Source organism: Nonomuraea sp. NPDC049684, from assembly GCF_044465345.1.
Taxonomy (GTDB): Bacteria; Actinomycetota; Actinomycetes; order Streptosporangiales; family Streptosporangiaceae; genus Nonomuraea.
The window spans coordinates 165,934-220,929 of sequence record NZ_JBITLO010000008.1; the positions used below are offsets into that span (position 1 = coordinate 165,934).

Here is a 54,996-nt window from a genome sequence, read left to right on the forward strand (position 1 = left end):
TGTGTCCGCTGGGGGTGAGAGTGTGGAGCCGCGGGCGGGCTTGGCCACAAGGCGGGGCTCGGCCTCGGACACAGAGAAACCTCAGTGGTTCGACGTGTGTCCGCTGGGGGTGAGAGTGTGGAGCCGCGGGCGGGCTTGGCCACAAGGCGGGGCTCGGCCTCGGACACAGAGAAACCTCAGTGGTTCGACGGGCGGCCGCCTGGGGGTAAGCGTGTGGAGTAGCGGGCGCGTTTGGCTGCGGTGGGGCTCGGTCTCGGAAACAGAGAAGCCCCAGACGTTCGGCGTTGGCCGGTTGCTGGGGCTTGACCGCTGTCCGGACCGGGCCGAAACCCGGGTCTGACTCCCGAAAAGCGTGGGTGGACGATACTGGGATTGAACCAGTGACCTCTTCCGTGTCAGGGAAGCGCTCTCCCGCTGAGCTAATCGTCCTTGTTGAGTTGTCACTCAGAGCGGAAGACGGGATTCGAACCCGCGACCCTCACCTTGGCAAGGTGATGCTCTACCACTGAGCCACTTCCGCATGGCGCACTTAACTTTACCGGACCCAGGAGAGTCCGTTGTACCACCGAGGTGGAGACGGGATTTGAACCCGTGTAGACGGCTTTGCAGGCCGCTGCCTCGCCTCTCGGCCACTCCACCAGGAGTTTGACTCCGAGCGGAAGACGGGATTCGAACCCGCGACCCTCACCTTGGCAAGGTGATGCTCTACCACTGAGCCACTTCCGCGTGAATCCCCCGCGAACTCGCGGGGCCACGGGAAAACCATATCGTCTTCGCGGAGTGCCCGTGCGCAGCCCGAGCCCAGTGGGGCGAAATTCAGCGGATGACGCGCACATCCTTGGCCTGGACGAACATGACACGATGCCCGAGCTGGATCTGGTGGTACCGGACGGACCCCGTGACCCGCACGTGCCTGGCCGGGTTGAAGGCGCCGGCCGAGTAGAAGGAGCCGGTGACCGTGCCGCCCAGCGAGTACGACTGTCCCGGCCCGATCCGGTACTGCAGCGGCGTCAGCGGCTGGACCCCGCCGCCGTGGTACGCCGACCGCTCCGGGTAGGCGCGGCCGTACACCTTGGTGCCCGCGGCCAGCGGCGTGACCAGCGGGCCCTTCGCCGGGACGGCCGTGGGGGCGGCGGACGGGTTGAAGAACCAGGCCCGCTGCCCCAGGTACCAGATCGCCGTCCAGTCGCCCTGCCGTCCGGCCACCGCGAACCGCTGCCCGGTGGAGGCGCGGGCGCTGTGGTCGTAGACGCTGTACGTGCTCGGCTTGCCGGGGTGCTTGCCCGCGTCGGTGACCAGCGGGGCGCTCTCGCTCGGCCGGGTGTGCAGCCACACGCTGGCCGCGCCGTGCTCCGGGCACCGGCGGCCGGGCTTGGTGCTGGCGCAGCCGGTGTAGTACGGCCGGTTGTCGTCGTAGGACGGCCGGATGATCACCGACGAGCCCGTCCCGTCGCCCTTGATCGGGTGGTTCATCAGCTCGAAGTAGTGGGCCCAGTCCCAGTAGGGGCCGGGGTCCTCGTGCATGCCGGCGACCGCCTGCGCCGTGGCGCCCGGCACGTTGTCGTGTCCGAGGATGTGGGCGCGGTCGAGCGGGATGCCGTACCGGCCGGCGAGGTAGCGCACCAGCCGGGCCGACGACCGGTACATCGCCTCGGTGTACCAGGAGCCCCTGGCCAGGTAGCCCTCGTGCTCGATGCCGATCGAGCGGGCGTTGAAGTCCCAGTTGCCGGCGTGCCAGGCGATGTCCTTCGTCGGGACGTGCTGGGCGACGTGCCCGTCCCGGGAGCGGATCGTGTAGTGCCAGCTCACGTACCTCGGGTTGCCGATCATCGACGGGATGCCCTGGTAGCCGCCCTCGGTGTCGTGGATGACGATGTAGTCGACCTGGCGGCGGCCCTCGACCCGGTCGTGGTTGCCGTAGCCGCGGTCCTTCTTCCTTCCGTACCTCTTGTACGCGGCCGGCATCCACTCGCACCTGAGGCTGCTCGGGCACTCGGCGGAGGAGTCGGCGGAGGAGTCGGCGGCGGTCAGCGGCTGCTCGTCCGCGGGCACGTCCCAGTCGGACTCGTCGGCCGACTCCGAGTCGTCGTCGCCCTCGGGCTCCATGTCGGAGAAGAAGAACGGGTCGTCGTCCTCGTCGGAGTCGTCGCCGGCCGCGCTCTTCGCCGGGGCCGCGGGCGGTCGCAGGCCGGGCACGGCGTCCAGGCGCACGTTGAAGCCGTCGTCCGTGCGCCGCGCGACGCCCTCGCGTATCACCGCGAACACCTCGTCGGCGAACGAGCGCGCGGCGAGCGGGTCGCGGGTGCCCGAGTAGCGGGCGACGGCCGCGTACCAGTCGGCCGGGTCGGGGCTGGGACGGCGCTGGTAGGAGGCGAGCAGGGCGGCGCCGCCCCTGATGTTGGCGCGCGGGTCCGCGCGCAGCGCCCGCGGCGCGACCCCGGCCAGCCGCCCGGCCACGGCGAGCGTCGCATCCGGCACAGCATCCGGCACCGCATCCGGCACCGCGGCCGCCGACGTGCCGCCCCCCGCCATCAACCGCGCCGCCGACCGGGCTGCCGACCGGGCTGCCGACTGCGAGGCCGACCGGGGGGCCGGCTGGCTGGCCGGCCGCATCGCCGATCGGGGCAGTGGGCGGCTGTCGTCGCCTCTGGCGTCGCCCGGCGCGAAGCCCTCCGCGACCGGGCCCGCCTGCCCGGCGGGCACGACGTCCACCAGGTGCATCGGGCCGTACCCGCCCGCCGTGCTGGGACGGCCGCCGTTGGCGTCCCACCGCGACTCCAGGTACGACACCCCGAGCAGCACGCTCACCGGCACCCCGAACTCCGCCGCGGCGGCCGCGAAGTCGGCCTGCCGCCCCTGCTCCCGGACGCCCGCGCCGACCGCGCCGACCGCGCCGCCCGTGACGCCCATGCCGCCCGGGACGGCGGGGCCGCCGACGACGGCGCACACACCGGCGGACAAGCTGCTGGCCAGGACGGCGGCAAGCCGAAGCTGCATGACATCTCCCCACGGAACGGCACTCCACGATCACCGTCCGTAACCATTCCCAGAAAGGGATGTGTCAGACGGGTCGGATGATACGGATGAGAATCGCGGGATCCGTCCCGCGACCCCCTCGACCGGCCGCAGGGGAGAAGTGGTAGCGCTATGGAGTTAAATCCTGCCCGATTCCGGGCAGGATGTTGGCGTGTCTCGCTCCAGATGCGTAATGTCCTCGTCTGTGTCCACGGCGCGGCATCCCTACGAAGACCTCATCGCCCATCTCACCCGGACGAGCGCGCTCGGCCCAGGAGAGGCGGCCCGCGTGGTCGCCGACGTGCTGTCGTACTTCTCCGAGCCGGTCGAGGAGTTCGTACGCCGCCGTCACGGCGAGCTCAAGGCCCGCGGCCTGACCAACGACGAGATCTTCCCCCGGATCGCCGCCGAGTTACCCGCACGCCGGGTAGCGGCACCAGAGCTGTCGCTGCGGCAGCTCCGCAGGATCGTCTACGGATAAAGAGGAGACCTCGATGTGCGGAATCGTGGCCTACGTGGGCCCCAAGGACGCGGCGCCCATCCTGCTGGAAGGGCTGCAGCGGCTTGAGTACCGGGGCTACGACTCCGCCGGGGTCGTGGTGTCGAACAAGGGACTCAAGGTACGCAAGGTCAAGGGCCGGGTCGCCGACCTGGCCAAGGTCGTGCCGGTGCGGTTCAAGGGCAACCATGGCATCGGCCACACCCGCTGGGCCACCCACGGCGTGCCCAGCGACGAGAACGCCCACCCGCACCTGTCGGCCGACCAGCGCATCGCCGTCGTGCACAACGGCATCATCGAGAACGCCGGCGAGCTGCGCGCCAAGCTGGAGGCCGACGGCGTCACGTTCCTGTCCGAGACCGACACCGAGGTCCTGGCCCACCTGATCGCCCGCGCCGCCGACGAGAACGACTCCCTGGAGGAGGCGGTCAGGAAGACGCTCAAGAACATCGTCGGCACGTACGGCATCGCGGTGATCGACGCCGAGCGGCCGGGCGAGGTGGTCGTGGCGCGCAACGGCAGCCCGATCGTGCTCGGCATCGGCGAGAAGGAGATGTTCGCCGCCTCCGACGTCGCCGCCCTGGTCCGCTACACCCGCCAGGTCGTGCACCTGGAGGACGGCGAGCTGGCCGTGCTCAAGGCCGACGGCTTCCACACCTTCGCCAGCGACGCCCGCGAGACCGCCAAGGAGCCGCTGACCGTCGACTGGGACGCCGGCCACTACGACACCGGCGGTTACGAGCACTACCTGCTCAAGGAGATCTCCGAGCAGCCCGAGACGATGACCCGCACGATGAGCGGCCGCCTCGACGAGCGCTTCCACGTCGCCCACCTCGGCGGCCTGAACATGGACGCCCGCGAGACGCGCTCGTTCCGCCGGGTGAAGATCATCGGCTGCGGGTCGGCGTACTACTCCGGGCAGATCGGCGCGCAGCTCATCGAGGAGCTGGCGCGCATCCCGGCCGACGCCGAGCCGGCCAGCGAGTTCCGCTACCGCAACCCCGTCGTGGACCCCGACACCCTCTACGTCGCGATCAGCCAGTCGGGCGAGACCTACGACACGCTGGCCGCCGTCCAGGAGCTCAAGCGCAAGGGCGGCCGGGTGATCGGCATCGTCAACGCCGTGGGCAGCGCCATCGCCCGCGAGGTCGACGGCGGCATCTACCTGCACGCCGGGCCCGAGGTGTCGGTCGCCTCGACCAAGGCGTTCACCTCGACCTCGGTCGCCTTCGCGCTGCTCGCGCTGCACCTGGGCCGGGTGCGCGACCTGTCGCCGGCCGACGGGCGGCGCATCGTGGAGGGACTGCGCCGGCTGCCCGGCCAGATCGAGGAGATCCTCGCCCAGGGCGACAAGATCGCCGAGCTGGCGCAGAAGTACGCCAAGCACCCGAGCATGATGTTCGTCGGCCGGGTCAGGGGCTACCCGGTGGCCCGCGAGGGCGCGCAGAAGCTCAAGGAGATCTCGTACGTGCACGCCGAGGCGTACCCGGCCAGCGAGCTCAAGCACGGCCCGCTCGCGCTGATCGGCCCGGACATGCCGACGGTCGCGATCGTCCCCGACGACGAGCTGCTGGACAAGAACCTCACCACGCTCGGCGAGATCCGCGCCCGCGGCGGCCAGGTGCTCATGGTCGGCCATCGCGAGCCCGACGCCAAGCTGGCCGACGACGTGATCGTGATCCCGAAGAACGAGATCGAGCTCGACCCGATGCTGCTGACGATCCCGCTCCAGCTGCTGGCCTACCACGCGGCGGTCGCCCTCGGCAGGGACGTGGACAAGCCTCGCAATCTCGCCAAGAGCGTGACTGTGGAATAAATTCAGCCACAATCCTCGCAGGGTAGTGTTATCCGGCTGCGCACCACATAAATTCATTACTGTGCGGCAGTTCGACCCCCACACTCCGAATCTCGCACGCATGTACGACTACATGCTCGGCGGGACGGACAACTTCGCGGTCGACCGCCTGGCGATCGACCAGCTCGCCGAGCTGGTCCCGGAGGCGGTCCCGCTGGCCCGCGCGAACCGGGCCTTCCTCCAGCGTGCCGTGCGCTACGTCGCCGCCGCGGGGATCACCCAGTTCATCGACCTGGGCAGCGGGCTGCCGACGCAGGGCAGCGTGCACGAGGTCGCACCGGCGGCCAGGGTCGTCTACGTCGACGACGACCCGGTCGTCGCCGCGCACGCCAGGGCCCTGCTCGCCGGGGCGGACCGGGCCGCCTTCCTCGAGGCCGACCTGCTCGACCACGAGGAGGTGCTGGCCCGCGCGGGCCGGTTCCTGGACCTGTCGCGGCCGGTCGCGATCGTGCTGGTGTCGATCCTGCACTTCCTGCCCGACGCGGCCGACCCGCAGGGCGCGGTGGCGGCGCTGCGTGAGGCGGTCGCGCCCGGCAGCCGTCTGGTGATCTCGCACGCCACCTCGATGGGACGCCTGTCGGAGGAGGAGAGCCCGCGCAGGGGCCGCCGTGGCTCGTCCGGCTCGGGCGGGGCCGACCGCAGCCCGGCCGAGATCCGCGCGTTCTTCGGCGGCTTCGCGCTCGACCCGCCCGGCCTGGTGCAGGCCGTGGACTGGCGGCCGGACCGGCCCAAGCTGGTGGGCGACTGGTCGTTGCCGTCGTCCCTGATGGCCGGGGTGGCCACGAAGCAGGACTGACGCCGGTAAAGGCCGAAATTTCGGTCAACCGTATCCCGATGTGTAACAGCGAGTGAACTGTCAATAACTTCAGGTAATGACGGTACTCGCGAAGGTCGGGGGAGGGCGGATGCGCCGTCGGCGGTTCTTGGCATGGACGCTGGGCGCGGCGGCGTGCGCGGCCGGATGCGGGACGGAGCACGTCGCCGGCGGCCCCGCCGGCGCGCGGGGCCGGTTCTCGATCGTCGCGGGCGGGGACCGCTGGGCCCGGGTCGGTGAGGCGTTCGCCGCCGCCGCGCGCGCCTCGGGCGTCGGCGCGTCGCCCACCGGCACCCGGATCACCGTGACCGGCCTGCCCGCCCTGGCGGCCTCCGAGCTGAACAACGGGCAGACGCTGCTCGACACCACCACCCCGCTGTCCAGGCTCACCGGCGACGTCGAGGTCGTCGTCGTGCCCGCCAACTCCAAGTTCGCCGACTTCGACGACTTCGGCGCCCACCTGCGGGCCGACCCGAGCGGGACGGTGCTGGCCGGCGGACCGCAGGGCGAGCCCGACCACCTGCTGTTCGGCCTCATCGCCAAGGGGCTCGGCGCCGACACCAGGCAGATGGACTACACCGGCTACCCCAGCAGCCACGAGGCCGTCCCGGCGCTGCTCGGCGGCAAGGCGGCGGCCGCGGCGGGCCTGCTCGGCGACTGGCGCGCGGCCATCGACGGCGGCCGGGTCAGGGCCCTGGCCGTCTCCTGCGCCCGCCGGGTGCCGGGGCTCGACGTGCCGACCCTGCTGGAGTCGGGCGTACGGGTGGACTTCGCGGACTGGGCCGCGGCCGTCGGGCCCGAGGACATGCCGGAGGCCGGCAGGGAGTCGGCCGTGCGCATGTGCGACGAGGTGACCTCCTCGGCCTCGTGGCGGCGGGCGTGCCGGAAGGCGGGCTGGATCTCGATCCCGCTCAGCGGGGACGACTTCCGGCTCTGGCTGACCTCCGAGGTCGAGCGCACCCAGGCCGTGCTGCGCGATCTCGGGCTGCTGGCCAGCACGAGGGCCACGACGTGCTGGGGGAGTTGCGGCAACGGCCACTAGCGAAACGGTGTGTCCGTGCGTATGGAGCGGCGCTTGAGGGCAATGTGACCTTGAAGCGACGTTCTACAACATAGGGGGCGCGAAGCGTGCAGTCGCCGGCAGCATGGCCGATCCTCGTCATCTCGGTGGTCGGAGCGGTGCTCCTGGTGGAGGTGGTCCGCCGGGTGCTGATCCGGGTCGGACGAAAATGGGCTCTGGCCCGCCACCTGGTCGAGCACTGCACGTGGCCGGCGTTCTGCGTGGCCGCCACGGTGGCCTGCAACCTGGTCTTCGCCCCCGGCATCTTCGGCGACACGCCCGACGAGCGCGGCCTGGCCCAGTCGGTCGACCGCGTCATCGGCCTGGTCACCATCGGCACGGTGACCTGGCTGATCATCCAGGCGACGTACGCGCTGACGGACGTCGTGCTCGACCGGCTGGTGCTCGTCGAGGGCGAGCGCAACCGCCGGGCGCGGCGGATCAGGACGCAGATCGCGCTGGTGCGCCGCATCGCCGCCGCCGTCATCATCGTGATCGCGCTCGGCGCCATGCTGTTCTCCTTCCCGCAGGTGCGGGCGCTCGGCGCCGGGCTGCTGGCCTCGGCCGGCATCGCCGGCGCCATCGTCGGCATCGCGGCCCAGCCGACCATCGGCAACATGCTGGCCGGGCTGCAACTGGCCTTCAGCGACGCGCTGCGGCTGGACGACGTGGTCGTGGTGGAGGAGGAGTGGGGCAGGATCGAGGAGCTCACGCTCACGTACGTGGTGCTGCGCCTGTGGGACGAGCGGCGGCTGGTGCTGCCCGTCTCCTACTTCACCCAGAACCCGTTCGAGAACTGGACCAGGCACGGCAGCCGGGTGCTCGCCGTGGTGTTCCTGCGGGTCGACTGGGCGGTGCCGGTGCCCAAACTGCGCGACGCCCTGTACGAGTTCCTCCAGGGCAACCCGCTGTGGGACCAGAAGGACTGGACGCTCCAGGTCACCGACGTGCTGCCCAACGGCCTGGTCGAGCTGCGCGCCCTGATGAGCGCCGCCGACTCGCCCTCCTCCTGGGACCTGAAGTGCGATGTCCGCGAATTCCTCGTCAATTTCGTCCGCGACAACTACCCGGACGCCCTTCCCCGGTTCCGCGTCGAGGCCCCGGAAACGCGCGCCGGGGTGGCCTGGACCAACGACCAGGATCGCGACCGGCGATAAATACGTGGCATTTCCGGCGGCCCCCGGTCTACCGTTGATCTCGTTGCTGAACGACATTCACGGAAACGACGAGAAAGGCGGCGGCCATGTGCGGACCCCGACCCTCCAGGCCGTCCGGCAACCGGCCTGAGCTGCGGCCAAGGCTTCCCCGGTGATTCCGCGGAGAATCGACCAGGAAAGCCGTCCCGGGCCTCCGCCGGGGCGGCTTCGTTGATTTCATGACCGAGTGTGGGGCAGTTTGGTCAGCCCGCCTGCCTTGGGAGCAGGAGCACCGCAGGTTCGAATCCTGCCACTCGGACGTACGGCCCTGAAAGAAAAGGGCCGTGGGCTTCGGCCTGGCCGACGGGAATGGCGCCCCCCGGCCGGACACGAGCCGCCGTCCCCGGGTCCGGCCTGCGCCGGGCCGGCCCGGGGCCCACCTTCCTCAGCCGCCCGGCGAGCCGGCCACCCGGAACAGCAGCTCCTCCCGGCCCGGCCGGCAGACGAGCTGCAGCCCGACCGGCAGGCCGTCCACCGAGCCGGCCGGCACGGTCAGCGCGGGCAGGCCGAGCACGTTCCACGGGCTGGTCAGGGCCAGCAGCGCGGCCCGGACGGCGACGGCCCGCCCGTCCAGCTCGGTCTGGCGCTGCTCCAGCGGCGGCGCGACGAGCGGCACGGCCGGCAGCGCCAGCACGTCGTGGTCGTCGAACAGCGAATCGGCCGCGGCGGCCAGCGCGGGCCGCTCGTCCAGGGCCTTGACGTAGGCCCAGGCGGGCAGGTCCATGGCCGCGCGCAGCCGGTCGAGCACCTCGGGGTCGAACAGCTCGGGCGCCCTGGCCATCCGGTCGGCGTGCACGGCGGACGCCTCCGCGCCCTGCACCGTCGCGTACGTCTCCCGCAGCTCCTCGGCCAGCTCCCCGGGCAGCCTGACCTCTCCCGGCCCCGCGCCCGCCGCCGCCCGTGCCGCCGCGTGCGCCGCCGCCACGACGCGCGGATCGCAGGGCGACAGGACGGCGGGGTCGAGCCACCCCACCCGCACCGGCGCCGCCTCACCGGCACCGCCACGGGCGGGCGGCGGCCCGCCGGTCGCGAGCTGCCGGTAGGCGATCAGGCAGTCCAGCGCGCCGGCGGCCAGCACGCCGACGTGGTCGAACGTCCGGGACAGCGGGAACACCCCGGCGGTCGGGATCGCGTCGTAGGCGGGCTTGAACCCGGCGATCCCGCACAGAGCGGCCGGGATGCGCACCGACCCGCCCGTGTCGGTGCCGATCGCCAGCGGCACCATGCCCGCCGCCACGGCCGCCGCGCTGCCGCCGCTCGACCCGCCGGACATGCGCCCGGGGTCGCGCGGGTTGCGCGAGGGGCCGTTGGCCGAGCGGTCGCCGGTGGGGCCGTACGCGAACTCGTGGGTCGTGGTCTTGCCCACGATCACCGCTCCGGCCTCGCGCAGCAGCCTCACGCAGGCGGCGTCGGACCCGGCGACGTGGCCGGCGAAGTGCCGCGACCCCATCGTGCAGGGCAGGCCCGCGACGTCGATGAGGTCCTTCACGGCGACCGGCACGCCGTGCAGCGGGCCGCGGTCGGCGCCCGCGGCCAGCTCCTGGTCCGCCCGCCGGGCGGCGGCCGCCGCGCCCACCGGGTCCACGGTGACGAAGGCGCCGAGCGCAGGATCCAGGGTGACGGCCGCGTCGAGCGCCAGCCGGGCCAGCTCGGCGGCGGTGGTCCGGCCGGCGCGCAGGTCACGGGCCAGGTCGGTGACGGAGCGGCCGGTGAAGGGGCCGGGCGGTGTGGGCGGCATGAGGTCCTCTCCGGACGGTTCACGGCGACCCCGCCGTGAACGGACGGGCGTGCGGAGCAGACTACGCGTCCCCGGCCCGCAGGCCGGCGTTCCCGGGGCGTGGCGGGGCTTCCTGAGTGGCCGGAGAAGGCCGGACTTCGCCGGGGTGGCACCGGAAAGCGCCCAGTCCTTTCCTGGCGTGGCGTTACACGGCGGTACGGAGGTGATTACGTACAGTGATCAGCGATGTCACTTCGTGATCCAGGGGGAACCATGAAAGCCAACCTCATCGTGGCCGGCGGCTTCGCCGTCGCCGCGCTGTTCGGCATGGCGGGCACGGCCAGCGCCAACGTCCACCACGAGAAGTGCGACCTGAGCACGTCCGACGACTCGACCGCGCTCCGCATCACGCCGTGGGGCGTGTCCGCCGGACACCGTGACGCCGAAGCCTGTGAGCACCACAGGGACTACGGGCGTCCCTACGACGGCTACAACTGGGGTTACTGGGGCGGTCGCGGCTACTGGCCCGGCGCCTGGGCGTACGGCGGCATGGGCGCCGGCGTCGGCATCTGAGGTCGCATACCTGAGCCCGGGCCGCGCCGTGCGTGGCCCGGGATCCTGCGTTGCCGGGCGCCCGCGGCGCCCGGCCGTTCCCGCCCCCCGCTGCCGTCCGGCCGAGCCCCGGACCGCCCGCCCACGCGATGAGCACACTCGCGTGCCGCCGGAGCCGATCCGGCCCGCCGCCGCCCGGCCCGCGGCCGGCCCCGGGCGGGGGACCGGCCCGCCCGGCCCCTAACGGTCGACGATCTCGTTCTTGCCGATGACCACGACCCCGCCGCGGGTCAGCGCGAAGCGGGTGCGGTCGTAGTCGAGGTCGAAGCCGATGCGCGCGCCGTCGGGGATCACCACGTTCTTGTCGATGATCGCCTTGCGCACGATCGCGCCCCGGCCCACCTTGACGTTCTCCATCAGCACGGAGTCCTCCACCAGCGAGTGCGAGTGGAGCACGACCTTCGGCGACAGGATCGAGCGCATCGCCATGCCGCCCGAGACGATCACGCCGGGGGAGACCAGCGAGTCGATCGCCCGGCCCACCCGGTCGCCGTCGTTGTGCACGAACTTGGCCGGGGGCAGCGGGTCGTGCCCGGTGAAGATCGGCCACTTGTCGTTGTACAGGTTGAAGATCGGGTGGGCGGAGATGAGGTCCATGTGGGCCTCGTAGTAGGCGTCGAGCGTGCCCACGTCGCGCCAGTAGCCGCGGTCGCGCTCGCTGGAGCCGGGCACGATGTTGTTCTTGAAGTCGTAGACGTCCGCGCCGCCGGACTTGACCAGCATCGGGATGATGTTGCCGCCCAGGTCGTGCTTGCTGGTCGGGTCGAGCGCGTCCTCGCGCAGCGCGTCGATCATGGCCTGGGTCTTGAAGACGTAGTTGCCCATCGAGGCGTAGACCTCGTCGGGGGAGTCGGCCAGGCCCACGGCGTCCTTCGGCTTCTCCCTGAAGGCCACGATGCGGCGGCCCTCGGGATCGGTCTCGATCACGCCGAACTGGTCGGCCAGCGACAGCGGCTGGCGGATCGCCGCCACCGTCACGTCCGCGCCCGAGTCCTCGTGCTGCTCGACCATCTGCCGCGGATCCATGCGGTAGATGTGGTCGGCGCCGAACACGATCACGTGCTCGGGCATCTCGTCGTAGATCAGGTTCAGGTTCTGGAACAGCGCGTCCGCAGAACCGGAGAACCAGCGCGGCCCGAGCCGCTGCTGGGCGGGCACGGGCGTCACGTAGTTGCCCAGCATCGCCGACAGCCGCCAGGTACGGGAGACGTGCCTGTCGAGGCTGTGGTTCTTGTACTGGGTCAACACCACGATCTTCAGGAAGCCGCCGTTCGCGAGGTTCGACAGCACGAAGTCGATCAGCCGATACATCCCCCCGAACGGCACCGCCGGTTTGGCCCGATCCGCCGTGAGCGGCATGAGCCTCTTGCCCTCTCCACCTGCCAGCACAACCGCAAGCACCCTCCGGGACCTCATGTCCAGGACGCTACCCGTAAATGGCCGATCTATCGACGAAACCGCGCACTGTGCTGTGCCGCCGTGTCCTGACTTATCCGCGTTGAGCAGGGGCCGGACTTACCGACATTGGGCTGTATCGATGTGTTCCCTATGCTTGCGACGGTTCACAAGTGCGGTGCCGGAGTTGATGGTCGGCGCAAAACATGCCGCTCCCTGGAGGGCGCCGGGCCCGGCGCGTCGTAAGGTCGTGGGCATGCGTGTTGATCTGCTCAGCAGGGAGTACCCGCCGGACGTCTACGGCGGCGCCGGGGTGCACATGGAGTACCTGGCCAGGGAGCTGCGCAAGCTGGCCGACGTCCGGGTGCGCTGCTTCGGAGCCGATCGCGAGGAGCCCGGCGTGTCGGCCTACCGGGTGCCCGGCGGCCTGGAGCGGGCCAACGCCGCTCTCCAGGTGCTCGGCGTCGACCTGGAGATGGCCGCCGCCTGCGAGGGCGCGGACGTCGTCCACTCCCATACCTGGTACGCCAACTTCGCCGGGCATGTCGCCAAGATGCTCCACGGCGTGCCGCACGTCGTCACCACCCACAGCCTGGAGCCGCTGCGCCCGTGGAAGGCCGAGCAGCTCGGCGGCGGCTACACGGTCTCGTCGTGGGCCGAGCGCACCGCGCTGGCCGCCGCCGACGCGGTGATCGCGGTCAGCGAGGGGATGCGCCGCGACGTGCTGGCCGCCTATCCCGAGATCCCGCCCGGCCGGGTCACCGTCATCCACAACGGCATCGACACCGCCCAGTACGCCCCCGACCCCGGCCTCGACGTGCTGAAGAAGCACGGCGTCGACCCCGACCGGCCCTACGTGATCTTCGTCGGCCGCATCACCCGGCAGAAGGGCCTGGTGCACCTCCTGCACGCCGCCCGCGCGTTCGACCCGGCGGCCCAGCTCGTCCTGTGCGCGGGCGCGCCGGACACCCCGGAGATCGCCGAGGAGGTGACCGGGCTGGTGCGCGGCCTCGACCGCGACGGCGTGCTGTGGATCTCGGAGATGCTGCCCAAGCCGGAGGTCATCCAGCTCCTCACGCACGCCTCGGTCTTCGTCTGCCCGTCGGTCTACGAGCCGATGGGCATCGTCAACCTGGAGGCGATGGCCTGCGAGACGCCGGTGGTGGCCACCGCGACCGGCGGCATCCCCGAGGTCGTCGCCGACGGCGAGACGGGCCTGCTGGTGCCGATCGACCAGGGCCCCGACGGCACCCCGCACGACCCCGAGGCGTTCGCCGCCGACCTGGCCGAGCGGGTCAACGCGCTGCTGGCCGACCCGGCGCGGGCGGCCGAGATGGGCCGTGCCGGGCGGGCCAGGGCCGTCGAGCACTTCTCCTGGGAGCGCATCGCCCGGCGCACCCTCGACCTCTACGCCTCGCTGCGCCGCGACTGAACGCATGAGCTGGGACCTGGAGACCCCCGAGGGCGGGCGCCTGGGCGTCAACGCGTGGAATTGGCGTCCGACCCTGGCCCTGCTGGAGGAGGCGCGGGTGCTCGACCCCGAGACCGCGTGCCTGCTCGGCTTCAACGGCTGCGTCGAGCTCACCGGCGCCGACGCGAGCCGCATCGCGGCCTTCCTCGACGACTACCTGGGCGGCCTGCCCGAGCACGGGCGGGTCCTTCTCGACGGCGAGGTGACCGAGGAACCCGACGACCACCGCCTCCACCGCGACGACCCGGCGCTCAACTACTCGGCCACGGCCTCCTGGCTGCGCGCCCTGCGCGACTTCTGCCGGGCGGCCCCGAACGGCTTCACCTGCACCTAGGGGGGCGGTCCGGGGAGAGGGCGGCGGGTCAGCGGGCGCAGCGGGCGGGCCTGGAGGGGGGCGGCGGGTCAGCGGGTGAGCCAGAGGGCGGGCCTGGTCAGGTCGCCCTCGGCGCCCGTCCAGCCCGCCGCGTACACCTCGGTCGTGCCGGGGCGGCGGGCCAGGGCGGTCACCGTGCCGCGCACGGTCGTCGTCGTCCAGCGGCCGGCCGCGTGGTGGTGCAGCCGGGAGCGGGTCGAGTCGAGCACCCACAGGCCCCCACGGCCGTCGGGCTCGGCCTCGGTGAAGGCCGCGCCCTCCGGGCCCCAGCGGCACCGCCAGGCCGAGCCGTCCCAGTGCAGCGCCAGCGGGCGGCGGCGTTCCAGGGGCTCGCCCTGCTCGTCGTACTCGTCGGGCGGGAACCAGGACACGCCGCCGACCACCCACACGTCGTCCGGGCCGAGCACGGCCACGTCGCCGAGCTCCGTCCGGGCCGGCCGCGCGCCCTCGGGCGCGCCCGGCTCGGGCAGGTGCACCGCCTGCCAGGCGACGCCGTTCCAGCGGGCGGCGGGGTCGTGCGCGGTCGCGCCGACCGTCCACACGTCCGCGCCCTCGCCGCCGAGGGCCCGCGCCGGGGCGGGCAGCCGGTACGCGCGCCAGGCCGAGCCGTCCCAGCGCAGCGCGTCGCGCCCGGACACGGCCCACGGGCCGCTCGCGGCGGTGCCGTGCAGGCCGATGGCCGAGGCGCCCTCCTTGAGCGGTGTGGAGGCGCTCACGGCGCCGTCCGCGACGCCGGCGACCAGGCCGGGACGTTCGCCGTCGCCGGTCCCGAAGGCCCACGCCCGCTCGGCCGAGACCGCGCCGACCGCGGCGACCGTCATCCGGGACGGCAGCGCGTACGTGCGCCAGCGCGCGCCGTCCCACTGTTCCAGCCCGCCGGACGTCGTCTCCATCCCGGCGGACGTCTCGCGCTGGACGGAACGCACCGCCCACACCGCCCCGTCGGGGGCCACCGCGAGCCGGTCGAGCGTGCCGTGCCCGTCGCCCGCCGGGACCGTCCGCCACGGCGACCGGACGAGCTCGGCGCGCAGGTCGTCGCCGCCCGGCCGGGGGCAGCGGGCCTGGACCGTGAGGCTCACCGCCGGAGCGGACGGGACGTCCCGCCCGGGAGGCCCGGCGCAGGCCGGGAGCGCCAGCAGCACGCCGAGACCGGCCACGCGGGCACGTACGGAACGCCGCACCTCGCCCCCTTCGTGATCACCCGCAGATTACGCTCATCCTGCCCAGGAGGCCGCGCGTGACGCCGATCAGGTCTGCGAAATGTAGTGGAGGATGACGTTGTGCACGTGGTGGGCCTTGTTGTCGCCGCGGAAGTCCACCTCGTAGGTGTGCGTGCCGACGTGGATGGCGATGGCGCCGGAGGAGAAGAACCCGCCGGCCAGCGACTTGTTGCTCACGACGCTCACCGCCGAGATCTTGGCGTAGGGGATGCTGGTGATCGCGATCCGCTTGCCCACGAACGACTTGTCCTGCACGATCACCCGCCGGTCCGTGAGCCCCAGGAACCCGGTGCCCGCCCCGATCGCGTCGTAGACGGCGATGATCTGCTCGCCGGGGAGCAGGCCGCTCTCAATCTGCTTGAACTGCTCTTTACGGTCGTAGGGGATGTCAGCCATGCCCGGTCAACGAACGGGACGGGTTCCCGCGTTCCGCGCCGGCTTCAGGGCCCCGCCGGATGGGCGGACGGGTCGTGCGGAAGGTCCAGCAGGCAGCCGCACGTGCCGGGCGGCCGCGGCAGCCCGAACAGTGCGCGGACCTGGGCCGGAGCGGGTGGAGCGGGACGCAGCAGGCTTGTCAGGAGACGGCGGATCATGCTCTCCAGCGTCGCGGTGACGCCTGCGCCCGGTCCAACACCGAAAAATCGCGATTGACGCGCTTTTGTGGTTAATGTGGCGTCGTGGATCTGCACCCCCGGCTGCTGCGCGTCTTCGTCGCCGTCGCCGAGGAGCTGCACTTCGGGCGCGCCGCCGCCCGGCTCTTCCTGGCCCAGCAGGCGCTCAGCCGGGACGTGCGCACGCTGGAGACCCGGCTCGGGACGCCGCTGTTCGTCCGGTCCACCCGCCGGGTGGAGCTGACCTCCGCCGGAGCCCGGCTGCTGCCCGGGGCGCGGCGGCTGCTGGCGCTGCACGACGAGGTCGTCGCCGGCGTGCTCGGCGCCGATCGCCCGCTGCTCGTGGACGTCACCATGCACGGCCCCGACCTGCCTGAGCCGCTGGTCAGAGCCAGGGAACTGGCCCCGGGTGCCGAGATGCTGGCCCGTTTCCACGGCGGCCTGGCCGCGGGCGCGGCGGCGATGCTGGACGGACGGCTCGACGTGTCGTTCGGGCGCTTCGCCGGGCTGCCCGCGGACGTGCGCGCCCGGCTGGCCCAGGTCCCGGTGCGCCTGCAACCCCTGTCCGTGCTCCTGCCGGAGGACCACCCGCTGGCGGATCTGGACGCCGTGCCGCTCGCCGCGCTGGCCGCCTTCCCGCTGGACGTCATGGCCGGGAACGCCGGCACGCGGGAGTGGAGCGACCTGGGGGAGCGGCTGGCCGAGGCGTTCGGGCTGCGGCTGGCCCGGCCGCACGCCGCGCCCGAGGGGGCCGCGGAGATGGGGCACTACCTGCGCCGGCATCGCGAACCCGTGCTGGCCGGCGTGGGGATCGGCGGGATCCCGGGCGCGGTGAACAGGCCGCTGGCCGAGCCCGTGCCGCTCGGCCTGCAGAACCTGGTGCACCCCAAGGGCCTGCGGCACCCGGGCCTCGCCGCGCTCCTGGCCGCCGTCGCCGAACTGGGACGGGCCCGCCATTGGCTGCGCCGCCCGCCCGGCTCCTGGCTCCCCGAGGCCGACGAGGCCCTGGTGGCCTGAGAACTAGGTGGTGCGTTCGAGCACGACCACCGGGATGCGGCGGTCGGTCTTCTCCTGGTACTCGTCGTACTGGGGCCAGGTGCGGGTCATCGTCCGCCACATCTCGGGCTTCTCCTCCTCCGAGGCGGTGCGGGCGCGGGCCTTGAACCTGTCGCCCTTGACCTGCACCTCGACGTCGGGATGGGCCAGCAGGTTCTTGTACCACTGGGGGTCGTCGGGGTCGCCGCCCTTGGACGCGACCACGAGGAAGTCGTCGCCGAACCGCTGGTAGATCAGCGGCGTGGTGTACGGCCTGCCGGAGTTACGCCCCTTGGTGGTCAGGAGCAGGACGGTGGTGTTGTTCCAGTCGTGCCCCTCCGCGCCGTCGGTGGCCTGATAGCGCTGCACGTGTTCCTTGCCATAGAGCATGCCTCTGGACTACCCCGCGCGGGGGTGTCCTCACCGTGCCGCGCCGACCAGGTCGGCGGCCCGCCGGCTGTCGAGCGGGAGGGCCGAGTCGGGGGTGCGCTCGCGCACGTCGCGGTCGCGGATCGCGAACACGGCCGGCGCCGCGCCCACGTCGCCGTAGCGCTCGGTCACCGCCGCGCCGATTGCCCGCCGCACGCCGGCCACCACCTCGCGGACGCCGGCCCCGGACGTGACGAGATGGCCGAGCATCCCGGCGAAGCGCAGCTCGTCGTCGGCGGCGGGCCGCTGCGCCGGCAGCACCGGCCGGTCGAGCCAGAACACCTTGCCGGACAGGACCGCCCCGGAGCCGCCCGGGCCGAGCACCCGCGCCGTGCGGGCCAGCAGCTCACCGAACTCGGCCAGGTCCGCGTGCGGCGGGAGGTCGGTGGTGACGAACAGGGGCACGATCAGCGAGTCAGGCATGCGGCTATCCCTCCGTGAGGAGGCTCATCGTAGGACGTGCCACCGACAATTCCGCGGCGCGCCACTCGCCGTCCACCGCCGGCGCCGCTCGCGGCCACTCGTCGTCCACCGTCCGGGCCCGCTCGTCGCCGCTCGCGGCCGCTAGCGTTCGGTCCATTCGTCCTGGATCGCCGCGTGCACGATGGAGTCGCGCCAGCCGTGCGGGGTGTGCACGTGGTGCCGGATCCGTCCCTCCTCGACCATGCCGGCCGTCAGCATGGCGAGCTGGGCGGGCAGGTTGGCCGGCGACCTCGCGCCCCAGACGCGGTGCAGCCCGAGCTGCTTGAAGCCGAACGACAGCAGCAGCCGTACCAGGTCGGTGCCGATGCCGCGGCCCCACTGGTCGGGATGGAGGCCGAAGCCGATCTCGGCGCTGTGGGGCAGGTCGGCGTCGATCTTCAGGCGGGCCACGCCGATCACGTGCCGCCGGTCGGCGTCCACGACGGCCAGCACGTAGAGGCGGCGCGGCTCGGCGGCGGCCGCCTCCATGGCCTGGCCGACCAGGGCGGCGACCTCCTGCACGCTGCGCGGCGCGAACGGCATGTGCTGCGTGGCCGCCGGATCGCCGTAGACGGAGTGCAGCGGGACGACGTCGGCGTCGGTGAGGTCACGAAGTCCGATTCGCTCGCCGATGACCATCACGCGCCGCATGCGCAGAAGGTAACGCGCCTGTAGCGATCTTTACAAGGGTGTCAAGTCGCCAGCTGACTGCCGTAAGCCCGCGCGACAAGTTCGGCGACGGCGCTGTGCGCGCCGAGCGGCTCGGCGTGACCGGCCTCGACGGACGCGGCGGCGCGCTCGACGATCTCGGCGGGGGCCTCGTGACCGATCAGGCAGGGCGCGATGGCCAGCCGCTCGGCCCCGGCGGCGCGCAGGCGCCGGGCGGCGACGTCCACGCCGGGCTCGCTGTCCAGCGAGGCGGCGACGACCGGCAGCGTGAGCCTGGAGGCCAGCAGCACGGCGGTGGCCTGGACGGCGTGCACCGCGCGCTCGCCGCCCACCGTGCCGAGGATGACGGCGTCGACGGGGCTGGAGACGTTGAGCAGGCGGACCCGGTCGGCCCTGGCCAGGCCGCGCTCGGCCAGCCTGATGTGCAGGGCCTCGGCGAGCAGCGGGTGGGGGCCGAGCGCCTCGGTGGCGACCGCGCCGGAGCCGGCCGCCGCGATGGCCTTGCCGATCTCGGCCATGACGACCGGGTCGTCCCAGGTGAGCAGGGGCACCACGACGGCGTCGCGGCCGGCGGGCAGCGAGTCTGCCAGGTCGGCGACGGCGGTCAGCCGCACCTCGATCTGCGGGTTGTCGACCCGCACCACGGCCGCGATCTCTTCGGCCACGCCGCCGGTGCCGCCGGGGGTGGCCAGCACGAGCATGGGCGCGTCCGGCGGCAGGGACGTGGGCACGGGGCGACGGTGCCGGCCGCCGCCGGGCCGGGGGGAACGTTCACGTACAGGCAGGCTCACAGGCGCGCAGTTTATGCCTATTCGCGGGTGGTTGTTCTGTGAATCGGGAGCGATTCCGTCACAACGGGAAGGCTGTGATCGAGATCACATCGTGACCGCCGCCGCCGTTGACGGACACCCCCTTCAGGGGCAACTCTGAGGCCACTAGAAACGCGTTCTAGAGCGACCGTCACACACCGTCCCCGGAGGATGGGAATGAAGCCGTTCTATGTCCGCGAGCTGAGCGTGTACCCGGTCGGTCGCCGGCGGATCTTCCTGCTGGCGATAGCCGTGCTGGCGAGCCTGGTGGCCAACTTCGAGACGACCCTCGCCACGATCCTGCCGCTGCTGATGAAGGACCTGGGCATGTCGCTCACGGTCTACGGCCTGCTCGCCGCGGGATCGGTGCTGATCGGCGGCCTGTCGGCGGGCGTCGGCGGCATCCTGTCCGACCGCTGGGGACGCGTCACGCTCCTGGTCCCCACCCTCACCGTCACGGCGGCCTGCAACTTCCTGCTCGCCACCGTGGACACCGTGGCCGGCCTGTTCTGGGTGCGCTGCCTGATGCTGTTCATCGAGGGCGCCGGGATCACCATCACCGCCTCGCTCGTCCGCGACTTCTCGCCGCGCCTCGGCCGCGCCCAGGCGTTCGCGTTCTGGACGTGGGGGCCGGTCGGGGCGTCCTTCCTGGCCTCGTTCATCGCCGGGTTCACGCTGCCGCTGTTCGACAACGCCTGGCAGTCGCAGGCGATCATCATGGGCGTCGTGTCGCTGGCCATGTGCGCGGTCATCGTCTGGAAGATCGCCGAGCCGTCGGCGGCGCTGCGGGCCCAGGTGCTCGACGCCGAGGAGGCCGTCGCGGCGGAGGAGAAGATCGACGCCGGACGGGTGCGCGAGCTGTTCCGCCATCCCCACCTGTGGGCCCACGTCCTGGGCAACACCGGCTGGCAGGTGCTCTACTGGACGTTCGCGATCTTCGGGCAGACGATCCTCGTGGAGGCGTTCGGCCTGGAGCCCGCGGGGGCCAACCGGGTGGTGGCGCTCGGCATCGTGCTCAACGCGGTGGCCGTGGTCGTCGTCGGCCGGGTGTCGGACCGGCTGCGGCTGCGCAAGCCGTTCACGGCCGCCGGCACCGCGCTGACCGTCCTCACCCTGGCCTACTTCATCAGCATGGTCGGCCCCGGCGTCTCCCCGGGGCACGTCACCGCCGTCTACGCGCTGCTCTTCCTGTTCATGGGCGTCGCGTACGTGCCGTGGATGGCCAACTTCTCCGAGAACGCCGAGGACGTCGAGTCGCGCCTGCAGGGCTCGGCGCTGGGCATCTGGGGCATGGTCGTCCGGGTCATGATCGTGGTGCTGCTGGTCGTCTCGCCCATGGTGGTCTCCGCGGGCGGCTGGGGCACCTGGCTCGCCGTGGCGCTGGCCGGGCAGGTCGTGTTCCTGGCCTCGATGGCGGCGTTCAAGGGCGACTGGCGCAGGCGCCCGCGGGTCGCCGAGCCCGGGACCGCCGTCTGAGACGGCTGAGAGAGACGTCCGGGAAGGACTTCGAGCGGCGCGCGTGGGCGGCGGTGGCAGCCGCCGCCCACGCCTTCGCGGCGTTCCCGTCCTCCCCCGCGCTCAGGCGAAGGGACCCACCTGGCCGGGCAGCCGCCTGGCGGTGCCGCGCTCGCCGGCGGCGAGGTCCAGGTCGCGGGTTTCCGGGGCGATGGCCAAACCTACGGCGGTGACGGCCAGCGCGACAACCACGTACAGGGACACGGCGAGGGTGGTGCCGTACGCGTCGAAGAGCTTCAGCGCGATGATCGGGGCCGGCGCGCCGCCGACGATCCCGGCCACCTGGTAGCCCATGGACGCGCCGCTGTAGCGCAGGCGGGTGCTGAACAGCTCGGCGATGAAGGCGGCCTGCGGGCCGTACATGGCGGCGTGGGCGGCCAGCGCGACCACCGCCGCCAGCACGATCAGCGGGAACGACTTCGTGTCCAGCAGCGGGAAGAACGCGAACACCCACACGGCCGCCGCCAGCACGCCGGCGAAGTAGACCGGCCGCCGGCCCAGCCGGTCCGACAGCGCGCCGAACAGCGGGATCAGGCCGAGCTGCAGCACCGAGCCGATCAGCACCGCGTACAGCGCCACCGACCGCTCCAGCTTCAGCGGCCCGGTGAGGTAGACGATGATGTACGCGGTGAAGGTGTAGAAGGCCACGTCCACCCCGATGCGCGCGGTGAAGGCCGACAGCAGCGCCCGCGGGTGCGTGCGCAGCACCTCGACCAGCGGCATCCGGGCCGTGGCGCCGTGCCTCTCGACGCGGGAGAACAGCGGCGACTCGGCGACCCGCGTCCGCACCCACAGCCCGACGAGCACCAGCGCGCCCGACAGCAGGAACGGCACCCGCCATCCCCACGACTGGAAGGCCGCGTCCGGCAGGGCGAAGGACAGGATCGCGAGCAGGCCGGTGGCCAGCACGTACCCGGCGGGCACGCCGACCTGCGGCCAGCTCGCGTTGAAGCCGCGCCGCCTGCTGTCGCCGTGCTCCAGCGACATGATCACCGCGCCGCCCCACTCGCCGCCGAGCCCGAAGCCCTGGACGAAGCGGAGCACGGCCAGCAGGACGGGCGCGGCCACCCCCACGCTCGCGTAACCGGGCAGCACGCCGATGAGGAACGTCGACAGGCCCATCAGCAGCAGCGTCACGACCAGCACGGTCTTGCGGCCGGCCCGGTCGCCGAAGTGCCCGAACACCACGCCGCCGAGCGGCCTGGCGACGAACGCGACGGCGTTGGTGGTCAGGGCCGCCAGCGTCGCGTTGAGCGGATCGAGCGAGGGGAAGAACAGCTTGCCGAAGATCAGCGTCGCGGCCGTGGTGTAGAGGAAGAAGTCGTACCACTCCAGGGAAGTGCCGACGAGAGCGGCCAGGATCACCCGGCGGGTCTGGTTCGCGGAGCTTGACATCGAAGGCTCCCAGATGGTCGAGGGGATAGTTTCAACGTAAGGATTGTTGAACAATTCGACAAGAGGTTTGCTCCATGATTCCCTGGCGAACGTGGAAGACGTGGTCGCGGACCTCGCCCGGCACCGGTCGAGACTGAGCCGCAGCAGCACGGCCGAGCGCGTGGCCGACATCCTCCGCGACAGCATCATCGAGGGCGCCTTCCCGCCGGGTCAGCGGCTGTCGGAGGAGGCCATCTCCGAGGGGCTCGGCGTCTCGCGCAACACGCTGCGCGAGGCGTTCCGCCTGCTCGGCCACGAACGCCTGCTCGACCACCGGCTCAACCGCGGCGTCTTCGTCCGGCTCCCGTCCGTGGAGGACGTCTCCGACCTCTACACGATGCGGCGGGTGCTGGAAGGGGCGGCCGTCCGGCGCAAGGCGTCGCGGCAGGCGCTGGCGCTCATCGAGGAGGCCGTGCGCGACGCCGAGCGGGCCGCCGCCCAGGGCGACTGGCAGGGCGTGGGCACCGCCAACATCCGCTACCACCAGGCCCTGGTCGGCCTGCACGGCAGCCCCCGGCTCGACGAGGCCATGCGGCAGCTCCTGGCCGAGCTGCGCCTGGTCTTCCACGTGATGGACAACCCGCGCGCCTTCCACGAGCCGTTCATCGACCGCAACCGCGCGCTGCTGGCCCTGCTGGCGGCCGGCCGCGCCGAGGAGGCGGCGGCCTACCTCGACGACTACTTCGACGAGGCCGAACGCCTTCTCATCCACGCCTACCAGCCGAACGGGTAGCGTTTCCACATGGACCGGATCTTCACCCTGGACGAGGCGCGCGCCCTGCTGCCCGGCATCATCGCCGAGGCGCGGGAGATCGTCGCGGGCCGCGCCGACCTGGCCGAGATCGCCTTCGACCGGGAGGCCGCCGGCGGGTCGAGGCTCGGCGGGCTGCCCGAGATCAAGGCGATCGAGGCGCGCATCGAGGAGACGCTGACCCGGTGGAGCGAGCAGGGGATCGAGGTCAAGGGCGTCGCGCCGCTGCTGATCGACTTCCCCTCGGTGCTCGGCGGGGCGTCCGTGCGGCTGTGCTGGATCGAGGGGGAGCCCGAGCTCGCCTGGTACCACCGTACGGATCTGGGCTTCGCCGGGCGGCGCCCGCTGCCCTGAGGCGTGGCCTACATGTGACCAACTCGCCACCGTGCCCATGGGTCTAACCAGGTGAGCGAAAGGATCACCACTCATGAGGCTGTCATCAGCGGCCGCCGCGCTCCTCGCGCCGGCGGTCGCCGGCGGGCTGGGGCTTCCGGCCGCCGCCGCACCCGCTCGCACCGGGCCGCCGCCGCAGGCCCGCGCGGCCTGGGTCACCGCCTGCGAGCTGCCCGTCGAGGGCACGTCCCCCTGCGGCCCCTGGCACCTGCTCCTCCGTGACGGCCGCACCGTCACCGTCGGCGACTCCGCCGTCCGCGCCAAGGACCGCGCTACCTCCCTGTTCGCCCTCAGCGGCGACGGCCGGACCATCGTCTACCAGCGGGCCCGCGACCACCGTCTGGTCGTACGGGCGGCGGCCGGCGGCCCGGTCAGGGAGCTGCCCAGGTCCCTGCGGCCCGGCCCGGACGACGCCCTCCACCTGTCACCGGCCGGCGACCGGGTCCTCGTCGGCCGTCCGGGCCGCGTCGAGGTGCTCACCCTGGCCACCGGCAGGATCACCGGCCTGACCGTCAAGGGCGAACCGGCCGGCTTCAGCGGCGACGGGGACGAGGTGCTCACCACCCGCGACCTGAGCGACGGCACCGAATGGCTCTACTCCTACGGGCTCGACGGCCGCGCGCTGCGGAGCCCGGCCCCCCAGTTCGTCGCCCACGCCGTCACCCTCGCGCTGTCCCCCGACGGGCACACCGTCGCCGCGTTCAGCTCCGGCGGCTCCGGCCGGGGCGGCCCGCCCAGGATGCGCACGTACGACCTGGAGACCGCCCGGCTCTCCGACGGCGTGAACCTGCCCCTCACCGGCGACACCCCGCCCGACCACGCCTGCTGGACCCCTGACGGAAGGCTCGCCGCCTACTCCTACGACAGCAGCACCACGAAGTCGACGGTGGTACGGGTGCTCACCGTCGACCCCGCTTCCGGCCAGGCCCGCCGTAGCGACACCTACAAGGTGGGCCCCGACCCGCACACCATCGTGTTCCCGGGGCAGTGACCATCGTGAGAATCGTCCCTTTGCTGACCGCAGCCCTGCTCACCCTCACCGCCGTGCCGGCCGCCGCCCAGGCCGCGCCGCACCGCGACCACAGCCATCACCACAGTCGCGACAGCATCCGGTACGCCTCCGTCAAGGGCTGCCCGGGCAAGGACGGCACGTCCAGGCCCTGCGGGCAGTGGCGGCTGGTCATGCACGACGGCGGGCGCAGGACGCTGCCCGACGCCCAGGTCGTCGCGCTCGACGCCAGGCGCCGGTCCACCGTCACCTCGCCGGCGCCCATCGCGGTCAGCGGCGACGGGCAGCGCGTGGCCTACCTCACCAAGGCCGGGAGGCTGGCCGTGCGCGCGCTTGGCGGCCGTGTCACGCTGCTGCCCGAGGACGCGCTGCCGCGGGTCGCCCAGAACGAGGTGACGCTGCAGCTCTCCGGCGACGGCGCGCGGCTGGCCGTCGTCGTCCAGAGCGAGCGGCCCGCCGCCACGAAGATCTTCGACACCGCGACCGGCGCGCTGCTCGGCACCGTGCCCGCCGACGAGACCCTCCTCGGGTTCAGCGGCGACGGCGACGAGGTGCTGTCCTCGATCGAGTCCGACGACTCCGTCACCGACCTGGTCGTGCGCGACCAGACGGGCGAGCACCTCGTACGCGTCACGCCGCCGCAGGTGGTGGCCGCCAACGGCCCGCAGGCCCTGGCCGGCGACGGGCACACGGCGGCGGTCGTGATCCGCGGCCGGAAGACCGAGCTGCTCACCTACGACCTCGCCACCGACGAGGTCACCGGCCGCAGGAAGATCAAACTGCCGGACGGCGAGCTCAACATGATCGACTGGACCGGCGACACGCAGGTCACGCTGCACCTGGTGTCCGGCTCGTCCAGGATGACCATCGTCCAGGTGGACACCGGGACGGGCGCCGTACGGGTCAGGGACCTGTACACCGTCCTCAAGGACAGCTTCATCTTCGCCGCCTGCGGCGGCTGAGCCCCGGCACGGCGGGGCGCGCTCTGCGGCGGGGGCGCGGTCCGCGGTGCGGGATGGTCCGCGGCGGGGCAGGGGGGCCTCGCCGTGGATACGCTTGCCGCGTGGAGGTTCACTCGACCAGGGCGATGGCTGCCAGAGCCGTCGAGCTGTGCGTGGCGCTGCTGCACGAAGAGCCGACGCCCGCCTCGGTGACGGACGTCCTGCGCCGCCACGGCGAACACGGCGACCTGAGCCTCGACGACTCCGACGTGACCGCGATGCGCGCGGCGGCGGCCCGGCTGCGCGACGTGCTGGGCGCGCGCGACGCCGGGGAGGCGGCCGGCCTGCTCAACCGCCTGCTCGCCGACACCGCCCGGCCGCCCCGGCTGACCAGCCACCGGGGCACGACGTCCTGGCACCTGCACGTCGACAGCGGCGACGACGCGCCGTGGGCCGAGTGGTTCCTGGCCTCGTCGGCGATGGCCCTGGCCGTGCTGGTCGCCGACCATCAGCGCGTTCCGGGCGGGTTGTGCGCGGCCGCGGGGTGCGGACGGCCGTACCTCGACCTGGGCGGCGGCAGCCCCCGCCGCTACTGCGGCACCCGCTGCGCCACCCGCGCCCGCGTCGCCGCCCACCGCGCCCGCCCCCACACAACCCCCTGACCCTCGCGCACGCCCGCCGGGTACGCCCACTTGGTACGGCCATCGCGCACGCGCGCTGGTCACGCCCACTTGGTACGGCCATCGCGCACGCCCATCGGGCCGACCCTGCACGGGCTCCGGGCGCTCGCCTCATGGCTGCCCGGGTGGGGCCGCCATCGCGTGCTGGGGCCTGCGCCTCCTGCTCACGCCTGCTGACTGCGGCGGCGGCGGCGGAGGATGCAGACGGCCACGGCCTGTAAGGCCGCGCCGGTCAGCAGGGCGGCGGCGGCCGAGTGGGCGCTCAGTGGGCCCGCCAGCGCCGATCCGACGGCGAACGAGGTGATCTTGAGGCTGGCGCCGGTCGTGAACACCTGACTGCGCAGCTTGGCGGGGGCCTCGCGTTGCCGCACCGCGAACAGCGCCGTCAGCTGCGGCCCCTCGCCCACGCCCACCAGCCCCGCCGCGACCACCGCGATCCAGTACGCCGCCGCCGTCCCCACCAGGGCCGTTCCCGCCAGGCCCGTCCCTGCCGACGTTGTTTGCGTCGGCGTCGTTCCCGCCGGGTCCCGTGCCAGAGCTGTCCCCGCGGGGGCTGTTTCCGCAGGGGGTGTTACCGCAGGGGCATTTGCCGTCACGGCCGTATCTGCAAAGGCCGTCCCTGCTACGGCCGTTCCGGTCGTGGCTGTTGCTGCCATGGCGGCCAACGCCATGCCCACGCCGACCAGCGCGGTGGACCAGGCCAGGGTTGTGTCCCACGCAGGCGTCCGGTTCCGGCGACGGGGGCCGCCGCGCCAGGCCAGGAGACCGTTCGCGGCCAGGCCGGCCGCCGCCGTGACGGCCAGCAGCAGCGTGCCGCGGCTGCTGTCGCCCGTGAGCTCCAGCCCCAGCACCGGCGCCGACACCACGAACATGCCCGCCCCGGCGCACGAGACCATCGACCCGACGGTGGCCCGCCCCAGCACCCGGTTCCCGAGCACCGCCCGAACCCCGGCCGCCATCTCCCGCGTAACCGCTCCCGCAGCCCGTACCGGCGAGGCGAAGCGGCCGAAGCGCCCCGGCTCGCCGATCGGCTCGTCTCCTGTGGGCAGGTCGTGGCCGATCGGCCGGTTGCGTGCGGGCCGGTCGCTCGTGGGGTGGGTGGGGGTGGGCAGGGGGTGGGGCTGGTTGTGGGTGGGTTTGTTGTGGGGGTGGCGGGTGGGGAGGGTCCAGGCTGTGGGGAGGGCGATGAGGAGGAGGGCTACGGAGATGAGGACCGCCGCCGTCCCGCCTGCCGCTGCCGCGATCACGCCGACCGCTGCCGGACCGGCCAGCCCCGCGATGTTGTACGTCATGGCGTCGAGCGCGGTGGCCCGTGCCAACCGTCCCTGGTCGGGCCCGGAGACCAGGGGGAGTTGTCCCGTCCAGCCGCCGGTCAGGGCGGGGCCCGCCAGGCCGGTCACCACGGCCAGTGCCACCAGCGCCGGTCCGGGCACCCGTCCGACGCCGGCCGCCACCAGCAGCAGGCCGGACGCGTACCCGAGCAGGCAGCACGCCAGCAACCGGCCCGGACGGCGGGCGCGGTCCAGCAGGACGCCGAGCAGCGGCCCGCCGACGGCCGCCGAGACGGTCAGCCCGGCCAGCAGCGATGCCCCGAGCAGTGGAGAGCCGGTGGCGGCGAGCCCGGCTACCAGGAGGGCGGGTCCGGACATCTCGTCGCCGGTCCGGGCCGCGACCACACCGATCATGTAACGCCTCAACATCAGCAAGACGTTACAGGATCCGTGTTAAGAGCCGGCCAGGGCGGGGAAGGGGTCGGGTGATCGTCCCGCGCGGGTCCCGCGCCCGCCGACGGCGACCCGCCCGGCCTGTACGGACTGCGTACCGCACAGGCCGGGCACTTTCCCGCCCGCCAAGCTGGCCAGCCGGCGTCCGGAGCCGGGCGCCTTCCCGCACCCCGAGCCGCGCCAGCCCGCACCCCGAGCCGCGCCAGCCCGCACCCCGAGCCGCGCCAGCCCGCACCCCGAGCCGCGCCAGCCCGCACCCCGAGCCGCGCCAGCCCGCATCCCAAGTCGGTCAGCCGCCCGAGTCGAATGTGTGTTTGAACAATGGCATAGACTCGGTCTCATGAAAGCCGCGTTCCAAGCATCTCTGCTGGGTCTCGACGAGGAGCTCGGCGTCGGGCGGCTGGGCGCCACGGTCCGCCGGACGTACCTCGATCACGGAGCCTGGATCGACCTGCGGCCCGGCTGGCTGACGGGGGCCGACACGCTGTTCGCGCGGCTGGCCGAGACGGTGCCGTGGCGTGCCGAGCGCCGCCGGATGTACGACCGCGTCCTCGACGTCCCGCGCCTGCTCAAGTTCTACGACGAGGGCGAGACGCTGCCCGACCCCGTCCTCGACCAGGCCAGAGCGGCGCTCGACGCCCACTACGGCGAGGAGCTGGGCGAGCCCTTCCGCACCGCGGGCCTGTGCTTCTACCGCGACGGCCGCGACAGCGTGGCCTGGCACGGCGACACCGTCGGGCGGGGCAGCAGCGAGGACATCATGGTCGCGATCGTCTCGGTGGGCAGCCCGCGTCCGCTCCTGCTGCGCCCGCGCGGCGGCGGCCCCTCGATCCGCCGCGACCTCGGGCACGGCGACCTCATCGTCATGGGCGGAAGCTGCCAGCGGACGTGGGAGCACGCCATCCCCAAGACCGCCCGGCCCGCGGGGCCGCGCATCAGCATCCAGTTCAGGCCGCGCGGCGTCCGCTGACCCGCCGCGCCCGCCGCGCCCGCGTTCCCGCCATGCCCGCCATGCCCGCCATGCACGGCAGGCCCCGCAGGCCCGCCGTGCCCCTTGCGTCCCCTGTGCGGCGCGAGCTAGCGGAGGCGGAGACGGGCTATGCGGCCCTGCTCGCCGGAGGCCCAGCAGGACAGGTCCGGGGTGCACGAGACCGTGTCGAACGAGCCGCCGTCGAAGGTCTCCCAGCGGGCCCCGCCGGAGTACGTCACGTCGCTGCCCGTGGGACCGACGGCGATGGCCGCGAACGGCAGGTGCGGCAGCCACGTGACCCCCGAGCGGTACGCGGGCGGCGGGGTCGTGGCGGTGCGCCAGGTGGCGCCGCCGTCCCTGGTGACCGCGGCGGCGTTCGGGGAGGGGAGGCCGGGCTGGTAGTCGCCGCCGACCGCGATCCCGCGGTGCCGGTCGCGGAAGGCCAGCGCGAAGACGCCCTTCGCCGGGTCGGCGGCCGGGATCGGGGTGTCGGAGACGGTCCACGTACGCCCGCGGTCGGCCGAACGGAACACGCGTGACCGCTCGCCGCCGCCGGTGGCGATCCAGGCGTCGCGTCCGCCCGCGGTCACCAGGCACTGGCCGCTCGCCGCGAAACCGGCCTCGCCGGGCAGCGCGTCCGGCATGCCGGTGGACGGGAGCACCTGCCAGCTACGGCCGCCGTCCTCGGTGGCCAGGAGGCGGAACCTGCCGTCCACCGGGTCGCTCATGGCCAGGCCGTGGCGGCGGTCGAAGAAGGCCATGCAGTCGTAGAAGGCGGTCGGCTCGTCGTTCCTGAAGGACTCGGTCCAGGTGCGGCCGCCGTCCTCGGTGCGGTAGACGCGGCCGTCCGTGCCCGTGCCGATCGACAGGACGAGGGCGTGGCGGGCGTCGAACGCCTCCACGTCGCGGAACTGGAGGGACTCGGCGCCGGGCGGGGAGACGTTCTGCCAGGTGCGGCCGCCGTCCACGGTGCGCAGGACGGTTCCGCCGGTGCCGGCGGCCCACACGACGTCCCTGCTCACGGGCGCGAGGCCGCGGAAGCGGGCGGTCACGCCAGTCTCCTTCAGCTCCCAGCCGAGGCCCGCGCCGGGGCCGCCGGGGCCGCCGGGGGTGGCGGCGTGGGCGGGGAGCGGGGCGGCGAGCACGAGCGCCGCGGACAGCACGCTCATCGCGATGCGAACGTTCATGCCGGGCAAACTAACCCAAGAGATCACGAGCGTCCATCATGCGGACATGCCAGGCGCCCCAGGAGACGCCGCCTGTCATGTGGCGGGGGGACGGGGAGGGATCTGAAGGCAGTGCGGGTGGGGGAGGGGCCGCGCGGTGGTGCGGTGGGACGGCGTCAGGCGGCGGTGCGGGCGGGGGCCCAGGAGAGGAGGGCCTGGGCGGTGTCGAAGCGGCGGCTGGAGACCGACTCGCCCAGGATCACGCCCACCAGCCGCTGCCCGTCCCGCTCCCCGGCGAAGGCCAGGCTGTATCCCGCCGCGCGGGTGAACCCCGTCTTCAACCCGATCACCCCGGGCTCGGCGAGCAGGCGGTTGGTGTTGCGCCAGCCGTACGCGCCGTGCTCCCCGGTCGCGGCGACCTCGTGGTACCGGGTCCCGGCCACGCCTTCGATCAGCGGCACCTGGAGGGCCTTGGCGGCCAGCACCGCCTGGTCGCGGGCGGTGGACCAGCCGTCGCCCGCCGGCGTGGGCAGCCCGTCGGCGTTGACGTACCGGGTGTCGTTCATGCCGAGCGAGCGGGCGGTGGCGTTCATCTTGTCGACGAACCCCGGAACGCCGGGCCCGTACGTACGGGCCAGCGCGTGAGCGGCGTCGGCGCCCGAGGGCAGCATGAGCGCGTAGAGCAGCTCACCCACCGGCAGCCGGTCGCCGGGCCGCAGGTCGGCGGTGGTGCCGCCGCCGTCCTCGGCGTACCGCGCGTCCTGGGGGGCGATCTCCACCATGTCCGTGGGCTTGGCCGACTGCAGGACGACGTACGCCGTCATGGTCTTGGTGAGGCTGGCGATCGGCATGCGGGTGTCGGCGGCCTTGCCGAACAGGGCGGCGCCGGACCGGGCGTCCATCAGGTAGGCGGCCCGGCCGTACACGGCGGGGGCCCCGGCGTCGGCGGCGGAGGCGGCGAGGAGGGAGGGGGCCGCGGCGGACGGAGTAGCGGCGGACGGGGTCGCGGTCTGCGCGTACGCGGGCACGCCCAGCCCCGTGACCAGGGCGAAGGCGCCTGCGAACGCGGTGAGTCGAGCTTTCCGGTTACGCATGCATCCCAGGCTGCCGCCCGGTTTGGCGTGCGTTTGACGATTTGAGGCAAAATCTGTGACCGAATCGTTAGAAACCCCGCCGGGGCCGGAGGATCCACCAGGTAGATCTTTCCGTGCCGCGCCCCTCAGCGGCCCGTCCAGAGGTTGTCCGCCACCCGTTGCCCCCGCGTCAGCCCGGAGAACAGCTCCTCCCACATCGGCATCACGACCTCCGGCCCGTACGCCCGCGACGTCGCCGCCGCCGCCTCGCCCATCCGCACCCGCAGCTCCCGGTCGCCGATCACCCGGATCAGCGCCGCGGCCAGCGCGTCCACGTCCCTGGGCGGCACCAGGACGCCGTCCACGCCGTCGGTCAGCACGTCCCGCGGCCCGGTCGGGCAGTCGAAGGCGACCACGGGCAGCGCGTGCGTCATGGCCTCGATCATCACCATGGGCAGGCCCTCGAAGCGGGAGCTGAGCGCGTACACCGACGCCTCGGCCAGCTCCTTCTCCAGTCGCTCGGTACGGCCGGGCAGCGTCACGTGCTCGGCCAGCCCGTGCCGGGCGATCAGCCCGGCGAGCTGGCTGCGGCGCGGCCCGGTGCCGAAGACGCGCAGCCGCCACTCCGGATGCACCCGCACGACCTGCGCGAACGCCTCGATGAGCAGGTCGAACCCCTTCTGCGGCACCAGCCGCCCGGCCGCCACCACCACCGGATTCACCTGCCGGGAGCGTTCCTGCTCCACCCGGTGGACGGCGTTCGGGATCACCACCACCGGCGTGTCCGGCAGCAGGCGCTGGTATTCGAGCTTGTTGGTCCGGGTCAGCACGGTGACCGCGGCGAACCTGCCGTAGTGGCGGGCGATCTCCCTGCGGATCGTGTCGGGGTAGGCCGACAGGTTCATGTGCTCCTGCGCGATCCTGACGACGTCGGCGGGCGTGCGGCGGGCGGAGATCAGGTTCAGCGCGGGCCTGGTCGTCACCAGGACGCCGCCGGACAGGCCGGAGACGTAGTCCATCGCGGCGCGTTCCACCCGCTCGGTGAAGTAATCGGCGGCGAACTCGCCGCGCGGCACGATCTTGCCGCGGATCCGCCGCCACGCCTTGCGGCCGACGGAGTCGGGCTGCCTGCCCCCGCGCTGGTCCACCAGCGTGGTGACGGTGACGCGGGGGTCGATCGCGAACTGCGGGGTATCGCGCCGCCGCACCAGGCTGACCAGCTCGACGTCGTGCCCGGCGGCGGTCATCGCGTTCGCCTGGTTGACCACCGTGCGGATCGTGCCGCCCATGCCGTAGGCGTGCAGCATCAGGTAGCGGATCTTCACGCGAGGTACCCCCAGGTCCGGGCGATGGGCTTGAGGGGTTCGGGGATCTGGTCGGGGGCGGGCAGCTCGCGGGCGGGCTGGACGGTCCCGGTCCTGATCTTGTCCCGCCAGTCGCCGAGCCCCTTCTCCAGCACCTGCTGCCGGCCGTAGGAGAGCATCCGCGGCTCCCACTCCAGGCCCAGGAACGCGCAGATCTCGCGGGTGACGCGCTCGGGCTCGGCGCTCAGCTCCTCGTACCTGACGGTCAGCCCCGGCAGCGCGGCCCTGGCCTTCTGCACGGCCTTCATGTACCGCAGGGCGTCGAGGGCGGCCTCCTCGGGGGTGCGCCGGTCCGGGCTGGCCTCGTGCCAGGACGTGGCGATGGAGGCGGGGTGGCGCAGCAGGAAGACGAAGCGGGCGTCCGGCCAGCAGGCGGCGATGCGCTGGTGGGCGAAGGCGTTGGCGGGGGTCTTGTCCACGACGTACCGCTTGCCGCTGCGGACCAGCTCGCGGTGCAGCACCCGGTCCCACAGCAGATGTTCCAGGTCGGCCTGGTTGTGCCCGAGCGCGGCCATCGCCTTGGCCGCCAGCGGAGTGCCGAACTGCACCCGCAGCCGGCGTACGTGCAGCTCGTGGGGGGCGTGCAGGTCCGGGTGGGCGTTGAGGATCGCGCGCAGGAGCGTGGAGCCGGACCGTACGGGGGACAGGAGGAAGACGGGGGATTCGAGCAGCCGGTCGGTTAGCGGATCCGCGGGCGGTCTGATCTCGGGAGCGGGCGGGGGAGAGGGCGCGTTCCCGACTCGCTCGATCTGGAATCCGGTGAACCTGACCAGCGCCTTGTTGACGTGCCGCTGCCAGTTCATGGCGAGGCAGACTACCTACCGTTCCTGGCAGTTACCTGGCAGCGTCAGGCCGTCGACCAGGCGTGCCGCGGGTTCGCGGGGGCCGTTGGCGGCCGCCGCACGGTCGCGCGGGACGGCCCCGGGCCTGTTAGCGTTACCGCTGACAGGAGGTGAGCGGCGGTGAAAGCGAAGGGCGACAGGCCGGCGGTGCTCATGGACGTGGCCGTGCTCGCCGGCGTCTCGGCCATGACCGTCTCGCGCGTGCTCAACGCGCCCGACCGGGTCCGCGCGGAGACCAGGGCCCGCGTCATGGCCGCGGTGCGCGAGCTCGACTACCGGCCCAACCAGGCCGCCCGCCAGCTCGTCACCGGCAGGTCCGGGGTGCTCGGCGTGGTCAGCATCGACACCACCCTCTACGGCCCGGCCTCCACGCTCTACTGCATCGAGCAGGCGGCCAGGCGGGCCGGCTACAACGTCAGCATCGCCAGCCTGCCCTCGCTCAGCCGCAGGTCGATGGAGGAGGGCGTGCAGCGGCTGCGCGCCCAGGCGGTCGACGGCGTGATCATCGTGGCGCCGCACGAGTCGGCCGCCGACGGCCTGCGCCACCTGCCGCCGGAGATGCCGGTGGTGGCCGTCGACGCCGGCGACGACATCCCGGTGCCGGTGGCCAAGGTCGACCAGCAGGCGGGCGCCCGGCGGGTCACCCGCCACCTGCTCAGCCTGGGCCACGAGACGGTCTGGCACGTCGCCGGCCCGGCCGACTGGCTCGACGCCAACGGCCGCATCGAGGGCTGGCGCGGCGTGCTGGAGGCGGCCGGCCGGGAGGTGCCCGAGGTGCTGCGCGGCGACTGGAGCGCCCGCTCGGGCTACCAGCTCGGCCGCCGCCTCTGCGAGAACCCCGACGTCACCGCCGTGTTCGTGGCCAACGACCAGATGGCGCTCGGCGTGCTGCGCGCGCTGCGCGAGGCCGGTCGCCGGGTGCCCGAGGACGTCAGCGTGGCCGGGTTCGACGACATCCCCGAGTCGGCCTACTTCTGGCCGCCGCTGACCACCGTGCGCCAGGATTTCGGCGAGGTCGGCAGGCACGCCTTCCACCTGCTGCTCGACTTCATGGCCGGGCACGAGCCCGAGCCGCGGCGGCTGGTGGAGCCCGAGCTGGTGGTCAGGGAGAGCACGGGAGCCAGGCCGTCCCGGGCATGATCGGCGTGATCGGCGGGCAGGTGTAGGGCCGTCGCGGAGGTGATCGGCTGGATGATGCTGCTCGAACGTTTCGACGCCTGGGACAAACGGGCCTTCGACCGGGTCGCGCGCTCCGACCTGCCCGTGCTCGACGCCCTGCTGCCGCATCTGTCGTCGGCGGCCGACAACTCGGTCCTGTGGGGGCTGGTGGCGGGGCTGCTGATGATGACCGGGCGGCCACGACTGCAGCGGGCGGGCGTGCGCGGGCTGCTGGCGATCTCGCTGGCCAGCCCGCTGACCAGCATGGTCGTCAAGCAGGCGATCCGCAGGCCGCGCCCGATCGCGGACCTCATCCCGGTGATCCGGCGCCGCCGGGTGCCGGCGTCCTCGTCGCTGCCGTCGGGGCACAGCGCGTCCGCGGTCGCCTTCGCGGTGGCGGTCGCCAGGGACGCGCCGCTGCCGGTGGCCACCTCGGTCACGCTGCTCGCGGCCGCGGTGGCCGCCTCCCGCGTGTACGTGGGCGCCCACTACCCGGGCGACGTGCTGGCCGGGATCGCCGTCGGGGCGGCGGCGGGCTGGAGCGCCCCGGGCTGCGGACGCTGGCTGCGCCGCGCCCTGGCCGCGTACGCCGCGCCGCGGGAGGTCAGGCGGGGCCGCTGCTGGCCCGGACGATCAGCGTCGAGCGCAGCAACTGCAGGGAGTTGACCGGCGGGCGGCCCTCGTCCAGGGAACGCAGCAGCAGCTCGATGGCCTGCCTGGTCATCTCCCTGCTCGGGACGGCGACCGTGGTGAGGGCGGGGTGCGTCACCCGTACCTCGTCGATGTCGTCGTGGCCGACCACCGACAGGTCGCCGGGCACCGAGCGCCCGCCCAGCCGGGCCGCCTCCAGCGCGCCCAGCGCGAGGATGTCGTGGGTGCAGAACACCGCGGTCACGCCGGGGTCGGCGGTCAGGGCCGCGGTGGCGGCGGTGAAGCCGCCCATCGCCGTCGGCTCCGGCGCGGTGAAGACGGCCGCGGCGGGCACGTCGAGGCCGTCGCGGGCGAACGCGCGCCGGAACCCCCGCACGCGCAGCGCGTGCGGCGCGCTGCTCAGCACCGCGACCCGCTCGTGGCCCAGCTCGCGCAGATGCCGCCCGGCCAGGTATCCGGCCTGCTCGTAGTCGATCGTGACGACGGGCAGGGTGTCGGGCATCTCGCTCTCCCACGCGCACAGCGCCACGGGGAAGCGCGCGTCGGCCAGGAGCGGCAGGTGCTCGGTGAGGCCGTTGTCGCCGGCGATCAGCAGGGCGTCGACCGAGCGGCTGGTCAGGCCGGTGATGTGCCGGCGGGCCCGCTCGCCGTCGAGGCGGGTGGTGCACAGCAGCAGGTGGTAGCCGTGCTCCTCCAGGACGTTCTCCGCCTCCTCGACCACGGCCGAGTAGAACGAGCTGGCCACCGTCGGCACGAACAGGCCGACGGTCATGGTGGTGCCGGTGGCCAGGGAGCGGGCGACCAGGTTGGGGGTGTAGCCGAGCTCGGCGATGGCCGCGCGCACCCTGGCCTCGGTCTCGGGGCGGACGCGTACGCGGCCGGTGACCACGTTGGAGACCGTCTGCTTGGTGACCCCGGCCCGCTCGGCCACGTCCTGCATCGTGACCACGCGGCCTCCAAGGGGGGTTTGACCGGTCCAATGACGTCGCCCCGAAACGTAGCCGCCGGGAGAGGATCTCGTCAACCATCGTGCGCATTACGTGCCGTTTGACCGGACAAGAGAGCAAGAACGGAAAATCGGGCCTTGTTTGAGCGGTCAAATCTGGCATATGGTCCGGCCACGCGGTTCCGGCTCTGGTTCCCCCCAGGGCCCGCCAGATGTGGCGGGCCCGACAGAAAGGAGCACCCGTGTCCCCCCATCGCAACGTGCTCACCGCCGCCGCCGCGGCCCTGACGCTGGTCCTGGGCGGCTCCCTGACCGCCCCGGCCGCCTCGGCCGCACCGCCCGACGCCACCTACACGATCACCGTCGGCTCCACCGGCCGCTACGCCCACCCCACCGACACCCCGGCGGCCACCTACATCGACAAGGACGGCACCTTCTACTTCCAGCAGTCGGCCGCCCTCTACGGCGCCAACGACCCCCGCTACTGGGACTTCTTCACCGGCGCGAACTTCGAGACCGCCACCCGCTCGGCCGCGATCAGCGACGCCGTCAACCCGGCCAACTCCGCCGACCGCAACAACGACACGACCTGGCGCTGCGACAACAGCCCGACCGGCCTCGAGGCGACCCCCGCCGGCGCGGGCTCGGGGTACGCCCACAAGAACTACTGCGACCTGGTCGGCGTCTGGGTGGACCCCGACACCGGCGACTGGTACGGCCTGGTGCACAACGAGTTCACCCCCCAGCCCTTCGGCGACGGCCTGCACTACGACTCGCTCGACTACGCCGTCTCCCGCAACCAGGGCCGGGTGTGGACCATCCTCGGCCACGCGATCACCTCGCCGTACAGCACGAAGCGCAACGACGGCGCGGCCTTCCCCAACCAGACCTACGACTACGGCGACGGCGACCCGCGCCTGTTCGCCGACCCGGTCTCGGGCTACTTCTACGTCTACTACGGCTCGCGGATCATCCCGAAGGGCGGCGTGGGCGGCGGCAACGGCGGCCTGGCGCACGTGGCGCGGGCGCCGATGTCGGCCAAGATGGCGACCGGCTCGTGGACCAAGTGGTACGACGGCTCCTGGTCGCAGCCCGGCGTGGGCGGCAAGGAGAGCAACATGGTCCCGGTCACCGCCGCGAACCCCCGGGGCTACACGCCCGTGGGCGACGACTACGACCCCGCCAACACCGGCACGGTCGACCAGCAGATCGCCGCCGGGGAGCTGCCGCCGAAGTCCGACCTGTTCATCATGAACATCGCCTACGACGCCCACCTCGGCCTCTACCTCGGCGAGCCGGAGGTCGTCTCCGGCCGTCAGCCGCAGCGTCTCTACGTCACCGACGACCTGTCGACCCAGCGGTGGCGCCTGATCGGCGACACCGGGAGCTACGTCTCCGGCTCCTGGTACCGCTGGTTCCTCGACGACGTCAGCAGGACCGGCTCGGCCGTCGTCGGCAGGACGTTCCGCTCGTACTGCTCGATCGAGTGCGCGACCTCCAGCGGCGAGTACGCCAACCTCACCGTCACCTCCACCGAGCCCGCCCCCGCCCCCGCGGACCCGGCCAGGACCTACCGGATCGGCACCGGGGCGGGCCGCGTCCTGGCCCAGGTCTCCGGCGGCCCGGCGACCACCTCCGCCGCCGCCCCGACCGGCTCGCCCCTGGAGAGCTGGACGTTCACCTCCAACGGCGACGGCTCCTACCGCATCGCCAACGCCTCGACCGGCGGGCTGCTCGGCGTGGACGCGGCCACGACGGCCGGCCGCGCCTGGGGGGCCAAGCCGGTCGTCACCGCGCCCGGCGCGGGCGGGCCCACCGCGGGCCAGCAGTGGTTCGCAGTGCCGGCGGGGAGCGGCCACCGGCTGGTCAACCGCTACAGCGGCCTCGCGCTCGCCCTGACGGCGGAGGCGTCCCGACCGGCCGAGACCACCCCCGTACGCCACTGGAGCGACACCTCCGGCGGGACGGTGGGCGGTCGCCGCACGGCCGCCGAGCAGACCCTGACGCTGACCGACACCGGCGCCTCGGGCGGCGACCTGAGCGGCACCCACACCCTGACCGCCGCCGGCAAGGCCCTGGACGACCCCGACCACTCCACCACCCCGGGCACCCCGCTGATCACCTGGACCCCCAACTCCGGCGCCAACCAGCGCTGGGTCCTCACCCGCCAGCCGGACGGCTCCTACCAGCTCGCCAACGGCCTGTCCAAGCTCTGCGCGGACGTCAGCGGCGGCTCGACCGCCGCCGGCGCCAAGGTGATCCAGTGGACGTGCACCGGCGCCGCGAACCAGCGCTGGCAGGTCACCCCCGCCCCCGCGGGCGGCTACCGGATCGCCTCGCAGAAGAGCGGGCTGCTGCTCACCACGGCCTCCACCGCCGACGGCGCGCTCGTCACCCAGCAGGCCGACACCGGCTCGGCGCTGCAGCGCTGGACCGTCGGCTGACCATCCTCCGGCGGGGCCCCGTCCGGGGCCCCGCCGGGCCACCCCCCGAATCTCACAGGACAGGCGGTGCCGCTCGATGAGCTCATCCCGATCCCTCCCCCTCCGCCGGACGTTCGCCGGGCTGGCCGCCGGCGCGCTGGCCCTCGGCCTGGTCACCGCCTGCGGCGGCGCCCAGGACGCGGCCGGCCAGGAGCTCGTCTACTGGTCGATGTGGAAGCAGGGCGAACCCCAGCAGGTGGCCCTGGCGGCCGCGATCACCCGCTTCACCCGGGCCACCGGCGTCAAGGTCAAGGTCGAGTGGGCCGGCCGCGACGTGGTCAAGCAGAAGCTGCCCGCCGCGCTCACCACGTCGAAGGTGCCGGACGTGGTCGACCAGTCCGACGACACGATCCGGCCGTTCATGGTGACCCCGGGCGTGGCCCGGGGACTGGCCAGGGTGTACGAGGCCGACGTGCCCGGCGAGACGGGCAAGAAGGTCAAGGACGTCATCCCGGCCAAGTACTCGCGGAGCCCGGCGTTGCGGCTGCCGGACGGCCAGCCGTACATGGTGCCCTACAGCGTGGCCGGCATCGGCCTGTTCTACGACGCCGCCACCCTCACCGAGGCGCCGCCGAAGGACTGGACCGCGTTCCTGGCGCTGCTCGGCAGGCTCAAGGACGGCGGCCGGACGGCCCCGCTCACCGCCGACGGCGAACAGTACTGGTCCGACTCGTACTGGATGAACTACTACCTCTACCGGACGATCGGCGCGGACGGCCTCAAGGCCATCGCCGAGGACCGCACCGGGCAGTCGTGGAAGAAGCCCGAGGTGCTGGCCGCCGCCCGGCAGATCGAGCGGTTCGCCAAGGAGGGCTACCTGCTCAAGGGGTACGACGCCAGCAAATACCCCGAGCAGCAGAAGAACTGGGCCCAGGGCCGGGCCGCGTTCATGATCATGGGCTCCTGGCTGCCCGGCGAGGTCGGCTCGTACGCCAGGGCCGGGTTCAGGCCCGCCTCCATGCCCTTCCCCGAGGTCGGCGGCCCGGCCAAGGGCGAGGAGGTCGTGCAGTTCGGCTTCGCGATGCCCGCCAAGGCCAGGAACGTCGAGGCCGGCGAGCGGTTCATCGCCTACCTGACGACCAAGGAGTTCGCCGACGACCTGGCCAGGACGGCCTCCGTGCTCTCGCCGCGGGCCGACGCGTTCGTGCCCGAGGCGCTGGCCGGGGTGAAGCGGCAGCTCGACAGCGTGCCCGAGACCTTCCCGTTCGCGGCCGGGCTCAGCGTGCCGGGCTGGACCGACAAGGTCTACTACCCGGCGGTGGGCGAGCTGTTCAACGGCAGGCTCACCGCGCAGGGGTTCGTGGACAAGATCAGCGCGGTCCAGGCCGGTTTCTGGAAGAACCAGGGCAGCTGATGGCGGCCGAACCCGGGATGCGGCCCGGACCTGCCGTACGGGCCCGGCAGCGCGCCTTCGTCCCCATGGTCGGGCCGGCCCTGGCGCTGCTGGCCGTCTTCGTCCTCGGCCCGGCCTGCTACGCGGTGTGGATCAGCCTCCAGCAGACCGCCGGGTACGGCGACTCGCGCTTCGTCGGCCTGCGCAACTACGCCCGCCTGCTGGGCGACCCGGTCTTCCACACCGCGCTGCTCAACACCCTGAAGCTGCTGGTCGTCGGCGGCGGCGTGACGTTCGCCGCCGGGTTCGCGCTCACGATGGTGCTCAGGGAGATGCGCGGGCGGCTGGTCGCGCGCAACGTCCTGTTCTTCCCCAACATCGTCAGCGCGCTGGTGCCGGCCATCGTGGCGGGTTTCCTGTTCAACCCCGACGGGCTGGTCAACACCGTGCTGAGAAGCGTGTTCGGGGTGAGCGACCCGCCCAAGTGGCTGGCCGTGGACAACACGTTCACGCTCATCATGATCGTGGCGATCTGGGCGGCCGTCGGGTACTACACCACGATCATCATGGCCGCCGTCGACCGCATCCCCGCCTCCTTCTACGAGGACTGCGCGCTGCTCGGGGCCACGTCCTGGCAGCGGCTGCGGCACGTCACGATCCCGCTGACCTGGGACGTGCTCAGCGTCTGCGCGCTGTTGTGGACCATCAGCTCGATCAAGGTGTTCGAGCTGGTGCTGGTGTTCGGCGGCGGCACCGCGGGCACGCCGCCGAGCAGCACCTGGACCGTCGCCCTCTACAGCTACGCGGCCACGTACGGCGGCTCCGGCTCGCCGCCCGAGCTGGGGATGACCGCCGCCAGCGCGCTGTTCAGCCTGCTGATCGCGGCGGCCGTGGTGCTCCTGCTGCGGCGGGCGCTCGACCGTGAAGCCGTCCGGTTCTGAAAGGGGGCCGACCATGAGACCGACGAGGCTCGCGCCCGTGAGGGCGCCCTTGAAGGCAGCCGTCTGGGCGGTCGTCGCCGCCGACGTGGCGCTGCTGGCGTGGGTGCTGAGCACGTCGCTGAAGAGCACCCGCGACGTGTTCGACCATCCCTGGCGGCTGCCGATCCCGCCGACGCTGGACAACTACCTGACCGCGCTGGAGGTCGGGAACTTCGGCCGGGCCGCGGTCAACAGCGCGGTCGTGGGCGTGCTGTCGTCGGTGCTGGCCGTGGCGGTCGCCGCCCCGGCCGCGTACGCGCTGACCCGGACGGCCAACCGCGCGGGACGGCCGCTGACGCTGCTGTTCGCGCTCGGGACCGGCGTGCCCACGCAGGTCGTCCTGCTGCCGATCTTCCTCATGCTGAGCAGCCTGGAGCTCACCTCCACCCTGACCGGCCTCACCCTGGCCTACGTCGGCACGGCCATGCCGTTCACCGTCTTCCTGCTGACCGGCTTCTTCCGGTCGCTGCCCGGCGAGCTGGAGGAGGCCGCCGCGCTGGACGGCGCCGGGGTGTGGCGGACGTTCCTGCGCATCGTGGTGCCGGTCGCCCGGCCGGGGCTGGTCACCGTGTTCGTGCTGCAGCTCATCGTCTCCTGGAACGAGACCATGCTCGCCCTGGTGCTGATGCAGGACGACGAGAAGGAGACGCTGCCGGTGGCGCTGATCGGCTTCGCCCAGCAGCAGCAGTACACCGGCACCAACTGGGGCGGTATGTTCGCCGGCGTCTGCGTGGTCGTGCTGCCCATGGTGGTCCTGTTCGCCTGGGTGGGACGCCGCGTCACCGAAGGCATCACCTTGGGGATGGGGAAATGACGACGACCGTCCGCCGCACCACGATCACTCTGCCGGTCGCCCTGCCCGGCCCGGACAACCCGCTGCCGCCCCTCGCCGCGGCCGCCGGGCCCGCGGCCACGGTCGCCGGCGCGCCGCCCGACATGGCCTTCCAGCTCTCCTACGGCAGGCTCGCCTCCGTGCTGCCCTGCCGCGTCCAGGACGGCTACGACCGGGCGCGCCGGCCCCGCCGGGTCGAGGCGATCCAGCTCGCCAACGACCGGCTGACCGCGACCGTGCTGCCCGGCTGGGGCGGACGGCTGTACTCGCTGGTCCACCGCGACCACGGCGAGCTGCTCTACCGGAACCCGGTGCTGCAACCGGCGAACTTCGGGCTGACCGGCGCCTGGTTCTCCGGCGGCGTGGAATGGAACTCCGGCTCGACCGGGCACACCACGCTGACCTGCCGCCCGGTGTTCGCCGGGGAGGCCGAGGGGCCCGACGGCACGCCGATGCTGCGGGTGTGGGAGTGGGAACGCACCCGGGACCTGCCGTACCAGGTCGACTTCTGGCTGCCGCGCGGGTCGGACTTCCTGTACGTGGGCGTGCGCATGCGCAACCCGCACGCGCACGAGGTGCCGGCGTACTGGTGGTCGAACATCGCCGTCCCCGAGACCGGGCGGACGCGCGTGCTCGCCCCGGCCGGCACGGCCTGGCACTTCGGCTACGCCGGGCGGCTCGAACAGGTCCCGATCCCGGTCTGGGACGGCCTGGACCGCAGCTACCCGGCCCGCGCCGGCCACGCCGCCGACTACTTCTTCGAGCTCGGCGACCGCCGTCCGTGGATCGCCGCGCTCGACGGCTCCGGCGCGGGCCTCGTGCACACCTCCACCCGGTCGCTGCGCGGGCGCAAGCTCTTCCTGTGGGGACGCGGGCCGGGCGGGCGCCGCTGGCAGGACTGGCTCACCGAGCCCGGCACCGGCGGCTACCTGGAGATCCAGGCGGGGCTGGCCCGTACCCAGCTCGAACACGTGCCGCTGCCCGGCGGGGGCGAGTTCTCCTGGCTGGAGGCGTACGGGCCGCTGCGCGCCGGCCCCGCGGCCGTGCACGGCGCGGACTGGACGGCGGCGGTGCGGGCGGCCGAGGAGGAGCTGGCGGCCCGGCTGCCGGCCGAGGAGGTTTCGGCCGCCTGGCGCAAGTGGCGGCCGCACGCCGACCAGGAGCCCGTCCGGATCCTGGCGGAGGGGTCCGGCTGGGGGGCCCTTGAGGTGTCGCGCGCCGGCGTCGCCACGCCCGGCACCCCGTTCCCCGGCTCCACCCTCGGCCCCGACCAGTCGCCCTGGCTGACCCTCCTCGCCACCGGCGCCTTCCCCCTTCCTGAGCCCTCTCCCGGCGCGGATCCCGGGCACAGCCTGGTGTCCGGGCCGTGGCGGCGGCTGCTGGAGGGGGCGCCGGAGACCTGGGTGACGGCCTACCACCTGGGCGTGGCCGCCTGGCACGCGGGGGACCGCGAGGGGGCCGTACGCGCGTGGCGGCGCTCCGCCGAGCTGCGCCCGAACCCCTGGGCAACCCGCTGCCTGGCCCACACCACCACAGACCCGGACGAGCGGGCCGACCTGTACCTCGCAGCCCTCGGCCAGGCGGCACACCCGCTCCGGAAGCCCCTGGCGTCGGAGGCCGCCGTCGCGCTGCTGGAGGCCGGCCGGGCCGCCGAGTGCCTGGCCGTCCTGGACACGCTGCCCGAGACCGGCCGGGCCGTCCTGCTCCGCGCCCGCGCCCTGCTCGCCGCCGGGGACCGGGACGGCGCCCGCGCGCTGTTCGACGCCGGCTTCGACGTCGAGGACCTGCGGGAGGGCGAGGCCGTCCTGCACGAGACGTGGTCGCGCCTGACCGCCGACCCGCTGCCCGGACGCTACGACTTCCGCATGCACCCGGACGACGCCTGACCCCTCAGGCGCGGCCGGGCGCCCCGGGAGGGGCGCTCACTCGCCGGTGTCGGTGGTCACCGCGTCGGAGTCGGGCGCCTTGATGGACACCTTGGCGCCCCACCCGGTGAAGCGGCTGTCGATGGTGATCGTGCCGCCCTCGAACTGGTTGGTGTCGAAGATCCCCGTGGCCGCGTACGACGACCGCACCCGGCTCACCAGCCCGGCGGAGTTCAGCGTGAGCGTGTACGAGACCTTCGTGTCGTCGTGCATGCGTAGCGGGATCGAGGCCCCGAACCAGCGCGACGCCTTCTCCAGCTCCTTGAAGGTGATCTTCCCGGTGAGCGTGCTCCCGCGCAGCCGGCCCTTCCTGACCAGCGCCGCCAGCGTGGTCGGCTCGGCGGGGTTGATCACCTGCCCGTGGAAGCCGCTGCCGCCGCCGAGCAGGGCCTTGCTCTTGAGCCACGACTTGCCCTCCGGCATGCGGTCGGCCCACATGCCGCCGGAGGTGTAGCTGACGTTGCCGATGCTGATCGTGCGCTCGCGGGGCCGGCCCACGGGGGTGGCGGTGATGTCGGAGGCGGCCACTCCCTTGGCGTTGAACTGGAAGGTGCCCTTGCGGCTCTGGATCTTGCCCTTGTTCGGGCCCGAGAGCATGGTCGTCTCGGTGAACCGCACGCCGTGCCCGGCGGCGAGCTTGGCCTTGAGGGCGCGTACGGGGTCCTTGGGGGCCGCCTGGGCGGGCGCGGTCGCCGTCAGCACGCAGGCGCAGGCCGCCAGGGCGGTGATCATCGTCTTCTTCACGAGCCGAGATCCTGCCGCAGGATGATCACGACGAGAGCACGGACCTCCTGGGCCCCTCGGCGGTCAGCCCAGCAGCGGGAAGCGGTCGTCGGCCGACGGGACCCGTCCGGTGGCCTCCAGCACGTACGTGGTCAGATCCAGCTGGGACGGGCGGTCCGCGCCGAGCAGCCCGTCGAGCGTCTCGCCCGCCAGTTCCAGCGCCTCCCGGGCGGGCGGCCGCGCGGCCCGCAGGTCGAGGTGGTGGACGGCGGCCTCGGTCGCCAGCGTGGCCAGGAAGTCGGGCACGGCGATCACGTGGCCCTGCGTGGCGACGTGCCCCGCCGGGTCGGCCGCGAGCGCCGCCCGAACGGCGGCCGGGGCGGTGTCCTCCCACACCCGCAGCACCCCGGAGGGCCGGGTGAAGGCGGAGGCGGACCTGCGCACCCACCAGGCGTGGGCGTCCGCGCCGCCCCCGGCGCCCTCGGAGGCGTCCGGGACGGGCTGGAAGGAGCTCCAGTAGGTGACGTGGTCGACGTCGGGCGGCCCGTCGGCGGGGGTGGCGAACGCGACGAGGGCTCGCTGGGCGTCGCACAGCACGTGAAACAGCAGATCCACCCCCGCCCAACCGGCACACCGGGTGGGGTTCAGCAGATCGGTCTCCTTCACAGCAGCCGTGAACTCCCGATAGGCGGCGTCGAGGGCGGTACGCGCACGTTCGATGTCCATGACCACGATTCTTCTCCCGCCCATGGCGACCATCCCCCCGGCCCGGCGCACACCCCCGCCGCTGCGGGAGGCGGGCCCGCCACTCCGCGCACGTCAGCCACCCGGCCCGTGGCGTCGCCGGCGGCCCGGCGTCGGCCGTCCGGACGGAGCCCGACACTGTGAGGGCGGCAGGCTGGATCTTGAGTGGGCCGGCACCGCACGCTCGGGGGGCGGGCCTGTCCGCGTGCCGGACCGGTGTTCGGGGCCTGGACAGCAGAAAGGCCAGCCCTGTCGTTCCGGGCTGGCCTTGGAGTGTGGTGGACGATACTGGGATTGAACCAGTGACCTCTTCCGTGTCAGGGAAGCGCTCTCCCGCTGAGCTAATCGTCCTTGGAGGTGGAGACGGGATTTGAACCCGTGTGGACGGCTTTGCAGGCCGCTGCCTCGCCTCTCGGCCACTCCACCGAGTCGAACCACTCCGAGCGGAAGACGGGATTCGAACCCGCGACCCTCACCTTGGCAAGGTGATGCTCTACCACTGAGCCACTTCCGCGCTGTTGCGTGCCTAACTCTAGCGCCTTTTCCGACCAGATGCTTCCCGCTACTTGCGGAGCCGGCAGGCGACGCCGCGTTCGGTGGCCGGCAGGCTCAGGAAGATCTCCAGGATCCGGGTGAGCCGGTGGACCTCGATGCGGTGGAAGGCCGGGCCCTCGGAGCGGGCCAGCAGCAGGGTCAGGGCGAGCGGCGGGAGCGGGGCGTGGATGGCGTGCACGCCGCCGTCGAGCGTGAGGGCCGCCGGGCGCGGCGGGGCCGGGCTGGGGACGGTCAGGCCCTGCGGGGCGCGCCAGCTCGCGTAGACCACGCCGTGGTCGGCGGCGGTGGCGGCCCAGTCGGCGCTGAACAGCACCGGCAGCGAGTCGACGAGCGTGGTCAGCGCGCGGTCGCCGGCCGTGGTGATGTACTTGAGTATCTCCAGCTCGGGGTAGGTGCCGGCGGTCTCGCGGGTGGTCCAGATGCCCTCCACCCGGACGTCGTCGACGCTCTCCAGGCTCTTGACCAGCACCTCCCGCGGGGTGCTCTCGGGGCAGAAGACGGTGATGTCGTCGACCGCCGAGCCGGCCCCCCGGTCGAGGACGGTGACCTGGGTGATGTCGGCCCCCGCCGTGCCCAGGGCCTTGGTGACCTGGGCCAGAGACCCCGGACGGTCGGGCAGCGCCACGCGCACGCGAAGAAGCATCGATCCCTCCCTGGTGATGCCGTCCACAGCCTATAGGCGAATACCGCTTCCGGCCTGAGCTGCGCTACAACTGACGGAGTGAAGATTGGGCCGATTGGGGCATGGCCGCCCGTGGTGCTGGCGCCCATGGCGGGCATCACGAACGCGCCGTTCCGGGTGCTGTGCCGGGAGCAGGGCGCCGGGCTGTTCGTGTGCGAGATGATCACCACGCGGGCGCTGGTCGAGCGCAATCCCAAGACGCTCCGGATGATCAGGTTCGCCGAGTCGGAGCGGCCCAGGAGCCTGCAGCTCTACGGCGTCGACCCCGACATCGTCGGGCGGGCGGTCAGGATGATCGCCGAGGAGGACCTCGCCGATCACGTCGATCTCAACTTCGGCTGCCCGGTGCCCAAGGTGACCAGGCGCGGGGGCGGGTCGGCGCTGCCGTACAAGAGGAACTTGCTGCGGCGGATCCTGCGGGCGGCGGTGGCGAACGCGGGGGCGCTGCCGGTGACGATGAAGATGCGCAAGGGCATCGACGACGACCACCTGACCTACCTCGACGCCGGCCGCATCGCGGCCGAGGAGGGCGTCGCGGCGATCGCCCTGCACGCGCGCACGGCGAAGCAGCACTACGGCGGCGTGGCCGACTGGGCGGCGATCGCGCGCCTGAAGGAGGCCGTGCCGGAGATCCCGGTGCTGGGCAACGGCGACATCTGGTCGGCCGACGACGCGTTGCGCATGGTGGCGGCCACCGGCTGCGACGGCGTCGTGGTCGGGCGCGGCTGCCTCGGGCGTCCGTGGCTGTTCAAGGACCTGGAGAACGCGTTCAACGGCAGCCCCGAGCGGGTCAGGCCGACGCTCGGCGAGGTGGCCGGGACGATGGAGCGCCACGCGGCCGGCCTCACCGAGTGCTTCGACACCGAGCGGTACGCGATCGCGGACTTCCGCAAGCACGTCGGGTGGTACCTCAAGGGGTTCGAGGTCGGCAGCGCCCTGCGGCGGGAGCTGGCCACGGCCGAGTCGCTCGACGGGCTCCGGGAGGGGCTGGCCAAGCTCGACCACGACCAGCCGTGGCCGCCGAACACCGACACGCCCCGGGGCAAGTCGGGCGAGCGTCAGAAGGTGCAACTGCCTGACGGCTGGCTCGACGACCCGTGGGACTGCGTGGTCCCGGACGAGGCGGAGTCGGACGTCTCCGGCGGCTGACCGGCCGCGATCAGTGGGGGCCGGTGGCCTCGGTGCCGCAGGGGCCGCCGCCGGCCGACGGCTCCAGCAGCACGCGCTCGCCGTCCATCGTCAGCGTCTCGTACCAGGACGAGATGCGCTCGGCCGAGCGGCCGGTGTAGTGGCAGATGAAGCTGCGCCTGAACCGGTCGGCCGTGCTGTTCGGCTCCGACCCGTGCACCAGGCTGCCGTTGAAGAAGAGCACGTCGCCGGGCTGCATGTCCACGGGCACCCGGGCCAGGCCCGGGGGCGGCGGGACGTACTCGCGGGTGAAGGACAGGTCCTGGTCGGCCTCCTCCGGGCAGAACAGGTCCATCAGATGGGTGCCGGGGACGACCTCCAGGCCGCCGTTGGCCCGGTCGACGCGGTCGAGCGCCACCCAGGCGGCCACGCACGTGCCCGGCTCGACGCGCAGGTAGAAGTTGTCCTGGTGCAGCGCCTGCCCGCGGGCGCCCGGCGGCTTGAAGTAGAACATGCTCTGGGCTGCTATCGGCTCCTCGCCCAGCAGCTCGCGCAGGATCGCGGCGAAGCGGGCGTCGAGCAGGTAGCGCAGCGCGACCTCGTTCACCTGGTGGGGATGCATGATCCGGGGAAAGTCGCGCAGGACGTCGTAGGGCGCGCCCGGCTCCTGCGGGACGGGCGAGAAATGCCCGGGTATCGGGCCGGCGGCGTGCAGGGCCATGAACTCCTCGCGCAGCTCGGCCACCTCCTCGGGAGCCAGCAGCGCGGGGACGAGCACGTACCCCCGGTCGTGGAAGTCGTTCAGCCTCATGCCCTTCACCGTAGGGACCCGGCCCGTGGGACGGTATGACCGTGACCGCTGAGAACCTGTCTGTTCCTGCTGCCGAGCTGATGATCGTCGGCCACTACGACAAGCCGCCCGGGTACGGCACCCGCCGTCCCCACGGCTCGCCGAGCTGGCTGCTGCTGTGGACCCAGGCGGGGGAGGGGCGCATCGAGCAGGCGGGGGCGGCGTTCACCGTGCGGGAGGGGGACCTGGCGGTGCTCGGGCCCGGCTCGGCGCAGCGTTACCGGGTCGCGCCGGGGGCGGGGAGATGGCGGTTCTGGTGGGTGCACTTCCAGCCGCGCCCGTCCTGGACGGCCTGGCTCGCGCCGTACGCCCTGGCCACCGGCTGCCACCTGGTGGAGGGCGTGCCCGCCGGGGTGCGCGACCGCGTCGGCCGGGCCTTCGACCGCGCCCTCCAGGACGCCCGCTGGATCCCCGGCCGCACCGCCCCCGCCGCGCCGCCCGCGCCGGCGGTCGTCCTGTCGAGCGCCGCCAGGGAGCTGGTGCTCGGGGCGGTGGAGGAGGTGCTGGTGCTGGCCACGGCCTCGGCGGGGGCCGCCGCCTCCGTCGCCTCCGGGACCGAGGGCGGGGACGAGCGGGTGCGGCGGGTGCTCGACCTCATCGCCGCCGAGCCCGGGGCCCAGCACTCGGTCGCCTCGCTGGCCCGCGCGGTGGCGCTGTCGCCGTCCAGGTTCGCGCACCTGTTCGCGGCCGAGACCGGCCAGACCCCGATGGGCGCCGTGCGCAGGGCGCGGGTGCGGCACGCCGCGAGCCTGCTGGAGGTGACCGACCTGGACGTCGGCCAGGTGGCCGCCGCCTCGGGGTTCGTCAGCCCGTTCCACTTCAGCCGCGCCTTCAGGCGCGAGTACGGCCTCCCGCCCCGCGACTACCGCGCCCGCCTGCGCCGCCCCTGACCCCCGCCGTCCCCCCGGCCCGGCTCACACCTCGACCGGCCCGCCGCTGCGCCAGTAGACGTTGCCCTCCCTGGACAGCAGCCCCTCGTCCACCAGGTAGCGGCGCAGCGCCGCGAAGTCGTCGTGGAAGGCCCGCAGCGCCACGTTGACGTCGGTCTCGGGGTAGCGCACGCCCGGCTCGAACACCCGGGAGATGTACCGCAGCACGACCAGCCGCTTGTCGCGGCGCATGCCCATGGTGGTCAGCCGGCCGTCGACCAGGAACGTGCGCAGCACCCGCTCCTCGGCGCTCAGCTCGGCGGGGGGCTCGGCCCGCTCCCGCAGCAGCTCGCGGAAGCGCTCCGGCCGCGCCCGCCACTTGCCGTCGTCGTCGCGTTCGGCCAGACCGCCGCTGGCCAGGCGGTCGAGCGCCTTGGGGGGCAGATCGCCGGTGTCACCGAGCACCAGGGACGCGAGTGCGCGCAGGGTGTCGTCCTGGCAGAGCAGCCCGAGCACGCGTCTGAGGTCTTCGTCGCTCACCCCTACCATTTTGTCCCATGATCGCAGCACTGTTCGTCGCCGTCGGCCTGGCCATCCCGGGCAACTTCCTGCTGTACGAGAAGGCCGCCGCCAAGAAGGACCCCAACCCCGAGCACAGCTGGACGGTGTCGGGCAAGAAGAACGCCCAGCTCGTCGTGAACCCCTGCCAGAAGGCCGGGCTGGGCCAGGCCGGCCGCACGGCGGCCAGGACGATCGTCTACACCTCGGTGCCCGACTACTCCAAGTCCGAGCAGGTGATCCTCTACTCCTCGCCGGAGGCGGCCGGCAAGGCGGTCGGCGACCTCAGGGCGGCCGTACGGGCCTGCGGCACCAAGGCGTACCGGTACGCCGCGGCCAAGATCGCGCTCGGCGACGAGGGCCTGCTGGTCACCGGCCAGGCCTACGACCACGGCAAGCCAGCCGTCGGCGGCGAGCGGGCCGTCGTGACCCGCCGCGCCAACGCCCTGATCGTCTACACGGCCGGCGGCGAGTGGGGCAAGCCCGCCAAGGCCGACTTCAGCCGGCAGCGCAAGGACGCGGGCGCGATGCTCGCCAAGATCTGCACGCTGGCGGAGTGCTGAATGTCTCGATCTTGAGACGTCGCCATGACCGGACGCCGAACTTCGCCGTCCGACAATGAAGCGACAAGCCGGTGCCGGAACGCCCTTGCCAGTCCGTTCCGGCACACGGCTTGTTCTCTTTCCGCAGCCGCTCAGAGCCGGTTGAGGCCGAGGACGTGCAGCACGGCCCGGCCCTCCTCGTCGGAGGCGGTCAGGTCGACCTGGGCGTCGATGCCCCAGTCGCCGTCGCCGGCCGGGTCCTTGATCGTCTGGCGCACCCGCCACAGGCCGCTCTCCTCCTCGATCCGCAGCAGCGCGGGCCCGCGCGCGTCGGCGTCGGTGAAGATCTCCTCGTGGTCGGCGTAGTACGCGTCGAGCGCCGCGCCCCAGTCGACGTCGGGGGCCAGCTCCTCCAGCTCGTCCTCCTTCTCGATGGCGCACAGCTCGACCAGCCGGAACATGGCGTTGCGCACCAGCACCCGGAAGGCCCGCGGGTTGGCCGTGACCGGCCGCACCTTGGTCTCCAGCTGCTGCTGGCGCTCCAACGCCTCCTCGGGGTTGGTCAGCTTCTCCCACTCGTCGATCAGCGAGGAGTCGACCTGCCGGACCAGCTCGCCCAGCCACTCGATGAGATCGACCAGGTCCTCGGTCTTCAGGTGCTCGGGGACCGTGCGCGACAGCGTGCGGTAGGCGTCGGCCAGGTAGCGCAGCACCGTGCCCTCGGAGCGGGCCAGCTCGTAGAACTGGATGTACTCGCCGAACGTCATCGCGCGCTCGAACATGTCGCGCACCACCGACTTCGGGCTGACCGTGTAGTCGCCGACCCACGGGTGGCCGCGCCGGTAGGTCTCGTACGCCCCGAGCAGCAGGTCGTCGAGCGGCATCGGGTACATGACCTCGGCGAGCGCCTCCATGCGCTCCTCGTACTCCATGCCGTCGGCCTTCATCTGGGCGACCGCCTCGCCGCGCGCCTTCTTCAGCTGCGCCGACAGGATCTGGCGGGGGTCGTCGAGGATGGACTCGACGATCGAGACCATGTCGAGGGCGTACGAGGGCGACTCGCGGTCGAGCAGGTCGAAGGCGGCCAGCGCGAACGTGGACAGCGCCTGGTTGAGCGCGAAGTCCTCCTGCAGCTCGATCGTCAGCCGGGCCCGCCGGCCCTGCTCGTCGGGCTCGGCGAACTGCTCGACGATGCCGCCGGCCAGCAGCGACCGGTAGATGGCGATGGCCTGGCTGATGTGCCGCCGCTGCCATTTGCGGTCTTCGTGGTTGTCGGTGAGCAGGTGTCGCATCGCCTGGAAGCAGTCGCCCGGCCGGTTGATCACGGCCAGCAGCATCGCGTTGCTCACCTTGAAGCGGGAGTTGAGCGGCTCGGGCTCGGCCTGCTGCAACTTCTCGAACGTCTCCTCGCTCCAGCCGACGAACCCCTCCGGCGGCTTCTTGCGCGCGTAGCCGCGCCGCCGCTTGGGATCGTCGCCGATCTTGGCCAGCGCCTTGGCGTTCTCGATGTCGTGCTCGGGGGCCTGGCAGGCGACGTAGCCGATGGTGTCGAACCCGGCGCGGCCGGCCCGCCCGGCGATCTGGTGGAACTCGCGGGCGCGCAACCGGCGGACCTTGTTGCCGTCGTACTTGGACAGGGCGGTGAACAGGACCGTGCGGATGGGCACGTTGACGCCGACGCCGAGCGTGTCGGTGCCGCAGATGACCTTCAGCAGCCCGGCCTGGGCCAGCCGCTCCACCAGCCGCCGGTATTTGGGCAGCATGCCGGCGTGGTGGACGCCGATGCCGTGCTTGACCAGCCGCGACAGCGCCCGGCCGAACCGGGTGGTGAACCGGAAGCCGCCGATCATCGCGGCGATGGCCTCCTTCTCGGCCTTGGTCGCCATGTTGATCGACATCAGCGCCTGGGCCCGCTCCATGGCCGCGGCCTGCGTGAAGTGCACGACGTAGACGGGGGCCTGCCCGGTGGTGAGCATCTCCTCCAGCGTCTCGTGCAGCGGCGTCATCCGGTAGGAGTACACCAGCGGCACCGGCCGCTCGGCGTGCTTGACCACCGCCGTGGGCCGCCCGGTGCGCCTGGTCAGGTCGCGCTCGAACATCGACACGTCGCCGAGCGTGGCCGACATCAGCACGAACTGCACGTTGGGCAGCTCCAGCAGCGGCACCTGCCAGGCCCACCCGCGGTCGGGCTCGGCGTAGAAGTGGAACTCGTCCATCACGACCTGGCCGATGTCGGCCGCCGCGCCGTCGCGCAGCGCCACGTTGGCCAGGATCTCGGCCGTGCAGCAGATGATGGGCGCGCCCGGGTTGACGCTGGCGTCGCCGGTCATCATGCCGACGTTGGCGGTGCCGAAGACGGCGCACAGGTCGAAGAACTTCTCCGACACCAGCGCCTTGATCGGCGCGGTGTAGAACGTGCGGACGTCTCTGGTCAGCGCGGCGAAGTGGGCCCCGGCGGCGACCAGCGACTTGCCCGAGCCCGTCGGCGTGGCGAGGATCAGGTTGCTGCCGGAGACGACCTCGATGAGGGCCTCCTCCTGGGCGGGATAGAGCGTGAGCCCCCGTTCGGCGTTCCAGGCGACGAACGCGTCGAATATGACGTCGGGGTCGGCGTCGATGTCTTCCGGCAGGCGGTCAACGAGAAGGCTCACGTATCTATCCTGCCGAAGTTTGCCGGGTGGTCGAACCCGCCGCCCCTACCGGAGGTCGAGTTGCAGCAGCACGGTGTCGATCCAGCGGCCGTGCTTGAACCCCACGTTGCTCAGCCGTCCCGCCTCCTGGAACCCGAAGGCGGCGTGCAGCCGCAGCGAGGCGGGGTCGCCGCCGTCGGCGATCACCGCGATCAGCGAACGGGCGTCGGTCGCCGACGCCCGCCGGATCAGCTCGCCCAGCAGCAGCCGGCCGAGCCCGCGGCCGGTGGCGCCGGGCGCCAGGTAGATCGAGTCCTCCAGGCTGTGCCGGTAGGCGGGCTTGGGCCGGTACTGGCTGAGGTAGGCGTAGCCGGTGACCGCGCCGTCGTCCTCGGCCACCAGGAACGGCAGCCCCGCCGCCGCGAGCGCCGCCGTTTTGGCCCGCCACTCGCCGGCCCCCGGCGGCGTCTCGTCGAACGTGGCCACGCCGCCGGTCACGTAATGGGCGTAGATGGCGGTCACGGCGGGCACGTCGGCCTCGGTCAGTTCGCGGATCGTCGTCATGCCGCCCGATTGTGGCCGGGACGCGTTTCGCCGATGTTACGCGCGGGCCTTCGGCGCGGTCAGCAGCAGGCCGCCGAGCACCGCGAGCACCGCCAGGAACGGCCCGCCGCCCGGCACGAAGCCGCCCACGGTCAGCGTCAGGATCCCGGCCCCGACCAGCCCCGCGGCCACCAGCATGACCCCGCGGCCGGCGGTCCCGTACGGCAGCGACGGCGGCGTCTCGAACCTCGCGAACGCCCGCACCAGCCCCCACATGACCAGGCACAGCATCCCGAACCACACCGGCCATCCGGCGAACCAGAACAGGCTGCCCGGCTCCGGCGTCTCCACGCCCAGCAGGACCACGACCACGCCGGTCACGGCGAACAGCGCGGGCATGTGCCACAGGTAGACCGTCATGATCCGCGGGCCGGCCCAGTCCAGGACGCCGCGCAGGGGCAGCCGGACCAGCCAGGGGCGCAGCAGCACGGCCAGGCCGATCTGGCCGACGCCGACGGCCATGATCGCCAGCGTGGGCGGGGCCATGTTGGACACCTCGGCGCCGGGCAGGCCGATCATGCTGCCGGGGTAGGGGCCGAACCCGACCAGCAGCGCCGCCACGCCGAACCCGCCGGCCGCCAGCAACGCCGGCAGCCGCACCCGGCCCTCGGCGTAGAAGAAGCCGATCTGGTGGACGGCCAGCCACACGAAGACGATGTTCACGTAACCGGCCGCCTCCAGGCCGGTCGAGAAGCGCACGACGTCCGTCATGACCGCCCCGGCCGCCAGCGCGACGGGGACCAGCACGCCGAACCTGCGGTGCAGGCGCAGCGCGTACGGCGTGACCGTGACCGCGACCAGGTACACGGCCAGGAACCACAGCAACTGCCCGGTCAGCTTGGCGCCCACCGCCAGCGGCTGCTCCGGCACCCCCAGCGTGAGCAGCACGTGGGGCAGCGGGATCCACACCGCCGCCAGCGGCAGCAACGGCCAGGCCAGCCTGCGCAAGCGCGCGGCCAGCCACTCCTGGTCGCTCTTGGCCGACCGGCCGCGGCTGATCGCGTTGGCCGCCCCGCCGGCGAAGAACACCAGCGGCATGACCTGGCTGAGCCACGTCACCACCCACACCCCCGGCGTGGACAGCGCGTTGCCCGTGGTCAGCCGGCCGCCCTCGTAGGACAGGACGGGGATCGTCCAGTGCTGGAGCACGATGAGCGCCATGCCGAGCACGCGCAGCAGGTCGATGAACGGGTCCCTGGCCGTCGCGCGCGGCGCCCGTACCGGCGCGGGACGATCGAGCAGGACGGTCATGGGGGAGCCTCGTTTCGAGCGGGAGAGCGGATGACTCAAGGCTTCCGTCCCGGACGCGCGGGCACATTGCCGCGGACCTCCGTCTTCAGGTCAAGATCACACCACCAAGGGGGGTAGGGCCAGCCCTACCCCCGGACGCCTGCTCACCGGCTCGTACCGCTGCGCCGGGGGACTTAGCCTTCATGGCATGCGCTCCCTGATGAGGCGTGTCCTTCTCGACACCCGCTACACGCTGGTCGGTTTCCCGACGGCCGTCATCGGCTTCGTCACCATGGTCGCCGGTTTCGCCGCGGGCGTGGGCACCGCGGTCGTGTGGATCGGCGTGCCGCTGCTGGCCGGCACGCTCCTGGTCGCGAGGGGCTTCGCCGACGCCGAGCGCGGCTGGCTCTCCGACGTGCTCAAGCGCCCGCCGGTGCGGCCGCGCTACCGTCCGGCGCCCGAGGGGGCGG

The 54,996-nt window shown here is 72.9% G+C and carries 52 protein-coding genes and 8 tRNA genes (1 of these 60 only partly in view); 28 read left to right on the plus strand and 32 right to left on the minus strand.

Annotated elements, in window-relative coordinates; genetic code table 11:
- Nucleotides 1–357 precede the first annotated feature (357 nt).
- From ACIBST_RS25340 to ACIBST_RS25360, 5 genes are all read right to left on the minus strand, one after another.
- Nucleotides 358–429 (minus strand) — tRNA-Val (locus ACIBST_RS25340).
- Between the two features lie 19 nt (nucleotides 430–448).
- Nucleotides 449–520: transfer RNA gene (locus tag ACIBST_RS25345), tRNA-Gly, on the minus strand.
- Between the two features lie 48 nt (nucleotides 521–568).
- Nucleotides 569–639 (minus strand) — tRNA-Cys (locus tag ACIBST_RS25350).
- Nucleotides 640–654: 15 nt separating this feature from the next.
- Nucleotides 655–726: transfer RNA gene (locus ACIBST_RS25355), tRNA-Gly, on the minus strand.
- 90 nt (nucleotides 727–816) lie between these two features.
- The gene (locus tag ACIBST_RS25360) at nucleotides 817–2,997 is read right to left on the minus strand and encodes an N-acetylmuramoyl-L-alanine amidase (protein WP_397175087.1); all 2,181 of its coding nucleotides are present in this window, start codon (nucleotides 2,995–2,997) and stop codon (nucleotides 817–819) included.
- 211 nt (nucleotides 2,998–3,208) lie between these two features.
- Here ACIBST_RS25360 and ACIBST_RS25365 point away from each other — a divergent pair, with 211 nt between their 5' ends.
- The 6 genes from ACIBST_RS25365 (at nucleotide 3,209) to ACIBST_RS25390 (ending at nucleotide 8,698) form a co-directional block, all read left to right on the plus strand.
- Complete coding sequence (locus ACIBST_RS25365) at nucleotides 3,209–3,496, plus strand: hypothetical protein (RefSeq protein ID WP_358285425.1); 288 nt, start codon at nucleotides 3,209–3,211, stop codon at nucleotides 3,494–3,496.
- Nucleotides 3,497–3,509: 13 nt separating this feature from the next.
- Nucleotides 3,510–5,330, plus strand: coding sequence for a glutamine--fructose-6-phosphate transaminase (isomerizing) (gene glmS, locus ACIBST_RS25370; protein ID WP_387664761.1), 1,821 nt, complete (start codon nucleotides 3,510–3,512; stop codon nucleotides 5,328–5,330).
- A gap of 61 nt (nucleotides 5,331–5,391) precedes the next feature.
- Nucleotides 5,392–6,165 (plus strand): SAM-dependent methyltransferase, encoded by a 774-nt coding sequence (locus ACIBST_RS25375; RefSeq protein WP_397175089.1) that lies wholly within the window; start codon nucleotides 5,392–5,394, stop codon nucleotides 6,163–6,165.
- A 109-nt stretch (nucleotides 6,166–6,274) separates the two neighbouring features.
- A complete protein-coding gene (locus ACIBST_RS25380; RefSeq protein ID WP_397175090.1) occupies nucleotides 6,275–7,225 on the plus strand; it encodes a Bug family tripartite tricarboxylate transporter substrate binding protein in 951 nt (316 codons plus the stop codon).
- An 86-nt stretch (nucleotides 7,226–7,311) separates the two neighbouring features.
- A complete protein-coding gene (locus ACIBST_RS25385; protein WP_397175091.1) occupies nucleotides 7,312–8,400 on the plus strand; it encodes a mechanosensitive ion channel family protein in 1,089 nt (362 codons plus the stop codon).
- Nucleotides 8,401–8,622: 222 nt separating this feature from the next.
- Nucleotides 8,623–8,698, plus strand: a tRNA-Pro gene (locus ACIBST_RS25390).
- 126 nt (nucleotides 8,699–8,824) lie between these two features.
- Here the strand turns inward: ACIBST_RS25390 and ACIBST_RS25395 are convergent.
- A complete protein-coding gene (locus ACIBST_RS25395) occupies nucleotides 8,825–10,177 on the minus strand; it encodes an amidase (protein WP_397175092.1) in 1,353 nt (450 codons plus the stop codon).
- Between the two features lie 252 nt (nucleotides 10,178–10,429).
- Between ACIBST_RS25395 and ACIBST_RS25400 the strand changes: the two genes are divergently transcribed.
- Nucleotides 10,430–10,729, plus strand: coding sequence for a hypothetical protein (locus ACIBST_RS25400; protein ID WP_397175094.1), 300 nt, complete (start codon nucleotides 10,430–10,432; stop codon nucleotides 10,727–10,729).
- Between the two features lie 219 nt (nucleotides 10,730–10,948).
- Here ACIBST_RS25400 and glgC read toward each other — a convergent pair whose 3' ends face one another.
- On the minus strand, nucleotides 10,949–12,184 hold the full coding sequence (gene glgC / locus ACIBST_RS25405) for a glucose-1-phosphate adenylyltransferase (RefSeq protein ID WP_352329862.1): 1,236 nt from the start codon (nucleotides 12,182–12,184) through the stop codon (nucleotides 10,949–10,951).
- 235 nt (nucleotides 12,185–12,419) lie between these two features.
- On the opposite strand from glgC, the gene glgA reads away from it, so the two are divergent.
- Nucleotides 12,420–13,595: a glycogen synthase gene (gene glgA, locus ACIBST_RS25410; RefSeq protein WP_397175096.1), complete on the plus strand. Its 1,176-nt coding sequence runs from the start codon at nucleotides 12,420–12,422 to the stop codon at nucleotides 13,593–13,595.
- Between the two features lie 4 nt (nucleotides 13,596–13,599).
- On the plus strand, nucleotides 13,600–13,968 hold the full coding sequence (locus ACIBST_RS25415) for a hypothetical protein (RefSeq protein ID WP_397175097.1): 369 nt from the start codon (nucleotides 13,600–13,602) through the stop codon (nucleotides 13,966–13,968).
- A gap of 68 nt (nucleotides 13,969–14,036) precedes the next feature.
- On the opposite strand, the gene ACIBST_RS25420 is transcribed toward ACIBST_RS25415, so the two are convergent.
- The 3 genes from ACIBST_RS25420 to ACIBST_RS25430 form a co-directional block, all read right to left on the minus strand.
- A complete protein-coding gene (locus tag ACIBST_RS25420; protein WP_397175099.1) occupies nucleotides 14,037–15,188 on the minus strand; it encodes a hypothetical protein in 1,152 nt (383 codons plus the stop codon).
- Nucleotides 15,189–15,254: 66 nt separating this feature from the next.
- Nucleotides 15,255–15,623: a PH domain-containing protein gene (locus ACIBST_RS25425; RefSeq protein WP_357964379.1), complete on the minus strand. Its 369-nt coding sequence runs from the start codon at nucleotides 15,621–15,623 to the stop codon at nucleotides 15,255–15,257.
- A gap of 44 nt (nucleotides 15,624–15,667) precedes the next feature.
- Nucleotides 15,668–15,820 (minus strand): hypothetical protein, encoded by a 153-nt coding sequence (locus ACIBST_RS25430; protein ID WP_397175101.1) that lies wholly within the window; start codon nucleotides 15,818–15,820, stop codon nucleotides 15,668–15,670.
- Between the two features lie 84 nt (nucleotides 15,821–15,904).
- On the opposite strand from ACIBST_RS25430, the gene ACIBST_RS25435 reads away from it, so the two are divergent.
- Nucleotides 15,905–16,855, plus strand: a complete 951-nt coding sequence (locus ACIBST_RS25435; protein ID WP_397175102.1) for a LysR family transcriptional regulator — start codon at nucleotides 15,905–15,907, stop codon at nucleotides 16,853–16,855.
- A gap of 3 nt (nucleotides 16,856–16,858) precedes the next feature.
- Here the strand turns inward: ACIBST_RS25435 and ACIBST_RS25440 are convergent, their stop codons facing one another.
- The 4 genes from ACIBST_RS25440 to ACIBST_RS25455 form a co-directional block, all read right to left on the minus strand.
- Nucleotides 16,859–17,263 (minus strand): nitroreductase family deazaflavin-dependent oxidoreductase, encoded by a 405-nt coding sequence (locus ACIBST_RS25440; RefSeq protein WP_397175104.1) that lies wholly within the window; start codon nucleotides 17,261–17,263, stop codon nucleotides 16,859–16,861.
- A gap of 30 nt (nucleotides 17,264–17,293) precedes the next feature.
- Entirely contained in the window at nucleotides 17,294–17,725 is a 432-nt protein-coding gene (locus ACIBST_RS25445) for a hypothetical protein (protein ID WP_397175105.1), read from the minus strand.
- A gap of 141 nt (nucleotides 17,726–17,866) precedes the next feature.
- On the minus strand, nucleotides 17,867–18,415 hold the full coding sequence (locus tag ACIBST_RS25450; protein ID WP_397175106.1) for a GNAT family N-acetyltransferase: 549 nt from the start codon (nucleotides 18,413–18,415) through the stop codon (nucleotides 17,867–17,869).
- A 41-nt stretch (nucleotides 18,416–18,456) separates the two neighbouring features.
- On the minus strand, nucleotides 18,457–19,164 hold the full coding sequence (locus ACIBST_RS25455; protein WP_397175108.1) for a sirohydrochlorin chelatase: 708 nt from the start codon (nucleotides 19,162–19,164) through the stop codon (nucleotides 18,457–18,459).
- A 255-nt stretch (nucleotides 19,165–19,419) separates the two neighbouring features.
- On the opposite strand from ACIBST_RS25455, the gene ACIBST_RS25460 reads away from it, so the two are divergent.
- Nucleotides 19,420–20,718 carry an MFS transporter gene (locus tag ACIBST_RS25460; RefSeq protein WP_397175109.1) on the plus strand — a complete coding sequence of 433 codons (1,299 nt, stop codon included), beginning with the start codon at nucleotides 19,420–19,422 and terminating at the stop codon, nucleotides 20,716–20,718.
- 102 nt (nucleotides 20,719–20,820) lie between these two features.
- Here ACIBST_RS25460 and ACIBST_RS25465 read toward each other — a convergent pair whose 3' ends face one another.
- Nucleotides 20,821–22,152, minus strand: coding sequence for an MFS transporter (locus tag ACIBST_RS25465; RefSeq protein ID WP_397175111.1), 1,332 nt, complete (start codon nucleotides 22,150–22,152; stop codon nucleotides 20,821–20,823).
- Nucleotides 22,153–22,234: 82 nt separating this feature from the next.
- Here ACIBST_RS25465 and ACIBST_RS25470 point away from each other — a divergent pair, with 82 nt between their 5' ends.
- The 5 genes from ACIBST_RS25470 to ACIBST_RS25490 all read left to right on the plus strand — a co-directional run bounded on the left by ACIBST_RS25470 (nucleotide 22,235) and on the right by ACIBST_RS25490 (nucleotide 25,947).
- A complete protein-coding gene (locus ACIBST_RS25470) occupies nucleotides 22,235–22,924 on the plus strand; it encodes a GntR family transcriptional regulator (RefSeq protein WP_397175453.1) in 690 nt (229 codons plus the stop codon).
- A 9-nt stretch (nucleotides 22,925–22,933) separates the two neighbouring features.
- Nucleotides 22,934–23,296, plus strand: coding sequence for a DUF2203 domain-containing protein (locus ACIBST_RS25475; protein ID WP_352361155.1), 363 nt, complete (start codon nucleotides 22,934–22,936; stop codon nucleotides 23,294–23,296).
- A gap of 73 nt (nucleotides 23,297–23,369) precedes the next feature.
- The gene (locus tag ACIBST_RS25480) at nucleotides 23,370–24,326 is read left to right on the plus strand and encodes a hypothetical protein (RefSeq protein WP_397175113.1); all 957 of its coding nucleotides are present in this window, start codon (nucleotides 23,370–23,372) and stop codon (nucleotides 24,324–24,326) included.
- A gap of 20 nt (nucleotides 24,327–24,346) precedes the next feature.
- Nucleotides 24,347–25,306, plus strand: coding sequence for a hypothetical protein (locus tag ACIBST_RS25485; RefSeq protein ID WP_397175115.1), 960 nt, complete (start codon nucleotides 24,347–24,349; stop codon nucleotides 25,304–25,306).
- Nucleotides 25,307–25,407: 101 nt separating this feature from the next.
- A complete protein-coding gene (locus ACIBST_RS25490) occupies nucleotides 25,408–25,947 on the plus strand; it encodes a CGNR zinc finger domain-containing protein (protein WP_397175116.1) in 540 nt (179 codons plus the stop codon).
- A 182-nt stretch (nucleotides 25,948–26,129) separates the two neighbouring features.
- On the opposite strand, the gene ACIBST_RS25495 is transcribed toward ACIBST_RS25490, so the two are convergent.
- A complete protein-coding gene (locus tag ACIBST_RS25495) occupies nucleotides 26,130–27,665 on the minus strand; it encodes an MFS transporter (protein WP_397175118.1) in 1,536 nt (511 codons plus the stop codon).
- Between the two features lie 364 nt (nucleotides 27,666–28,029).
- Between ACIBST_RS25495 and ACIBST_RS25500 the strand changes: the two genes are divergently transcribed.
- Nucleotides 28,030–28,659 (plus strand): alpha-ketoglutarate-dependent dioxygenase AlkB, encoded by a 630-nt coding sequence (locus tag ACIBST_RS25500; RefSeq protein WP_397175120.1) that lies wholly within the window; start codon nucleotides 28,030–28,032, stop codon nucleotides 28,657–28,659.
- 107 nt (nucleotides 28,660–28,766) lie between these two features.
- Here ACIBST_RS25500 and ACIBST_RS25505 read toward each other — a convergent pair whose 3' ends face one another.
- The 4 genes from ACIBST_RS25505 to ACIBST_RS25520 form a co-directional block, all read right to left on the minus strand.
- Complete coding sequence (locus ACIBST_RS25505; protein ID WP_397175121.1) at nucleotides 28,767–29,846, minus strand: oxidoreductase; 1,080 nt, start codon at nucleotides 29,844–29,846, stop codon at nucleotides 28,767–28,769.
- Nucleotides 29,847–30,001: 155 nt separating this feature from the next.
- On the minus strand, nucleotides 30,002–30,919 hold the full coding sequence (locus ACIBST_RS25510; protein ID WP_397175123.1) for a D-alanyl-D-alanine carboxypeptidase family protein: 918 nt from the start codon (nucleotides 30,917–30,919) through the stop codon (nucleotides 30,002–30,004).
- 125 nt (nucleotides 30,920–31,044) lie between these two features.
- Nucleotides 31,045–32,223, minus strand: coding sequence for a glycosyltransferase family 4 protein (locus ACIBST_RS25515; protein ID WP_397175124.1), 1,179 nt, complete (start codon nucleotides 32,221–32,223; stop codon nucleotides 31,045–31,047).
- Complete coding sequence (locus ACIBST_RS25520; protein WP_397175126.1) at nucleotides 32,220–33,065, minus strand: sulfotransferase family protein; 846 nt, start codon at nucleotides 33,063–33,065, stop codon at nucleotides 32,220–32,222. Before ACIBST_RS25520 ends, ACIBST_RS25515 begins: the two co-directional genes overlap by 4 nt.
- 192 nt (nucleotides 33,066–33,257) lie before the next feature.
- On the opposite strand from ACIBST_RS25520, the gene ACIBST_RS25525 reads away from it, so the two are divergent.
- Nucleotides 33,258–34,244: a LacI family DNA-binding transcriptional regulator gene (locus tag ACIBST_RS25525; protein ID WP_397175455.1), complete on the plus strand. Its 987-nt coding sequence runs from the start codon at nucleotides 33,258–33,260 to the stop codon at nucleotides 34,242–34,244.
- A 39-nt stretch (nucleotides 34,245–34,283) separates the two neighbouring features.
- Complete coding sequence (locus ACIBST_RS25530) at nucleotides 34,284–34,928, plus strand: phosphatase PAP2 family protein (RefSeq protein ID WP_397175127.1); 645 nt, start codon at nucleotides 34,284–34,286, stop codon at nucleotides 34,926–34,928.
- Here the strand turns inward: ACIBST_RS25530 and ACIBST_RS25535 are convergent.
- Nucleotides 34,867–35,853 (minus strand): LacI family DNA-binding transcriptional regulator, encoded by a 987-nt coding sequence (locus ACIBST_RS25535; protein ID WP_397175457.1) that lies wholly within the window; start codon nucleotides 35,851–35,853, stop codon nucleotides 34,867–34,869. The two genes, ACIBST_RS25530 and ACIBST_RS25535, sit on opposite strands and share 62 nt — an antisense overlap.
- A 248-nt stretch (nucleotides 35,854–36,101) precedes the next feature.
- Between ACIBST_RS25535 and ACIBST_RS25540 the strand changes: the two genes are divergently transcribed.
- From ACIBST_RS25540 to ACIBST_RS25560, 5 genes are all read left to right on the plus strand, one after another.
- The gene (locus tag ACIBST_RS25540) at nucleotides 36,102–38,303 is read left to right on the plus strand and encodes an RICIN domain-containing protein (protein ID WP_397175129.1); all 2,202 of its coding nucleotides are present in this window, start codon (nucleotides 36,102–36,104) and stop codon (nucleotides 38,301–38,303) included.
- A 76-nt stretch (nucleotides 38,304–38,379) separates the two neighbouring features.
- Nucleotides 38,380–39,696, plus strand: a complete 1,317-nt coding sequence (locus ACIBST_RS25545; RefSeq protein WP_397175131.1) for an ABC transporter substrate-binding protein — start codon at nucleotides 38,380–38,382, stop codon at nucleotides 39,694–39,696.
- Nucleotides 39,696–40,616 (plus strand): carbohydrate ABC transporter permease, encoded by a 921-nt coding sequence (locus tag ACIBST_RS25550; protein WP_397175132.1) that lies wholly within the window; start codon nucleotides 39,696–39,698, stop codon nucleotides 40,614–40,616. Before ACIBST_RS25545 ends, ACIBST_RS25550 begins: the two co-directional genes overlap by 1 nt.
- 37 nt (nucleotides 40,617–40,653) lie before the next feature.
- The gene (locus tag ACIBST_RS25555) at nucleotides 40,654–41,469 is read left to right on the plus strand and encodes a carbohydrate ABC transporter permease (RefSeq protein ID WP_397175133.1); all 816 of its coding nucleotides are present in this window, start codon (nucleotides 40,654–40,656) and stop codon (nucleotides 41,467–41,469) included.
- Entirely contained in the window at nucleotides 41,466–43,373 is a 1,908-nt protein-coding gene (locus ACIBST_RS25560) for a DUF5107 domain-containing protein (protein ID WP_397175135.1), read from the plus strand. The genes ACIBST_RS25555 and ACIBST_RS25560 overlap by 4 nt, the downstream gene beginning before the upstream one ends.
- Nucleotides 43,374–43,409: 36 nt before the next feature.
- On the opposite strand, the gene ACIBST_RS25565 is transcribed toward ACIBST_RS25560, so the two are convergent.
- From ACIBST_RS25565 to ACIBST_RS25590, 6 genes are all read right to left on the minus strand, one after another.
- Nucleotides 43,410–44,156 (minus strand): hypothetical protein, encoded by a 747-nt coding sequence (locus ACIBST_RS25565; RefSeq protein WP_397175136.1) that lies wholly within the window; start codon nucleotides 44,154–44,156, stop codon nucleotides 43,410–43,412.
- A 63-nt stretch (nucleotides 44,157–44,219) separates the two neighbouring features.
- Nucleotides 44,220–44,861, minus strand: coding sequence for a maleylpyruvate isomerase N-terminal domain-containing protein (locus tag ACIBST_RS25570; protein WP_397175138.1), 642 nt, complete (start codon nucleotides 44,859–44,861; stop codon nucleotides 44,220–44,222).
- A 294-nt stretch (nucleotides 44,862–45,155) separates the two neighbouring features.
- A tRNA-Val gene (locus ACIBST_RS25575) sits at nucleotides 45,156–45,230 on the minus strand.
- 1 nt (nucleotide 45,231) lies between these two features.
- Nucleotides 45,232–45,305, minus strand: a tRNA-Cys gene (locus tag ACIBST_RS25580).
- Nucleotides 45,306–45,321: 16 nt separating this feature from the next.
- Nucleotides 45,322–45,393 (minus strand) — tRNA-Gly (locus ACIBST_RS25585).
- Nucleotides 45,394–45,441: 48 nt separating this feature from the next.
- Nucleotides 45,442–46,077 (minus strand): ACT domain-containing protein, encoded by a 636-nt coding sequence (locus tag ACIBST_RS25590; protein ID WP_397175140.1) that lies wholly within the window; start codon nucleotides 46,075–46,077, stop codon nucleotides 45,442–45,444.
- Nucleotides 46,078–46,155: 78 nt separating this feature from the next.
- On the opposite strand from ACIBST_RS25590, the gene dusB reads away from it, so the two are divergent.
- Nucleotides 46,156–47,265 (plus strand): tRNA dihydrouridine synthase DusB, encoded by a 1,110-nt coding sequence (dusB, locus tag ACIBST_RS25595; protein WP_397175141.1) that lies wholly within the window; start codon nucleotides 46,156–46,158, stop codon nucleotides 47,263–47,265.
- Nucleotides 47,266–47,275: 10 nt separating this feature from the next.
- On the opposite strand, the gene ACIBST_RS25600 is transcribed toward dusB, so the two are convergent.
- Complete coding sequence (locus tag ACIBST_RS25600; protein ID WP_397175143.1) at nucleotides 47,276–48,055, minus strand: phytanoyl-CoA dioxygenase family protein; 780 nt, start codon at nucleotides 48,053–48,055, stop codon at nucleotides 47,276–47,278.
- Between the two features lie 41 nt (nucleotides 48,056–48,096).
- On the opposite strand from ACIBST_RS25600, the gene ACIBST_RS25605 reads away from it, so the two are divergent.
- The gene (locus ACIBST_RS25605) at nucleotides 48,097–48,984 is read left to right on the plus strand and encodes a helix-turn-helix domain-containing protein (protein ID WP_397175145.1); all 888 of its coding nucleotides are present in this window, start codon (nucleotides 48,097–48,099) and stop codon (nucleotides 48,982–48,984) included.
- A 24-nt stretch (nucleotides 48,985–49,008) separates the two neighbouring features.
- Here ACIBST_RS25605 and ACIBST_RS25610 read toward each other — a convergent pair whose 3' ends face one another.
- Nucleotides 49,009–49,512, minus strand: a complete 504-nt coding sequence (locus tag ACIBST_RS25610) for a DUF2087 domain-containing protein (RefSeq protein ID WP_397175147.1) — start codon at nucleotides 49,510–49,512, stop codon at nucleotides 49,009–49,011.
- A gap of 8 nt (nucleotides 49,513–49,520) precedes the next feature.
- Here ACIBST_RS25610 and ACIBST_RS25615 point away from each other — a divergent pair, with 8 nt between their 5' ends.
- A complete protein-coding gene (locus ACIBST_RS25615) occupies nucleotides 49,521–50,084 on the plus strand; it encodes a hypothetical protein (protein WP_397175148.1) in 564 nt (187 codons plus the stop codon).
- A 131-nt stretch (nucleotides 50,085–50,215) separates the two neighbouring features.
- Here the strand turns inward: ACIBST_RS25615 and ACIBST_RS25620 are convergent, their stop codons facing one another.
- From ACIBST_RS25620 to ACIBST_RS25630, 3 genes are read right to left on the minus strand one after another with little or no spacing between them, the layout of a single operon-like run.
- Nucleotides 50,216–52,714 (minus strand): DEAD/DEAH box helicase, encoded by a 2,499-nt coding sequence (locus tag ACIBST_RS25620; RefSeq protein WP_397175150.1) that lies wholly within the window; start codon nucleotides 52,712–52,714, stop codon nucleotides 50,216–50,218.
- Between the two features lie 45 nt (nucleotides 52,715–52,759).
- Entirely contained in the window at nucleotides 52,760–53,257 is a 498-nt protein-coding gene (locus ACIBST_RS25625) for a GNAT family N-acetyltransferase (RefSeq protein WP_397175152.1), read from the minus strand.
- Between the two features lie 36 nt (nucleotides 53,258–53,293).
- Entirely contained in the window at nucleotides 53,294–54,547 is a 1,254-nt protein-coding gene (locus tag ACIBST_RS25630) for an acyltransferase (RefSeq protein WP_397175154.1), read from the minus strand.
- Nucleotides 54,548–54,734: 187 nt separating this feature from the next.
- On the opposite strand from ACIBST_RS25630, the gene ACIBST_RS25635 reads away from it, so the two are divergent.
- Nucleotides 54,735–54,996, plus strand: partial view of a sensor histidine kinase gene (locus ACIBST_RS25635; protein ID WP_397175155.1) — the start only. 986 nt of this gene lie beyond the right edge of the window; 262 of the gene's 1,248 nt are visible here — the first part of the coding sequence; its start codon is at nucleotides 54,735–54,737; its stop codon lies beyond the right edge, outside the window.

Excerpts from the sequence above, each read along its gene's own strand:
- ACIBST_RS25360 (WP_397175087.1), bottom strand. The coding sequence starts at position 2,997 with ATGCAGCTTCGGCTTGCCGCCGTCCTGGCCAGCAGCTTGTCCGCCGGT.
- ACIBST_RS25365 (WP_358285425.1), top strand. The coding sequence starts at position 3,209 with ATGTCCTCGTCTGTGTCCACGGCGCGGCATCCCTACGAAGACCTCATC.
- glmS (WP_387664761.1), top strand. The coding sequence starts at position 3,510 with ATGTGCGGAATCGTGGCCTACGTGGGCCCCAAGGACGCGGCGCCCATC.
- ACIBST_RS25380 (WP_397175090.1), top strand. The coding sequence starts at position 6,275 with ATGCGCCGTCGGCGGTTCTTGGCATGGACGCTGGGCGCGGCGGCGTGC.
- ACIBST_RS25395 (WP_397175092.1), bottom strand. The coding sequence starts at position 10,177 with ATGCCGCCCACACCGCCCGGCCCCTTCACCGGCCGCTCCGTCACCGAC.
- ACIBST_RS25400 (WP_397175094.1), top strand. The coding sequence starts at position 10,430 with ATGAAAGCCAACCTCATCGTGGCCGGCGGCTTCGCCGTCGCCGCGCTG.
- glgC (WP_352329862.1), bottom strand. The coding sequence starts at position 12,184 with ATGAGGTCCCGGAGGGTGCTTGCGGTTGTGCTGGCAGGTGGAGAGGGC.
- glgA (WP_397175096.1), top strand. The coding sequence starts at position 12,420 with ATGCGTGTTGATCTGCTCAGCAGGGAGTACCCGCCGGACGTCTACGGC.
- ACIBST_RS25415 (WP_397175097.1), top strand. The coding sequence starts at position 13,600 with ATGAGCTGGGACCTGGAGACCCCCGAGGGCGGGCGCCTGGGCGTCAAC.
- ACIBST_RS25425 (WP_357964379.1), bottom strand. The coding sequence starts at position 15,623 with ATGGCTGACATCCCCTACGACCGTAAAGAGCAGTTCAAGCAGATTGAG.
- ACIBST_RS25430 (WP_397175101.1), bottom strand. The coding sequence starts at position 15,820 with ATGATCCGCCGTCTCCTGACAAGCCTGCTGCGTCCCGCTCCACCCGCT.
- ACIBST_RS25440 (WP_397175104.1), bottom strand. The coding sequence starts at position 17,263 with ATGCTCTATGGCAAGGAACACGTGCAGCGCTATCAGGCCACCGACGGC.
- ACIBST_RS25445 (WP_397175105.1), bottom strand. The coding sequence starts at position 17,725 with ATGCCTGACTCGCTGATCGTGCCCCTGTTCGTCACCACCGACCTCCCG.
- ACIBST_RS25450 (WP_397175106.1), bottom strand. The coding sequence starts at position 18,415 with ATGCGGCGCGTGATGGTCATCGGCGAGCGAATCGGACTTCGTGACCTC.
- ACIBST_RS25460 (WP_397175109.1), top strand. The coding sequence starts at position 19,420 with ATGAAGCCGTTCTATGTCCGCGAGCTGAGCGTGTACCCGGTCGGTCGC.
- ACIBST_RS25465 (WP_397175111.1), bottom strand. The coding sequence starts at position 22,152 with ATGTCAAGCTCCGCGAACCAGACCCGCCGGGTGATCCTGGCCGCTCTC.
- ACIBST_RS25475 (WP_352361155.1), top strand. The coding sequence starts at position 22,934 with ATGGACCGGATCTTCACCCTGGACGAGGCGCGCGCCCTGCTGCCCGGC.
- ACIBST_RS25480 (WP_397175113.1), top strand. The coding sequence starts at position 23,370 with ATGAGGCTGTCATCAGCGGCCGCCGCGCTCCTCGCGCCGGCGGTCGCC.
- ACIBST_RS25495 (WP_397175118.1), bottom strand. The coding sequence starts at position 27,665 with ATGTTGAGGCGTTACATGATCGGTGTGGTCGCGGCCCGGACCGGCGAC.
- ACIBST_RS25500 (WP_397175120.1), top strand. The coding sequence starts at position 28,030 with ATGAAAGCCGCGTTCCAAGCATCTCTGCTGGGTCTCGACGAGGAGCTC.
- ACIBST_RS25505 (WP_397175121.1), bottom strand. The coding sequence starts at position 29,846 with ATGAACGTTCGCATCGCGATGAGCGTGCTGTCCGCGGCGCTCGTGCTC.
- ACIBST_RS25510 (WP_397175123.1), bottom strand. The coding sequence starts at position 30,919 with ATGCGTAACCGGAAAGCTCGACTCACCGCGTTCGCAGGCGCCTTCGCC.
- ACIBST_RS25520 (WP_397175126.1), bottom strand. The coding sequence starts at position 33,065 with ATGAACTGGCAGCGGCACGTCAACAAGGCGCTGGTCAGGTTCACCGGA.
- ACIBST_RS25525 (WP_397175455.1), top strand. The coding sequence starts at position 33,258 with ATGGACGTGGCCGTGCTCGCCGGCGTCTCGGCCATGACCGTCTCGCGC.
- ACIBST_RS25535 (WP_397175457.1), bottom strand. The coding sequence starts at position 35,853 with ATGCAGGACGTGGCCGAGCGGGCCGGGGTCACCAAGCAGACGGTCTCC.
- ACIBST_RS25545 (WP_397175131.1), top strand. The coding sequence starts at position 38,380 with ATGAGCTCATCCCGATCCCTCCCCCTCCGCCGGACGTTCGCCGGGCTG.
- ACIBST_RS25550 (WP_397175132.1), top strand. The coding sequence starts at position 39,696 with ATGGCGGCCGAACCCGGGATGCGGCCCGGACCTGCCGTACGGGCCCGG.
- ACIBST_RS25560 (WP_397175135.1), top strand. The coding sequence starts at position 41,466 with ATGACGACGACCGTCCGCCGCACCACGATCACTCTGCCGGTCGCCCTG.
- ACIBST_RS25570 (WP_397175138.1), bottom strand. The coding sequence starts at position 44,861 with ATGGACATCGAACGTGCGCGTACCGCCCTCGACGCCGCCTATCGGGAG.
- ACIBST_RS25590 (WP_397175140.1), bottom strand. The coding sequence starts at position 46,077 with ATGCTTCTTCGCGTGCGCGTGGCGCTGCCCGACCGTCCGGGGTCTCTG.
- ACIBST_RS25600 (WP_397175143.1), bottom strand. The coding sequence starts at position 48,055 with ATGAGGCTGAACGACTTCCACGACCGGGGGTACGTGCTCGTCCCCGCG.
- ACIBST_RS25610 (WP_397175147.1), bottom strand. The coding sequence starts at position 49,512 with ATGGTAGGGGTGAGCGACGAAGACCTCAGACGCGTGCTCGGGCTGCTC.
- ACIBST_RS25615 (WP_397175148.1), top strand. The coding sequence starts at position 49,521 with ATGATCGCAGCACTGTTCGTCGCCGTCGGCCTGGCCATCCCGGGCAAC.
- ACIBST_RS25625 (WP_397175152.1), bottom strand. The coding sequence starts at position 53,257 with ATGACGACGATCCGCGAACTGACCGAGGCCGACGTGCCCGCCGTGACC.
- ACIBST_RS25630 (WP_397175154.1), bottom strand. The coding sequence starts at position 54,547 with ATGACCGTCCTGCTCGATCGTCCCGCGCCGGTACGGGCGCCGCGCGCG.